Annotated in this window: 52 protein-coding genes, 1 pseudogene and 1 riboswitch (2 of these 54 running past the window's edge); of the genes and pseudogenes, 36 read left to right on the forward strand and 17 right to left on the reverse strand. The window is 72.0% G+C overall.

All coding sequences use genetic code 11. The annotated features are described in order from the left end of the window. Positions 1-77 carry the beginning of an anti-sigma factor gene (locus Q7L65_RS16505; RefSeq protein WP_304722661.1) on the reverse strand. The gene continues 595 nt to the left of window position 1, outside the view, so 77 of the gene's 672 nt are visible here — the first part of the coding sequence; its start codon is at positions 75-77; the stop codon falls past the left edge of the window. Further along, a complete protein-coding gene (locus Q7L65_RS16510; RefSeq protein WP_304722663.1) occupies positions 70-642 on the reverse strand; it encodes an RNA polymerase sigma factor in 573 nt (190 codons plus the stop codon). The genes Q7L65_RS16505 and Q7L65_RS16510 overlap by 8 nt, the downstream gene beginning before the upstream one ends. Positions 643-773: 131 nt before the next feature. Here Q7L65_RS16510 and Q7L65_RS16515 point away from each other — a divergent pair, with 131 nt between their 5' ends. After that, positions 774-2,978, forward strand: coding sequence for a hypothetical protein (locus Q7L65_RS16515; protein ID WP_304722665.1), 2,205 nt, complete (start codon positions 774-776; stop codon positions 2,976-2,978). A gap of 167 nt (positions 2,979-3,145) precedes the next feature. Here Q7L65_RS16515 and Q7L65_RS16520 read toward each other — a convergent pair whose 3' ends face one another. The 3 genes from Q7L65_RS16520 to Q7L65_RS16530 are packed head-to-tail and all read right to left on the reverse strand — an operon-like array spanning position 3,146 to position 7,772. Next, positions 3,146-4,729, reverse strand: coding sequence for an SLC13 family permease (locus Q7L65_RS16520; protein WP_304722667.1), 1,584 nt, complete (start codon positions 4,727-4,729; stop codon positions 3,146-3,148). Positions 4,730-4,737: 8 nt separating this feature from the next. Continuing rightward, a complete protein-coding gene (locus Q7L65_RS16525; protein ID WP_304722669.1) occupies positions 4,738-6,411 on the reverse strand; it encodes an AbgT family transporter in 1,674 nt (557 codons plus the stop codon). Beyond that, positions 6,408-7,772, reverse strand: a complete 1,365-nt coding sequence (locus Q7L65_RS16530; RefSeq protein ID WP_304722671.1) for a M20/M25/M40 family metallo-hydrolase — start codon at positions 7,770-7,772, stop codon at positions 6,408-6,410. The genes Q7L65_RS16525 and Q7L65_RS16530 overlap by 4 nt, the downstream gene beginning before the upstream one ends. A 318-nt stretch (positions 7,773-8,090) precedes the next feature. Between Q7L65_RS16530 and Q7L65_RS16535 the strand changes: the two genes are divergently transcribed. Continuing rightward, positions 8,091-8,246 (forward strand): hypothetical protein, encoded by a 156-nt coding sequence (locus Q7L65_RS16535; protein ID WP_304722673.1) that lies wholly within the window; start codon positions 8,091-8,093, stop codon positions 8,244-8,246. 51 nt (positions 8,247-8,297) lie between these two features. Here Q7L65_RS16535 and Q7L65_RS16540 read toward each other — a convergent pair whose 3' ends face one another. The 4 genes from Q7L65_RS16540 to Q7L65_RS16555 form a co-directional block, all read right to left on the reverse strand. After that, complete coding sequence (locus tag Q7L65_RS16540) at positions 8,298-9,368, reverse strand: DUF190 domain-containing protein (protein WP_304722675.1); 1,071 nt, start codon at positions 9,366-9,368, stop codon at positions 8,298-8,300. Beyond that, positions 9,365-9,730 (reverse strand): fluoride efflux transporter CrcB, encoded by a 366-nt coding sequence (gene crcB / locus Q7L65_RS16545; protein WP_304722677.1) that lies wholly within the window; start codon positions 9,728-9,730, stop codon positions 9,365-9,367. Before crcB (Q7L65_RS16545) ends, Q7L65_RS16540 begins: the two co-directional genes overlap by 4 nt. Beyond that, the gene (gene crcB, locus Q7L65_RS16550; protein ID WP_304722679.1) at positions 9,727-10,125 is read right to left on the reverse strand and encodes a fluoride efflux transporter CrcB; all 399 of its coding nucleotides are present in this window, start codon (positions 10,123-10,125) and stop codon (positions 9,727-9,729) included. Before crcB (Q7L65_RS16550) ends, crcB (Q7L65_RS16545) begins: the two co-directional genes overlap by 4 nt. 152 nt (positions 10,126-10,277) lie before the next feature. Beyond that, positions 10,278-10,344: riboswitch (Fluoride riboswitch) on the reverse strand. A gap of 154 nt (positions 10,345-10,498) precedes the next feature. Beyond that, positions 10,499-11,146: a TetR/AcrR family transcriptional regulator gene (locus tag Q7L65_RS16555; protein ID WP_304722681.1), complete on the reverse strand. Its 648-nt coding sequence runs from the start codon at positions 11,144-11,146 to the stop codon at positions 10,499-10,501. A gap of 131 nt (positions 11,147-11,277) precedes the next feature. Here Q7L65_RS16555 and Q7L65_RS16560 point away from each other — a divergent pair, with 131 nt between their 5' ends. After that, positions 11,278-12,024, forward strand: coding sequence for an SDR family NAD(P)-dependent oxidoreductase (locus tag Q7L65_RS16560; RefSeq protein WP_304722682.1), 747 nt, complete (start codon positions 11,278-11,280; stop codon positions 12,022-12,024). 43 nt (positions 12,025-12,067) lie between these two features. Next, positions 12,068-12,805 (forward strand): SDR family NAD(P)-dependent oxidoreductase, encoded by a 738-nt coding sequence (locus Q7L65_RS16565; RefSeq protein WP_304722684.1) that lies wholly within the window; start codon positions 12,068-12,070, stop codon positions 12,803-12,805. A gap of 65 nt (positions 12,806-12,870) precedes the next feature. On the opposite strand, the gene Q7L65_RS16570 is transcribed toward Q7L65_RS16565, so the two are convergent. After that, positions 12,871-14,364 carry an MFS transporter gene (locus Q7L65_RS16570; protein ID WP_304722686.1) on the reverse strand — a complete coding sequence of 498 codons (1,494 nt, stop codon included), beginning with the start codon at positions 14,362-14,364 and terminating at the stop codon, positions 12,871-12,873. A 263-nt stretch (positions 14,365-14,627) separates the two neighbouring features. On the opposite strand from Q7L65_RS16570, the gene Q7L65_RS16575 reads away from it, so the two are divergent. The 7 genes from Q7L65_RS16575 to Q7L65_RS16605 all read left to right on the forward strand — a co-directional run bounded on the left by Q7L65_RS16575 (position 14,628) and on the right by Q7L65_RS16605 (position 21,715). Then, complete coding sequence (locus tag Q7L65_RS16575) at positions 14,628-14,924, forward strand: helix-turn-helix transcriptional regulator (protein WP_304722687.1); 297 nt, start codon at positions 14,628-14,630, stop codon at positions 14,922-14,924. A 322-nt stretch (positions 14,925-15,246) separates the two neighbouring features. Further along, complete coding sequence (locus tag Q7L65_RS16580) at positions 15,247-16,332, forward strand: LLM class flavin-dependent oxidoreductase (RefSeq protein ID WP_304722688.1); 1,086 nt, start codon at positions 15,247-15,249, stop codon at positions 16,330-16,332. A 67-nt stretch (positions 16,333-16,399) separates the two neighbouring features. Continuing rightward, complete coding sequence (locus Q7L65_RS16585; protein WP_304722690.1) at positions 16,400-17,458, forward strand: ABC transporter substrate-binding protein; 1,059 nt, start codon at positions 16,400-16,402, stop codon at positions 17,456-17,458. 87 nt (positions 17,459-17,545) lie between these two features. Further along, complete coding sequence (locus Q7L65_RS16590; RefSeq protein ID WP_304722692.1) at positions 17,546-18,574, forward strand: sugar ABC transporter substrate-binding protein; 1,029 nt, start codon at positions 17,546-17,548, stop codon at positions 18,572-18,574. Then, positions 18,571-20,103, forward strand: a complete 1,533-nt coding sequence (locus Q7L65_RS16595; RefSeq protein WP_304722694.1) for a sugar ABC transporter ATP-binding protein — start codon at positions 18,571-18,573, stop codon at positions 20,101-20,103. The genes Q7L65_RS16590 and Q7L65_RS16595 overlap by 4 nt, the downstream gene beginning before the upstream one ends. Next, positions 20,100-21,158 carry an ABC transporter permease gene (locus Q7L65_RS16600; protein WP_304722695.1) on the forward strand — a complete coding sequence of 353 codons (1,059 nt, stop codon included), beginning with the start codon at positions 20,100-20,102 and terminating at the stop codon, positions 21,156-21,158. Before Q7L65_RS16595 ends, Q7L65_RS16600 begins: the two co-directional genes overlap by 4 nt. Then, positions 21,155-21,715: a flavodoxin family protein gene (locus tag Q7L65_RS16605; protein WP_304722697.1), complete on the forward strand. Its 561-nt coding sequence runs from the start codon at positions 21,155-21,157 to the stop codon at positions 21,713-21,715. Before Q7L65_RS16600 ends, Q7L65_RS16605 begins: the two co-directional genes overlap by 4 nt. Before the next feature lie 61 nt (positions 21,716-21,776). Here the strand turns inward: Q7L65_RS16605 and betC are convergent, their stop codons facing one another. Both betC and Q7L65_RS16615 read right to left on the reverse strand, forming a co-directional pair. After that, positions 21,777-23,324 carry a choline-sulfatase gene (gene betC / locus Q7L65_RS16610; RefSeq protein WP_304722699.1) on the reverse strand — a complete coding sequence of 516 codons (1,548 nt, stop codon included), beginning with the start codon at positions 23,322-23,324 and terminating at the stop codon, positions 21,777-21,779. Positions 23,325-23,326: 2 nt separating this feature from the next. Continuing rightward, a complete protein-coding gene (locus Q7L65_RS16615; RefSeq protein ID WP_304722700.1) occupies positions 23,327-24,133 on the reverse strand; it encodes an IclR family transcriptional regulator in 807 nt (268 codons plus the stop codon). Positions 24,134-24,227: 94 nt separating this feature from the next. On the opposite strand from Q7L65_RS16615, the gene Q7L65_RS16620 reads away from it, so the two are divergent. The 3 genes and pseudogenes from Q7L65_RS16620 (at position 24,228) to Q7L65_RS16630 (ending at position 26,853) form a co-directional block, all read left to right on the forward strand. Then, positions 24,228-25,223 (forward strand): glycine betaine ABC transporter substrate-binding protein, encoded by a 996-nt coding sequence (locus tag Q7L65_RS16620; RefSeq protein ID WP_304722702.1) that lies wholly within the window; start codon positions 24,228-24,230, stop codon positions 25,221-25,223. After that, positions 25,220-25,936, forward strand: a pseudogene (locus tag Q7L65_RS16625) (betaine/proline/choline family ABC transporter ATP-binding protein); the annotation flags it as partial. The gene Q7L65_RS16620 and the pseudogene Q7L65_RS16625, both read left to right, overlap by 4 nt. A gap of 26 nt (positions 25,937-25,962) precedes the next feature. Further along, positions 25,963-26,853: a proline/glycine betaine ABC transporter permease gene (locus Q7L65_RS16630; RefSeq protein ID WP_304722704.1), complete on the forward strand. Its 891-nt coding sequence runs from the start codon at positions 25,963-25,965 to the stop codon at positions 26,851-26,853. A 37-nt stretch (positions 26,854-26,890) separates the two neighbouring features. On the opposite strand, the gene Q7L65_RS16635 is transcribed toward Q7L65_RS16630, so the two are convergent. The 3 genes from Q7L65_RS16635 to eutB are packed head-to-tail and all read right to left on the reverse strand — an operon-like array spanning position 26,891 to position 30,328. After that, positions 26,891-28,063, reverse strand: coding sequence for a 3,4-dihydroxy-2-butanone-4-phosphate synthase (locus Q7L65_RS16635; protein WP_304722706.1), 1,173 nt, complete (start codon positions 28,061-28,063; stop codon positions 26,891-26,893). Positions 28,064-28,067: 4 nt separating this feature from the next. Further along, positions 28,068-28,898, reverse strand: coding sequence for an ethanolamine ammonia-lyase subunit EutC (eutC, locus tag Q7L65_RS16640; RefSeq protein ID WP_304722707.1), 831 nt, complete (start codon positions 28,896-28,898; stop codon positions 28,068-28,070). Next, positions 28,895-30,328 carry an ethanolamine ammonia-lyase subunit EutB gene (gene eutB, locus Q7L65_RS16645; RefSeq protein ID WP_304722708.1) on the reverse strand — a complete coding sequence of 478 codons (1,434 nt, stop codon included), beginning with the start codon at positions 30,326-30,328 and terminating at the stop codon, positions 28,895-28,897. Before eutB ends, eutC begins: the two co-directional genes overlap by 4 nt. Before the next feature lie 246 nt (positions 30,329-30,574). Here eutB and Q7L65_RS16650 point away from each other — a divergent pair, with 246 nt between their 5' ends. The 13 genes from Q7L65_RS16650 (at position 30,575) to Q7L65_RS16710 (ending at position 42,841) form a co-directional block, all read left to right on the forward strand. Continuing rightward, complete coding sequence (locus Q7L65_RS16650; protein ID WP_304722709.1) at positions 30,575-31,453, forward strand: polysaccharide deacetylase family protein; 879 nt, start codon at positions 30,575-30,577, stop codon at positions 31,451-31,453. Further along, positions 31,450-32,376 carry an alpha/beta fold hydrolase gene (locus Q7L65_RS16655; RefSeq protein WP_304722710.1) on the forward strand — a complete coding sequence of 309 codons (927 nt, stop codon included), beginning with the start codon at positions 31,450-31,452 and terminating at the stop codon, positions 32,374-32,376. Before Q7L65_RS16650 ends, Q7L65_RS16655 begins: the two co-directional genes overlap by 4 nt. Further along, the gene (locus Q7L65_RS16660; RefSeq protein ID WP_304722711.1) at positions 32,369-33,271 is read left to right on the forward strand and encodes an alpha/beta fold hydrolase; all 903 of its coding nucleotides are present in this window, start codon (positions 32,369-32,371) and stop codon (positions 33,269-33,271) included. The genes Q7L65_RS16655 and Q7L65_RS16660 overlap by 8 nt, the downstream gene beginning before the upstream one ends. Continuing rightward, positions 33,271-34,446, forward strand: coding sequence for an LLM class flavin-dependent oxidoreductase (locus Q7L65_RS16665; protein WP_304722713.1), 1,176 nt, complete (start codon positions 33,271-33,273; stop codon positions 34,444-34,446). The genes Q7L65_RS16660 and Q7L65_RS16665 overlap by 1 nt, the downstream gene beginning before the upstream one ends. Next, on the forward strand, positions 34,443-35,243 hold the full coding sequence (locus tag Q7L65_RS16670; protein WP_304722715.1) for an SDR family NAD(P)-dependent oxidoreductase: 801 nt from the start codon (positions 34,443-34,445) through the stop codon (positions 35,241-35,243). The genes Q7L65_RS16665 and Q7L65_RS16670 overlap by 4 nt, the downstream gene beginning before the upstream one ends. Positions 35,244-35,417: 174 nt before the next feature. After that, on the forward strand, positions 35,418-36,293 hold the full coding sequence (locus tag Q7L65_RS16675) for a polysaccharide deacetylase family protein (protein WP_304722717.1): 876 nt from the start codon (positions 35,418-35,420) through the stop codon (positions 36,291-36,293). Continuing rightward, positions 36,290-37,222: an alpha/beta fold hydrolase gene (locus Q7L65_RS16680; protein WP_304722719.1), complete on the forward strand. Its 933-nt coding sequence runs from the start codon at positions 36,290-36,292 to the stop codon at positions 37,220-37,222. Before Q7L65_RS16675 ends, Q7L65_RS16680 begins: the two co-directional genes overlap by 4 nt. Beyond that, positions 37,209-38,120, forward strand: a complete 912-nt coding sequence (locus Q7L65_RS16685; RefSeq protein ID WP_304722721.1) for an alpha/beta fold hydrolase — start codon at positions 37,209-37,211, stop codon at positions 38,118-38,120. Before Q7L65_RS16680 ends, Q7L65_RS16685 begins: the two co-directional genes overlap by 14 nt. Then, complete coding sequence (locus Q7L65_RS16690; protein WP_304722723.1) at positions 38,117-39,112, forward strand: amidohydrolase family protein; 996 nt, start codon at positions 38,117-38,119, stop codon at positions 39,110-39,112. The genes Q7L65_RS16685 and Q7L65_RS16690 overlap by 4 nt, the downstream gene beginning before the upstream one ends. 99 nt (positions 39,113-39,211) lie before the next feature. Further along, complete coding sequence (locus Q7L65_RS16695) at positions 39,212-39,964, forward strand: SDR family NAD(P)-dependent oxidoreductase (RefSeq protein WP_304722725.1); 753 nt, start codon at positions 39,212-39,214, stop codon at positions 39,962-39,964. Further along, entirely contained in the window at positions 39,961-40,896 is a 936-nt protein-coding gene (locus Q7L65_RS16700; protein WP_304722727.1) for a polysaccharide deacetylase family protein, read from the forward strand. Before Q7L65_RS16695 ends, Q7L65_RS16700 begins: the two co-directional genes overlap by 4 nt. Then, entirely contained in the window at positions 40,893-41,648 is a 756-nt protein-coding gene (locus tag Q7L65_RS16705; RefSeq protein ID WP_304722729.1) for an SDR family NAD(P)-dependent oxidoreductase, read from the forward strand. The genes Q7L65_RS16700 and Q7L65_RS16705 overlap by 4 nt, the downstream gene beginning before the upstream one ends. An 83-nt stretch (positions 41,649-41,731) precedes the next feature. Further along, positions 41,732-42,841 carry a sugar ABC transporter substrate-binding protein gene (locus tag Q7L65_RS16710; protein WP_304722731.1) on the forward strand — a complete coding sequence of 370 codons (1,110 nt, stop codon included), beginning with the start codon at positions 41,732-41,734 and terminating at the stop codon, positions 42,839-42,841. Positions 42,842-42,897: 56 nt separating this feature from the next. Here Q7L65_RS16710 and Q7L65_RS16715 read toward each other — a convergent pair whose 3' ends face one another. Then, on the reverse strand, positions 42,898-44,517 hold the full coding sequence (locus tag Q7L65_RS16715; protein WP_304722733.1) for a PucR family transcriptional regulator: 1,620 nt from the start codon (positions 44,515-44,517) through the stop codon (positions 42,898-42,900). A 190-nt stretch (positions 44,518-44,707) separates the two neighbouring features. On the opposite strand from Q7L65_RS16715, the gene Q7L65_RS16720 reads away from it, so the two are divergent. From Q7L65_RS16720 to Q7L65_RS16745, 6 genes are all read left to right on the forward strand, one after another. After that, positions 44,708-46,228: a sugar ABC transporter ATP-binding protein gene (locus Q7L65_RS16720; RefSeq protein ID WP_304722735.1), complete on the forward strand. Its 1,521-nt coding sequence runs from the start codon at positions 44,708-44,710 to the stop codon at positions 46,226-46,228. Continuing rightward, a complete protein-coding gene (locus Q7L65_RS16725) occupies positions 46,221-47,330 on the forward strand; it encodes an ABC transporter permease (protein ID WP_304722738.1) in 1,110 nt (369 codons plus the stop codon). Before Q7L65_RS16720 ends, Q7L65_RS16725 begins: the two co-directional genes overlap by 8 nt. A gap of 94 nt (positions 47,331-47,424) precedes the next feature. Then, positions 47,425-48,297, forward strand: coding sequence for a VOC family protein (locus Q7L65_RS16730; protein ID WP_304722739.1), 873 nt, complete (start codon positions 47,425-47,427; stop codon positions 48,295-48,297). 3 nt (positions 48,298-48,300) lie between these two features. Beyond that, a complete protein-coding gene (locus tag Q7L65_RS16735; protein WP_304722741.1) occupies positions 48,301-49,134 on the forward strand; it encodes a fumarylacetoacetate hydrolase family protein in 834 nt (277 codons plus the stop codon). 10 nt (positions 49,135-49,144) lie between these two features. Next, complete coding sequence (locus Q7L65_RS16740; protein WP_304722743.1) at positions 49,145-50,140, forward strand: hypothetical protein; 996 nt, start codon at positions 49,145-49,147, stop codon at positions 50,138-50,140. 1 nt (position 50,141) lies between these two features. Beyond that, the gene (locus tag Q7L65_RS16745) at positions 50,142-51,842 is read left to right on the forward strand and encodes an FAD-dependent monooxygenase (RefSeq protein WP_304722745.1); all 1,701 of its coding nucleotides are present in this window, start codon (positions 50,142-50,144) and stop codon (positions 51,840-51,842) included. On the opposite strand, the gene Q7L65_RS16750 is transcribed toward Q7L65_RS16745, so the two are convergent. Then, complete coding sequence (locus Q7L65_RS16750) at positions 51,812-52,462, reverse strand: isochorismatase family protein (protein WP_304722747.1); 651 nt, start codon at positions 52,460-52,462, stop codon at positions 51,812-51,814. The two genes, Q7L65_RS16745 and Q7L65_RS16750, sit on opposite strands and share 31 nt — an antisense overlap. A gap of 186 nt (positions 52,463-52,648) precedes the next feature. On the opposite strand from Q7L65_RS16750, the gene Q7L65_RS16755 reads away from it, so the two are divergent. The 3 genes from Q7L65_RS16755 to Q7L65_RS16765 form a co-directional block, all read left to right on the forward strand. Beyond that, on the forward strand, positions 52,649-53,452 hold the full coding sequence (locus tag Q7L65_RS16755) for an IclR family transcriptional regulator (protein ID WP_304722748.1): 804 nt from the start codon (positions 52,649-52,651) through the stop codon (positions 53,450-53,452). Positions 53,453-53,605: 153 nt separating this feature from the next. Next, the gene (locus Q7L65_RS16760; protein WP_304722750.1) at positions 53,606-54,997 is read left to right on the forward strand and encodes an FAD-binding oxidoreductase; all 1,392 of its coding nucleotides are present in this window, start codon (positions 53,606-53,608) and stop codon (positions 54,995-54,997) included. A gap of 48 nt (positions 54,998-55,045) precedes the next feature. Continuing rightward, positions 55,046-55,469, forward strand: the 5' portion of a protein-coding gene (locus Q7L65_RS16765) for an SDR family oxidoreductase (RefSeq protein WP_304722752.1). Its footprint extends 320 nt past the window's final position; 424 of the gene's 744 nt are visible here — the first part of the coding sequence; it begins with the start codon at positions 55,046-55,048; the stop codon falls past the right edge of the window.

Genomic DNA, 55,469 nt, shown 5'->3' on the forward strand with positions numbered 1-55,469 from the left:
TCGGGCTGGGCCTGCGGATCCTCGTCGGCGCGCAGGGCGTCGGCAAGCTCGTCGAGGAGGCGGTCGTCGTCAGGCATGCTCGCTCTCCCGCAGCTTCGCACGCAGCCGGTCGAGCGCACGTGTCTGGGCCATCCGCACCGCTCCCGGTCTGCGGCCGACGACGGTCGCGACCTCCTCGGCGCTGAGCTCGCCGACGACGCGCAGCTCCAGCAGCTCGCGATCGCTGTCGCTGAGCCTTGCGAAGGCGCGCCGCAGCAGGCCGTGGCGCTCGGCGCGCAGCGCCGTCTCTGCCGGCCCGCCTTCGGGTGGCGCGGCGCGCTCGGGCACCTCGGCGACGGGCCGGGCACGTCGGTCGGCGCGGTGGTGCTCGAGCACGACGAGCCGCAGGATCCCGAACAGCCACGCTTCGAAGCCGCCGTCGCGCCAGCGGAAGCGGTCGATCCGTTCGAGCGCACGGGTCATCGTCTCCAGCACCGCGTCCTCGGGGGAGGCGTCGCCGGCGAGCCGGCGACGGGCATAGGCGAGCAGCCGCGGATACGCGCGCCGGTAGAGCAGCTCCCATGCGGCTTCGTCGCCGGCGCGGGCGCGTTCGACGAGGTCGCGGACGTGTGGGTCGTCATGTCGGGCGTCGGTCGATGGCACTCGTAGATGAGGCAACGCCCGCAAGCGTCACGCGGATCAACGCGCCGACGACGGGCTGTGACGTTCTGCCCGCTCGTCGCATGAGAGAGCAGTCAGGGATGTTCCGATCCCCTCCCAGGAGGCTCCGTCACATGCACCGCTCACTGCTGGTCCTGCTGTCCGCGCTGGCGGCCGCGCTCGCCGCGGCGCTGCTGCCCTCGCTCGCCTCCGGTGCGAGCCGCTTCGCAGTCGAGACGACCGCCGACACGCTCGACAGAAGACCCGGTGACGGCCGCTGCGCCGACAGCGGCGGTCGCTGCTCGCTGCGCGCCGCGATCATGGAGGGCAACGCGAGCAGAGACGGCGCCCGCATCGCGCTCAGAGCCCGTCGCTACAAGCTCACGAGCGCCGGCGCCGGCGAGGACGGCGCCCGCAGCGGCGACCTCGACGTCACCGGCACGATCACGATCGTCGGCCGCGGCGCGCTGATCGACGCCGCCAGACTCGACCGCGCCTTCGACGTCGCGCCCGGGGCGCGGTTGACGATCGGCAGAGCGCGGATCGCCAACGGCGCTCCGCCGGCCGGCCAGAGCGGCGGCGCGATCGAGAGCGAGGGCCGCGTCGAGCTCAAGGGCGTGCGCGTGCTGAAGAACGCCGTCCAGGGCGACGGCGCCTCCGGCGGCGGTCTCCTCAACAGCAGAGGCACGCTGATCCTGCGCGACACGCAGGTCAACCGCAACAGCGCCCCGCGCGCCGGCGGCGGCGTCGAGGCCGTCGAGGGCACCACGCTGCTGCGCAGAGCGTCGCTGCTCCTCAATGTCACGGCCGGCGGCCCGGGCAACGGCGGCGGGCTCCACCTCACCGGCAGAGGCGTCGTGGACGTGCGCGACTCGCTGATCGACCGCAACAGCGCCACGGCCGAGGGCGGCGGACTGTGGAACTCCTCCAGCGGCGCGATGAGCGTCGCCGACACGACGATCACCAGCAACGTCGCCAGCGGCGCCGACGCCGACCAAGGCGGCGGCGGGATCTTCAACGACGGCGGCCGACTGCGCATCGACCGCGGCACGCTCGCCCGCAACCAGGCGACCGGCACGGCCGGCTCCGGCGGCGGCCTGCTGAACAACCTCGGCACTGTCCTGATCGACAGCACCGACGTCAACACCAACAGCGCCAGCCGCGCAGGCGGCGGCATCGAGGCCAACGCCGGCTCCACGAGCGTCCTCGGCGCGAAGCTGACCGGCAACGCGACCGGCACGGCCCCGGGCAACGGCGGCGGCCTGCACCTGACCGGCGCCGGCGAGGTCGAGGTCTCCCGAACCACCGTCAGCGGCAACAGCGCCTCCGCCGAGGGCGGCGGCTTGTGGAACTCCGCCGCCGGCGCGATGCGCGTGCTCGACACGACCGTCAGCGGCAACAGAGCAGACGGCGCCGCGGCCGACCAGGGCGGCGGCGGCCTCTTCAACGACGGCGGCCGGCTGATCGTCGAGCGCGGCACCGTCGCCGACAACCGCGCCCTCGGCGCGGCCGGCTCCGGCGGCGGGATCCTCAACGACAGAGGCATGCTCGCGATCAGCGGCACGATGATCCGCGCCAACAGCGCCACCCGCGCCGGCGGCGGCGTCGAAGCCAACCTCGGCAGCACGACGCTCGACTGGACGACGCTCGAGGCGAACGCCACCGGCGCAGCGCCCGGCAACGGCGGCGGCCTGCACCTCACCGGAGCAGGAACCGTCGCCGTCCGCGACGGGCAGGTCGCGCGCAACAGCGCCGCTGCGGAGGGCGGCGGCCTGTGGAACTCCGCCGCCGGCACGATGACGGTCGCGCGCACGACCTTCGTCGCGAACCTCGCCGCCGGCGCCGGTGCCGACCAGGGCGGTGGCGCGCTCTTCAACGACGGCGGCAGACTGACCGTCGAAGGCGGCACGATCGCCGAGAACCGAGCCGACGGCGCGGCCGGTTCCGGCGGCGCGATCCTCAACGACAGAGGCACGTTGACGGTCAGCGGCAGCGAGATCCGCGCCAACGCCGCCAAGCGCGCCGGCGGCGGGATCGAGACCAACCTCGGCACCGTCGCCCTCACGGACGTGACACTCGCCGCCAACGGAGCCGGCGCCGCGCCTGGCAACGGCGGCGGCTTCCACACCACCGGCGCGGGCACCGTCACGATCGCCGGCGGCAGCGTCACCGCCAACACCGCTGCCAACGAAGGCGGCGGACTGTGGAACTCGGCGACCGGCACGATGACGGTCACCGGCACCGCGATCTCCGGCAACACGGCGCCGAGAGGAGCCGACACCTTCAACCAGCCGCCCGGCGGCACCTTCACGATCGACGGCGTGCCCGTCCCCGCGTAGCGCGACGAACGGCCGGGACCGCGCCAGACGCGGTCCCGGCCGGCGCTAAGCGGGTACGTCGGCTGCTCCCGACGGTCGGGACGTCCATCCGTTCGAGCCGCCTGCGAAAGTCAGATCGAACGTACGCGCCCGTGCCGAGGTCGATCGCCTGCTGTGGCGGCGGCTGCTCAGAACGACCAGATCTGCGGCACGAGGAAGACGGCAACGACGAAGAAGAGGCCGAGGAACGGCAGCCCGAAGCGCCAGTAGTCGCCGAAGCGGTAGCCACCGGGTTCCAGCACCATCATGTTGCCGGGGGTGGAGATCGGCGTCAGGAAGGACGCGGCGCAGGCGATCGCGACGCTCATCAGGACTGGTCGGGGAGAGAGGTTCAGGTCGGCTGCCGCCGACAGCGCAACGGGGATCAGGACCAGCGCGGTCGCCGTGTTGCTGACTGCGATCCCGAAGGCGGCGGCGACGACGAACAGCGCGGCCAGCAGCAGGTAGGGGCTGGAGCCGCCGACGGCGTCAGTCAAGACACTCGCGATTCTGTCGGCTGCGCCGGTACTCGAGATCGCCTCGGAGACGGGGATCAGCCCGGCGATCAGGATCACCGTCGGCCACGCGACGGCACGGTATGCCTGCTCGCCGCTGAGCGTGCCGAGCAGCACGAGCGCCATCGCCGCGAGCAGGCCGGCGACGACGGCCGGGACCACCCCGGTCGCGAGCGCCGCGACGAACGCGACGCCGACGACGAGCGTGCGCCGCGCTCCCGGCCCGAGCGCGATCAGCTGCCGGCGGACCGCCGCGGGCGCGTCGACGACGAGCACCTCGTCGCCGTCGAGGCGCTCGTCGAGCGCGCGCCAGGAGCCCTCGAGCAGCAGCACGTCGCCGGCCGCGAGCACCAGCCGCTCAGACTCCGGCGCCTCTCCGTTGCGCTGGACCGACAGGATGACGAGGTCGCCGCTGTCGGTCGTCATGCCGGCGAACACGGACTCCCCGACCAGCGGCGAGCGCGGGGGGATCACCACCTCGGCGACGCCGACCTGACGGGTGAAGAGCGCCTCCGGCACCTCGTGGCCGGACGCGTTCGCCGTGATCCCGTACTGCACGACGAGCGTCTGCGCGTGGCTGCTGAGGTCGGGCGCCATCGCGCGTGCACGGCGGTCGGGCAGCATCCGCCTGCCCAGCAGCAGCGCGAGGCCGACGCTCCCGATCGCGAGCGGCAGGCCGACGACGGCGAACTCGAAGAAGCCGAACCGCCCTGTGCCGGCCCCGTCGGATGCCTCGGAGACGAGGATGTTGACCGGCGAGCCCGTCAGCACGAGCAGCGAGCCAGCGTGCGCGCTGAAGGCGAGCGGCATCAGCAGCTTCGAGGGCGAGCGACCGATCCGGGTTGCGACGACGACCATCATCGGCACGAGTGCGGCGACCGCGCCGTTGGGCGTGATCAGCGCGGCGAGCACCGCGCTCAGCCCCAGCACGAGCGCGACGAGCCGGTTCGCGTCACCGGCTGCCGCGGCGACCAGGCGCTGTCCCGCCCATGCCGTGACGCCGGTCGCGTCGAGCGCTTCGCTGACGACGAACAGCGAGGCGATGAAGAGCACCGTCGGCGAGCCGAAGCCCGCCAGCGACTCGTCGAGCGTGATCACCCCCGCGGCATGGAGCGAGAGGGCGGCGCCGAGCGCGACGACTGCGACGGGCAGGCGGTTCCAGACGAACAGCGCCACGGCCGCCGCCAGGATCAGCAGCGTGACCGTGGCATCGTCCATGTGCGGGATCAGCGGACCGGCCAGCCGGGGCCGAGCGGGATCCCGATCAGGTACCAGGCGACGAAGAACAGCGTCCAGGCGATCGTGAGCACGACGGTGTAGGGGAGCATCAGCGCGATCACGGTGCCGATTCCCGCGTCTCTCTGGTACCGCTTCGCGAAGACGACCATCAGGGCGAAGTACGGCATCAGCGGGGTCAGCACGTTGGTCGGCGAGTCGCCGACGCGGTAGGCCGCCAGCACCGTCTGCGGCTCGATCCCGAGCCGCAGCATCAGCGGCACGAAGATCGGTGCGAGGATCGCCCACTTGGCGATCTTGGCGGGGATCAGGAAGTTGACGACGATCGTCACGACGATCACGCCGAGCAGCAGCCAGATGTCGCCGAGGTCGAGCTCTTCGAGGATGTCGCCGAGCCAGACGGCCGCAACCTGGGCCATGTTGCTGTAGTCGAAGTAGGCGATGAACTGGGCGATCAGCATGAAGAGGAAGAGCAAGCTCGCAAGGCTCGCCCACGATCTCGTGATCATCCCGAGCACGTCGTCGCTTCTTCTGACTGTTCCGACCGCCCGTCCGTAGGCGATTCCCGCGGCGAGAAAGGCGAGCGAGATCATCACGATCAGGCTGCTCATGAACGGCGAGTCGCCGATGATGTCGCCGGTCTCGGGGTTGCGCAGCGGCGCCCCCGGCGGCAGCGTCAGCAGCGCGATGACGGCGAGCACGCCGAGCACCGCCAGGCCCGCCCAGCGCAGCCCCTTCGCCTCCAGCGCCGCGTCGACCGTCACGCCCTCCTCGCGCGCCAGTTCCTCCTCGTCGGCGAGGCTGCGATCCCATCTGCCCAGCCGCGGCTCGACGATCTTGGTCGTCACGAGCGCGATCACGATCGTCAGGAAGATCGTGCAACCGATGCCGAAGAAGAGGTTGGAGACGAGGTCGATTCTCGTCGTCGGATCGACCAGCGCGGCCGCCTCGTTGGTGATGTCGGTGATGACGGCGTCGGCCGGGACGATCAGGATGTTGACCCCGAACGCCGCGCTGACCGCGCCGAAGCCGGCCGCGATCCCCGCGAGCGGATTGCGCCCGACGCTGAGGAACGCGGTCGCGGCGAGCGGGATCAGGACGAGGTAGCCGGCGTCGGCGGCGATGCTGGAGATGATCCCGACGAAGACGATGATGAAGGTCAGAGACGCCGCTGTAGAGATCGCGACGAGCTTGCGGATCAGCCCGCCGACGAGCCCCGACAGCTCGGCGACGCCGACGCCGACCATCGCCACGAGGATCACGCCGATCGCGGTGAAGCCGAGGAAGTTGGGGACGAACGAGGTGAACATGAAGCGGATGCCGTCGCCGGTCAACAAGCCTCTGATCGAGAAGGTCTCGCGTACGACCGCGTAGTGCTCCGGGGCGTTGTCGTAGGGCAGCGCGCTGACGCCGTCGGGGCGGGCCTCGACCGCTCTGCTGCCGACGTCGACAACCTCGCTGGTGATGCTGACGCCGATCCAGTCGAGGATCTGCGAGAGCACGATCACGCCGATGCAGAGCCCGAGGAAGAGGATCGCCGGGTTCGGGACCTTGTTGCCGTTGCGCTCGATCCACGCGAGCGCGCGCTGCGTGAAGCCGCCCCCGCCGTCACCCTCGCCGAAGCCGCCCGTGCCGTCGACGTGACCGCTGGCCGTGGCGCTCATCGGCCCGCGCTCCGGTCGGCCGAGAACGCGCTCGCGTAGCGGCCGAGGAAGTCCGCCTCCGCGATCGTCGCGCGTTCGAACTCCGACAGCAGCAGCCGCTCGTCGGGGCCGTGGATGTTCGCGAAGCCGTCGGTCGTGCCGACCAGCAGCGCCTCAGCCCGCGGGAGCGCTCGCGCGAGCGCGCTCACGATCGGGATCGAGCCGCCGCTGCCGGCGAGCAGGACGTCGGCGCCCCACGCCTGCGACCACGCCTCGCGGGCCGCCGCGTAGGCCGGTCCGTCGGTCGCGGCGGCGAAGCCGTTGCCTGTCGCGCCGGGCTGCACGTCGAGCTCGATGCCGAACGGCCGCTGCGCGCGCAGGTGGTCGATCACGGCCCTCTGCGCCTCGACCGCGTCCTGCTCGGGGTGGACGCGCACGTTGAGCAGTGCGCGAGCGTACGGCGAGACGGCGTTGACGGCGCCGTCGACCGAGGGCGCGTCGATACCGGTGACGGTGATCGCCGGCCCCGACCAGACACGCGACCCGAGCCCGCCGGTGCCGATCAGCGGCATCCCGTCCACGATCGTCCCCAGCTCGCGGAAGTCGGCCTCCGGCTGCGCTGGGCCTTCCCATTCGTTGCGCCGCAGGCCGGCGACGGCGACGTCGCCCGCGGCGTCGTGCAGGGACGCGAGCGCCTGCAGCAGCGCCAGCAGCGCGTCGGGGGCGGCGCCGCCGTAGAGGCCGCTGTGCTTGCCCGACTCGAGCGTGCGCGTCTGCACCGTCACGTTCGCCATCCCGCGCAGCGCCGTCGTCAGCGTCGGCAGGCCGGGCCGGATGCTGCCCATGTCGCCGATCACCATCGCGTCGGCCTGGAAGCGGGCGGGATCGGTCTGCGGGTAGCTCGTCAGCGCGCCGCTGCCGATCTCCTCGTAGCCCTCGATGCAGAGCTTGATCCCCACGGGCGGCCGGCCGCCCCACGCGCGCAGCGCCCCGACGTGGGCGATCACGTTGGACTTCGTGTCGGCGACGCCGCGACCGACGAGCGCGCCGTCGCGCTCGGTCGGTTCGAACGGCGGCGAGGTCCACTGCGCCTCGTCGCCGACCGGCACGACGTCGTAGTGGCTGTAGAGCAGGACCGTCGGCGCGCCTTCAGGCGCCGCGATCTCGCCCGTCAGCACCGGCGCGGTGCCCGGCAGGTCGAGGCGCTCGACCGCGACGCCGGCGTCGGCGAACAGCTGCGAGACCAGCTCGAAGGCATCGAGCAGCGGACGGTCGATCCGCCCCGGGACCGACACCGACGGGATCCGCACCAGCCGTTCGAGGTCACTGCGCAGCCCCGGCATCAAGCTGCGAACCCGGCCTGCGACGTCGCGAGCGTCCATTTCCCATCCCCAGATCCGTATCGGCGCGCCACGTCGAACCGCGGGCTTGAGCGTGTGCCACGGTAGTGGACCGGAGGATGGCCGGTCAAGCGGCCGCCCCGTGCTGCTCGCGGGCTGCCGACCACCGCATCCGTGTCCGGCCCCGGACGTGCCATGGCGCGAGCTGCACCTGGCCGCGCGAACCGAGTTCGACGGCGTCGCGGTCGAGATTCACATGCGATGACCCGACACATCGCGCGCATCGAATCGGGCTTCGGCGAGCACGCTCGAGAGACAGAGCGCGGCCATGCCGGCCGCGATTGCGAGAGAGGAGCGACGATGATCCTGCTGGGACTGATCCTGTTGCTGGTCGGGCTGCTGGTCAGCAGCAGCATCCTGTGGACGATCGGCATCGTGCTCGTGCTGATCGGCATCGTGTTGTGGATCCTTGGCGCGACCGGCCGCGCCGTCGGCGGTCGCGAGCGGTGGTATTGAGCAGCACCGGGGCGCAGGTCGGTCCTCCGGTCGTCGCGGGCGCCTCTGGGGCTATGGCTCGGCCAGGCCCAGTCCGCCGAGCGAGCGGTCGCCGTCGCCCGTGCGGAGGGCCGGGACGAGCTCGCTCGTGACGAGGCCGGTCTGGTCGGTGAGCTCGTCGACGAGCTCGAACGCTCTGCGGATGCGTGCGGGGCGGTCGACGACGATCGTGACGATCGGGACGCGGCGCCTGATCGACAGGACGGTGTCGCCGTGGGGTGCATGGTCGCCGTGGTAGCCCCAGATGCCCCGCGCCGCCGTCGCTCCGGTCAGTCCGGCCTCGCGCAGGCGCCGGACGAGCTGGACGTGCAGCGGTCCGTCGTCGTGGCGGGACTGCTCGCCGGCGTAGACCGTCAGCTTCTGCCAGACGTTGAGACCGCCGGCGTCCCTGCCGGCGACCTCCGGCAGGCCGGCGAGGCGGCGACCGTCGCGCTTGCAGACGCGGACGCGCTCGATCGCGAACAGCGGTCTGTCCAGCGTGGCGGCCAGCTCGGGCAGCGCGGCGGCGATCGTGGTACCGGAGCCGATCGCGACGACCATCAGCGGAACCTCGGCGTTGCGTGCGAAGAAGGCGGCGCGGCGGCGCAGGCCGTGCGTCGTGCCGTCGACGCCGAGCAGGACCGTCGCGCCGGCGACGCCGTGTCGTCGCAGCAGGTCGACGATCGTCACGAACGCCGGCCTCCCGGCGGCGCGCTCGCGGCGTCCGATCCAAATCGTCAGCTTGGTCTCGTCGTGCAGTCGCTCGGGCAGCCTGATCGGCTCGATCGCGCCGGTCAGCAGGCGCGCGCGCTCCAGCGTCACGAGGCCGTGCTCGGTCATGCTCGCCAGCTCTGGCACGGCAGCCTCGATCCGGGGTCGGGTGTCGACGGCGATCGTGACGATCGGAAGGTCCTCGGAGAGCGTCAGCAGCCGCTGCGTGCGGAGGTGGTGCCTGAGGCCGAAGCCCTCGGTGCCGCGCAGCATGATGCTGGTCTGGAACCGGTGGCGGGCGTAGAGGTCGATCAGCGCGTCGGCGAGGAACTCGCCGTCGATTCGCCGGCGCTCGCTGGTGTAGGTCGTGAGCTTGAGGCAGTCGACGTTCACAGCAGACCTCCGATCGCGTTGCCGAGCTCCGCCGCGGCGAGCCCGACGGCGAGGCTGCCGAGCACGTTGGCCGCGGCCCAGCGCAGCTGGCCGTCCTCGGCGAGCAGGAACGTCTCCAACATCCACGTCGAGAAGGTCGTGTAGGAGCCGATCGTCGCGGTGCCGGCCAGGACGTACGCGTCACCGCCGACGGCGGCGCCGACCAACAGGCCGAGCACCAGCGCGCCGCCGACGTTGACGACGAAGGTGCCCCACGGCAGGCGCCCGGCGATCCGCGTGCTGACGAGCGAGTCGACCGCGAAGCGGGCGAGCGCGCCGAACGCGCCCAGCGCGCCGACCGCGCACCACACGGCGACGCTCATGCCAGCGCCCGCACGCGCCGCACCAGCTTCGCGGAGGCCGACATCGCCACCAGCCCGGCGACGACGCTCGCCGATGCGTAGGCGGCGGCCAGCCCGAGCGCGCCGGCGTCGAGCATCCGCATGAGCTCGACCTGCATCGTCGAGAAGGTCGTCAGCCCGCCGCAGAACCCGGTGCCCAGCAGCGGCCGGCGGTAGGTCGACAGCGGCAGCCGCTCCTGCAGCCGGACCACGAGATAGCCCAGCAGGAACGCGCCGACGACGTTGACCGCGAACGTCGCCCAGGGCCACTCCGACGGCGAGTGCGGCACGAGCTCGGCCAGCGCGGTGCGGGCGAGCGTGCCGACGAGCCCGCCGGCCGCGATCGCCGCCAGCTGGCGGCGATCAAGACGCTGCATCGAGCGCGCGGCGACGGACCGATCGCGGTCCGACAGGCGTCGCGACCGTCTCGTCGTGGTCACCGCGCCCCTCCGCTCGACAGGCCGGCGGCCGGCGATTCGGTGCGGCGATGAGCGATCGACTGCATGCAGGCCTCCACGACGTCGGGTGACGGGTCGTAGAAGCCATCAGCGGCCCGGAGCCGCGGTTATCGAGCGGGCCTCATCGCTCTGCGACGCTCACGCGCCACCGCATCGAAGCATCGCACAAGCGCCCGCGCGCCGTCCAGCCTCGTGCGCGTCGGCCGCAGTCGGGCCGACGCGATGCTCGACACGGGACTGCGTTCTGCACCGACCGCCCGTGTCGCCAGGCGGCGACCGCATCGTCGGCGGGCTAGCGGGTGGTCGCCGCGACCGCGGCGACCGCCGGGCCGATGAGGGCCATCAGCTCGTCGCGGGTCGTGCCCGCTCCGGCTTGGACGGCGAGGCCCTGCGCGAGGGTCGCGAAGTACCGCGCCAACGTCGTCGGGTCGGCGCCGGCGGGAAGCAGGCCGGCGGCGCGGAGCTGCGCGAAGCGCGTCTCGAGCGCCGCTTGGGTGGCGCGGCGCTGGGCGGCGAGCAGGTCGGTGACGTCGTGGTCGCCGTGGCGACAGGCGAGCGCCCCCTGGATGGTGAGGCAGCCGGCGGGGTGGTCTGGCTGGGTGGCGCCTTCGATGACGCCGGTCAGGAAGGCGCGGACGACGGTCTCGAGGTCGGGATGCGCGAGTGCGCTCTCGACGATGTGGCGGTAGGTCTCTGCGTAGCGCTGCGCGGCGCGTTCGAAGAGCTGCTGTTTGCTCCCGAATGCGGCGTAGAGGCTGGGCGGGTTGATGCCCATCGCGTCCGTGAGGTCGGCGACGGTGGTGGCGGCGTAGCCCTGTCGCCAGAACAGTTCGACGGCTTGGTCGAGCGCTGCCTCGCTGTCGAAGGAGCGCGGCCGGCCGCGGCCGCGGCGCTCGGCGCCGGGCTGGAGGCCGGGCGCTGTGTCGGCGAACTCGGACATCGGATCCCTGCCCTGAGAGTAGCGCGCGCTACAGAATCGCGGCTCTGCGCCGCGGAAATATGTAGCGCTTGCTAAGTTTCGCTCTCGCACTCTGTAGTGCGCGCTATGAAAATCTCTGAAAGGCGTGAGGCATGAGGCTCGACGGCAAGGTCGCGGTCATCACCGGCGGCAGCAGCGGCATCGGGCTGGCGACGGCCAAGCAGTTCGTGCAGCAAGGCGCGTACGTCTTCATCACCGGCCGCCGCGAGGGCGAGTTGGAGAGGGCGAGGGCCGAGATCGGTGACAACGTCACCGCGGTGCAGGGAGACCTGGCGAGCCTGGACGACCTCGACCGGCTCTACTCCGTCGTGCGGGAGGTCAAGGGCGGGCTGGACATCATCGTCTCGAGCGCGGGCTTCGTGCAGCCGATTCCGTTCGAGCAGGTCGACCCGGAGCACTTCGACCAGACGTTCGCGGTGAACGCCCGCGGCACGTACTTCCTCGTCCAGAAGGCGCTGCCGCTCCTGCGGGACGGCGGCTCGGTCGTGCTCATCTCGTCCACCGCGCACCTGATCGGAGTTCCGGTCTACACGACCTACTCGGCCAGCAAGGCCGCGATGCGCTCCTACGCGCGCACCATCTCCGCGAGCCTCATCGAGCGCAGGATCCGCGTCAACACCGTCAGCCCCGGGCCCGTCGAGACGCCGATCATCGACGTGCAGTTCCCCGACCGGGAGACCGCGGACCACGTGCGCGTCGACATGGCCGCCAGGGTCCCGATGGGCCGCCTCGGACGCCCCGAAGAGCTCGCCAGCGCGGTGGTCTTCCTCGCGTCCGACGAGGCGAGCTACATCACCGGCGCCGACCTGCCGGTCGACGGCGGCCAGAGCCAGCTCTAGGCAGACATATGTCCATGCATCGAACCATGCGAGGGAGCGACACGTGACACGCCCGACCGAAGATCTCTCAGGCAAGGCCGCGCTCGTCACCGGGGCGACGTCCGGTATCGGAGCGGCGGCCGCGATCGCCCTGGCGGCGGCGGGGGCGGACGTGATCGTCGTGGGCCGTGATCGCCGGCGCGGGGACGAGGTGCTCGATCGGATCGCTGCGACTGGTGGCACGGCGCGGTTCATCGCTGCCGACCTGGCCGATCTGGGCAGCCTTCAAGGCCTCGTCGACGCCGCGGGCGACGTGGACGTGCTCGTCAACAACGCGGGGCTGTCGATCTGGGGCGCCACGGGGGAGTTCGCGATCGACGACCTGGACGCGTTGCTGGCGCTCAACGTCCGGGCTCCGTTCTTCCTGGTGCGCGCGTTCGCCGGCGCGATGGCGCAGAAGGGCGAGGGGAGCATCGTCAACGTCAGCAGCATGGCGGCCAGCGTCGGACTGGTGGGCGCCGCTGCCTACGGAGCCACCAAGGCGGCGCTCGACGCGCTCACGCGCTCGTGGGCGACCGAGTACGCGCCGTCGGGCGTCCGCATCAACAGCGTGGCACCCGGCCCGACCTACTCGAACGCGGGTCCGCGCGAGGTGTTCGACGCGATCGGTGCGACGGTGCCGCTCAACCGGGTCGCGGAGCCGGCGGAGATCGCCGAGATCATCGTCTTCCTGGCCTCCGCGCGTGCCAGCTACGCCACGGGCGGGACGTTTGCCGTCGACGGCGGGCGAACCGCGGCGTGAGCCAGCCGTCCGCGTTCGCATCCGGGGTGGTCGTGCGGCCGGCCGCGGCCGGCGTGCGGACGCGGTCACGGTGTCCGCTCCTGGCGCTGGAGGAGCGTGGCGCTGTCGGGTTCGTAGGCGATCGTCTCGGCCAGGGCCGGATCGTCGTGCAGCGCCCGGACCTCCCGCTCCAAGGTGCCGTCGTCGGTGCCGGGCGTGCTGTGGCGCGGGATGACGGTGAGGGCGACGACGACCGTGACCGCGACGAGCGCGGCGAGCACCGCGAAGGCGCGGGCGTAGCCGCTGGTGAGCGCGACGCCGATCGGCGAGTCGTCGAGCGCGCGCGTGCGGGCGCTGGCGATGCTGACCATCGCGGCAAGGCCGACCGCGCCGCCGATCTGCTGGGTGGTGTTGAGGATGCCGGCGGCGAGGCCGGAGTTCTCGGCGCCGACAGAGCTGGTGCCGGCCAGCGTGATCGGTGAGTAGGCCATGCTGATGCCGAGCATCGTCAGCGCCGCGGGGACGCCGACGTGCAGCGCGTAGGAGTCGTCGGCGCTCAGGCGCGAGAGGGCGACCAGGCCGACCACCGAGACGAGCGGGCCGACGATGAGCAGCGTGCGCACGCCGACGCGACCGACCAGCCGCGCGGAGATCTGCGAGCCGGTGATCCAGGCCAGCGGCATCGGCAGGAAGGCCAGGCCGGTCTCCAGCGGGCTGTAGCCGTGCACGTCCTGGAGGTATTGCGAGAGGTAGAACATCGTGGTGTAGACCGCGGGCGAGACGAGGACCATCGCGACGTTCGCGCCGGTCAGGCTGCGCGAGCGCAGGAGGCCCAGCGGCATGAGCGGCGCCCGGTGGCGACTCTCCGTGGCGACGAACAGCGCCAGCAGGACGACGCCGGCGATCAGCGAACCGGTGACGCGGACCGAGCCCCAGTCGTGATCGCTGGTCGAGACGACGCCGAAGGCGATCGCCGTCACGCCGAGGGTGACGGTGACCGCGCCGGCCCAGTCGACCGCGGTGCGCTCGCGCGCCTTGTCGCCGGCGGGCACGAAGACCCGGGCGAGGACGATCAGCGCCACGCCGATCGGGACGTTGACGAAGAAGATCCAACGCCACGACAGCAGGTCGGTGAGCACGCCGCCGAGGAGCACGCCGGTGGCGCCGCCGGCGCCGGAGACCGACGCCCAGATCCCGAGCGCGCGGATCCGCTCCGCCTGCTCGGTGTAGGTCGTCATGAGGATGCTCATGATCGCCGGCACCATCGCGGCGGCCCCGAGCCCCTGAATCGCGCGGGCGCCAATCAGCTCGCCGCTGCCTTGGGACAAGCCGCCGAGCAGCGACATGAGGCTGAAGAGGCCGAGGCCGACGAGGTACATGCGGCGCCGTCCCCAGAGGTCGGCGATGCGGCCGCCGAGCATCAGGAAGCCCGCGAAGGCCAAGACGTAGGCGTTGACGACCCACGTCAGCGAGGCGTTGGACAGGCCGAGGTCGTGCTGGATGTCGGGGAGGGCGACGTTCACGATCGTCGTGTCGACGATGACCATGAACTGCGCCGCGCACATGAGGGCGAGGATCACGCCGTGGTGCGTGCGAGCGGGTGCGGGCGTTCGATTCCGTGGGAGCGGAGGCATCGTGGCCTTTCTGCGGGCGGACCAGCCGTCAGCGGCCGCCCTCGATCAAATAGACACTTAGACAAGTATCTCATTAACGGCGAGCCGTCAAGACCGCGCGCAGTCGCTTCGACTGCTGTATAAGTCTCTAACCATGGGGACGACGGCTTCTCGGTCTGCAGCGCGGCGCGGTCCGGCATCGCAGCGATGTCGGCAGGGCGGTCGGTGAGATGGCGAAGCGCGCCACGGCGGTGGAGCTCTCCGATCGGCAGTTCGCGCAGATCGGCCGCGCTCTGGCCGAGCCGCGGCGGTTCACGATGCTCGAGCAGATCGGCGGGTCGACGGAGCCGTTCCCGTGCAGCGTGCTCAACGGCCTTCACGACGTCAGCGGCGCAACGCTCTCGCACCACCTCAAGGAGCTGGAGGCCGCCGGGCTGATCGACATGATCCGCGACGGCAAGTTCAAGAGCATGATCCTGCGCCGCGACGTCCTGCGGGCGTACCTGGACCGGCTGGGCAGCATCTAGCGCCGTTGACCGCGGGCCGTCGCGGGCGGCGTCGACGCGCTGGGCGCTCGGTCGCCGTTGCGGTGCACCATTGCACCCTTCGCGTGTCAATAGCGCGGACGCGTCTGTACCTGAGAGCCGTCCCCATTTCTCGACCAATACGGTCGACTTTGTTGTAACGTCGTGAATTCGCAGGGCATGTCGTCTGACCGACACGCGACGCCCTCGCCGCGACATCGCGTCGCAGCACGTTCAGGCCACGACAGAGAAGGAAGCTGCCCATGTCCGCTCCGACGGTCCCGCATCTCCGCGCGCCGAGCCGCGCTCGCACCGCTTCGTCCTCGTGACGCTCGTCAGCGACGACACGGCCGGGCGCGACGTCGGCCCGCGCATCGGCGTCTGGGCGCTGGAGGAGGGTGCGTTCGGGTCCCCGCATCACCCGGACGATCCGCACGACGCGAGCTGGGAGCGCATCAAGGGGCAGGTGCTGCTGGCGGAGGAGCTGGGGTTCGACTCGACGCTGATCGCCCAGCTCTTCATCAGCCCGTGGGGCGAGGAGTACGACCAGGGCGAGGCATGGTCGCTGGCAGCTGCGCTGGCAGCGCTGACCGAGCGGATCGAGATCATCGCGGCGATCAAGCCGTACGCATATCCGCCCGCGATCGCGGCGAAGATGGCGCTGCAGATCGAGGAGATCAGCAAGGGCCGCTTCGCGATCAACTTCGTCAACGGCTGGTTCGTGCTGGAGGCCAGACGACTCGGCCTGCAGTTCTACGAGCACGACGAGCGCTACGACTACGGGCGCGAGTGGATCACGATCGTGCGCGAGCTGCTCGCCGGCCGCCCGTCCACGTTCGACGGCCGTTGGTTCAGAACCGACGGATACGTGCCGCGACCGGCGTCGAGATGGCGCGAGCGCCCGCGCATCTATGCCGGTGGCGAGTCGCCGCCGGCGCGCGCGCTGGTCGCCGACACCGTTGACACCTGGTTCATGAACGGCCAGCCGATCGAGCGTGTCGCGCAATTGATCGAGGACGTCCGTGCGCGTCCGCGCGTCGGCCCGCCGGTGACCTTCGGCCTGTCCGCCTTCGTGATCGCGCGCGAGACGGACGAGGAGGCCGACGAGGCGCACCGGGAGGCGTGGGAGATCGGCAAGAGCGACGCGGCCGAGCAGGCGTGGCTGGCCGCCCAGGTCGACCCGAGAGTGCAGATGTTCCAGACCTACGCCAGATATCCGCACATCGGGAGCAACGGCGGCACGGCCGCGGGCCTGGTCGGCAGTTACGACACCGTCGCCGAGCGGATCCGCGCCTTTCACGAGCTTGGGATCGAGCTGTTCATGCTCCAGTTCCAGCCGTTCGAGGACGAGATGCGCCGCTTCGCCGAGCACGTCATGCCGCGCGTGCGCGCGACGTCCGTCTCCGCCTGAGCGCCCGCGGCAACCGACGCCACGGCTTCAAGCGACTCACCGCTTCTGTCACGAGGAAGGACCAGACATGCCTGAAGAGACCACCATCTGGTACACCCGCTGCCCTGTCCCAAGCGCCACCGGCATGGCGATTCAGCGGGGGCTGATCGACGACGAGTTCGCGCCCGACGGCATCGTCGTGCGCTCGCTCGCCTCCTCTCCCGACGCGGCGGTGCGCAGCGCTCACTACATGCAGGCGGCGACCGACCTGTTCCGCCAGGGCGGCAACACGCCGCCGCTGATCGCCGCCTCCAAGGGCGTCGACCACCGCTTCCTCGGTCTCTCTTGGACATACACCAGCCAGCCGGTGCTCGTGCTGCCCGAGTCCGACGTCCGGACCGCCGCAGACCTGCGCGGCAAGCGCCTGTCGGTCCCGCGTCGACCCAACGACAAGGTCGACTTCTGGTACGGCACGACCCTGCGCACCTACAAGGAGGTGCTCGCCAGCGCCGGCCTCACGCTCGACGACGTCGAGCTCGTCGAGGTCGACGTACAGCGCACCGCGCTCGAGGACGCCAAGCCCAACCCGGGACAGCGTGGCGCGCTGTGGGGCGCCTGGGCCAATGCGGGCCACCAACGCGACGAGGCGCTGGCGTTGGCGCGCGGCGAGGTCGACGCGATCGCCAGCGAGGCTGCGATCGGCGCCAGCGTCACCGCGACCCTGCGGCTGCGGGCGATCGCGAACGCCGGCGGCTTCGAGCGGCCGTACAACAACCTCGTGCCGGTCGTGATGTCGGTCAGCGGCCCGCTGCTCGACCGCCGGCCGGACCTCGTCGAGCGGTTCCTCGTGCGTGTTCTGGAGACGGCCGAGTGGGCGGCCGAGCACGAGTCCGAGGCCAAGCGCATGATCGCCGGCGAGTCGGGCATCGCGGAGGAGTTCGTCGACGCTGCATGGGGCGCCGACGTCCACACGCAGCTCGACCTGCGACTCGACGAGTGGGGGCTGGCGGCGCTGCGCTCGCAGGCAGAGCATCTGCTTGCGATCGGCTTCCTCGACAGACCGGTCGACGTCGACGCGTTGATCGATCCCGCGCCGCTGGCCGCCGCGCGCATTCGCCTGGACGAACGCCGCGCAGTCTCGGCCTGACCCCGCACGACGCCCGCTTCCCCGGTCCCCAGTCCCCCAGTCCCCGACCTCTTCTCACCGACCGAAACGACAAAGGACCCGACCACGATGCGCAAACCCTTCGCGACCGTCCTGGCGATGCTGCTCGCAGCTGTGCTGTTCAGCGCCTGCGGCAGCAGCGACGACGACGGCGGCGCCTCGACCGCGGCGGCCGCCGGCGCGACGAGCGCGTCGAGCGACGCCCCCGCCGCCGACAGCGACAAGTCGATCTACATCAACCAGTTCGCCAAGGGGCTGCGCGCCTTCACGCGCCGCTCGGAGGGGATCATCGACTACGCCAGAAGCAGAAACTGGAAGGTGATCGAGGACGCCTACGGCGACAACACGCCGGAGACGCAGATCCAGCAGATCGAGAACGCGCTGACCAAGCGCCCCTCCGCGATCTTCCTGATCCCGATCAACCCGGACGCGCTGACGCCGATCATCGCGCAGGCCAAGCAGCAGGGTGTCGCCGTCGTGACGATGGGCAGCAATGTCGCCGACCCGTCGCAGGTCGTCAGCTTCGTCTCCTACACGCCGGACTCGATCGGCAGACAGAAGGCCGACTACATCGCCAGAGCGCTGAGAGGCAGAGGCCGCGTCGGCGTCGTCGACGGCCCGCGCGGCGCCAACTTCGCCGAGGGACAGAAGAGAGGCCTGGAGGAGGAGTTTGCCAACTACCCGGACATCGAGCTGGTCGACGCCGGCTACAACGACTGGTCTGGGGACGCCGGTCTGAAGGCGACGGAGAACCTGCTGCAGCGCGCCGGCGGCAGACTCGACGCGATCTACTTCAGCAACGACGACCAGGCGGTCGGCGGCATCCAGGCGATCAGAGACCGCGGCCTCGACCCGGCGACGATCGTCACCGTCAGCTCCGACGGCAGCCCCGCGGCGGTCGACCTGATCAGAAGAGGCGAGCTGACCTACACGACCAGCTCGTGCAGCTTCGCCGCCGGGCGGCTCGCCGCCGAGCAGGCCGACAAGCAGTTCCAAGGCCAGACACCGCCCGCCGAGGTGCCGGTCAAGCAGCTCCCGATCACCAGAGACACGGTCGAGAGAGTGCTCGGCCTGCCAAAGGAGGAATGCGGCTCGTGAGCGAACAGTTCGCCGCTGAGCACGTCGTCCATGCCTACGGCGCCAACGTGGTTCTGCACGACGTCGGATTCACGTTGGAGCGGGGGCGAGTGGCGGCGCTGATCGGTGAGAACGGCTCCGGCAAGAGCACGCTGCTGAAGATCATGACCGGCGCGCTGACGCCGACCGGAGGGCAGCTGTCAATCGCCGGCAGGTCAGTCGTCTTCGCCAATCCCGGCGATGCGCAGCGGGCCGGGATCGCCGTGGTGCACCAGGACTACAACCTGATCGACGACCTCAGCATCGCCGAGAACGTCTACGCGCTCGGGCACCCGCTGCCGCGGCGCGGTCCGCTGCGCCGCGTCGACCGGCGGCGCCTGCATGCGCTGGTGGACGGGCTGCTGGGCGAGCTCGGCATCACGCTTGCGCCGGGGCGGCTCGTGCGAACGCTCGACGCGGTCGAGCGCAAGTTCGTCGAGATCGCCCGTGCGATGGTCGTCCGGCCGCGCTTCCTGATCCTCGACGAGCCGACCGCGTCGTTGGAGCCAGCCGCCGCCGCGCGCGTGCTGACGCTGATCGAGCAGCTGCGCGACGGCGGCGCCGGCGTCGCGCTCGTCAGCCACCGGCTCGACGAGGTGACGCGCGTCAGCGACGAGGTGACGGTGCTGCGCGACGGGCGCCGGCTGGCGGCGGTCGCGACCGCCGCGACCGACCGCCGTGAGCTTGCGCGGCTGGTCGGCGGCGCGCACGCCGAGCGGGCCCGTGTCGCGCGGGCGGGGGCGTCGCCGGCGACGGCGGCGCCGCCGCCCGCCGGCGACACGCGGCCCCCGGCGTTGCGCCTGCGCGACGTGCGGATCGCGGCGGCCGGCGCGCCGATCGAGCTCGACGTGCGCGTCGGCGAGGTCGTCGGGCTGACCGGACTGCTCGGCTCCGGCGCCGCGCGCCTGCTGGCGATGCTCGGCGGCGCGACGCCGCTGGACGGCGTCGCCGAGCTGGGCGGCGCCGCCACCCGCATCCGCACGCCGATCGAGGCGCAGCGCGCGGGGATCGGCTTCATCGCCGAGGACCGCAAGGGCGCGGGCCTCGTGCCCGACCAGAGCGTGGCCGAGAACATCGCGCTCGCATCGCTGCAGCGAACCTCGCGCGGACCGTGGCTGAGACGGCGCGCGATCGACGAACAGGCGCGCCGCTTCCGCGACGAGTTCGACATCCGGCTGCCGTCGATCCACGCGCCCGTGCGCTCGCTGTCGGGCGGCAACCAGCAGAAGGTGCTGCTGGCGCGCGCGCTGGCGACGGGGGCGCGCGTGCTCGTGATCGACGAGCCGACGCACGGCGTCGACGTCGGCGGCAAGGCGCAGATCCACACGCTGCTACGAGACTTCGCGGCACGCGGCGGCGCGGTGCTGATCGCCTCGACCGACATCGACGAGATCCTCGACCTGTGCGACCGCGTCGGCGTGCTGCGCCACGGGGAGCTGGTCGCGCTGCGGCCGGTCGGCGAGCTGTCGCGCGTCGACCTGACGGTGCTCGGCGCGGAGGCGGCGGCATGAGCGCGCTGCGCGCCACGCGCGCGCGGATCCTCGAGCGCGCCCGCGTCGACGGCGCCTTCGACCTGCTGTTCGTGCCGGCGGTGCTGCTGCTGATGGTGCTCTACCTGTCGATCTTCAACGAGTACTTCCTCGACCCGATCAACATCAGAAACATCTTCCTCCAGGGCGCGGTACTCGCGTTCGTCGCGTTCGGGATGACGTTCGTGATCCTCGCCGGCGAGCTGGACCTGTCGGTCGGCGCGGTCGTCGCGCTGACGAGCGTCGTGGCAGCCCATGTGATGAGAGACAGCGGCTCGGTCCTGCTCGGCTTCGCCGCCGCCCTCGGCGTCGGCGCGCTCGTCGGGGCGGTCAACGGGCTGATCGTGACCGTGCTCCAGGTGCCGTCCTTCATCGCGACGCTCGGCACGATGGTGACCGCGCAGGGGATCGCGCTCGCCTCGACCGACGGCACCACGATCGCGCCGCTGCCGTCCGGCGTGGGGACGCTGGCGACGAGCAGCTTCCTCGGGATCACGCTGCTGATCTGGCTGACGGTCGGGGTCTTCCTGCTGCTGCTGGCGGTGCAGACGCAGACCCGCTTCGGGTTGCGCGTCTTCGCGATCGGCGGCAACCGCGAGGCCGCGCGCCTGGCGGCGGTGCCGGTCGCACGCGTGCGCTTCCTCGTCTTCGTGCTGAGCGGCACGCTCGCCGCGGTCGGCGGGATCGCGCTGACCGCGCGCGTGCAGTCCGGGCAGCCGACCGCCGGCGGACTGCTCGCGCTGACGGCGATCGCGGCGGTCGTCGTCGGCGGCACCGACGTGTTCGGCGGCAAGGGCTCGATCGTGCGGACGGTCTGGGGCGTGCTGCTGATCTCGGTGCTGACCAACGGTCTGGATCTGATCGGCGTCAACGACGACCTGCAGCAGGTGATCGTCGGCGTCGTGTTCGTGCTGGCCGCCTCGACCGGCTTCGTGCGCCGTCAGTTCGGCCGACGCCGCAGCCGCAGGGTGGCGATCGAGGTCGAGCGAGGGCGCGGCGACCCGTCGCCGGCGCCCGTGCCGGAGGGCGTGGCATGAGCGGCCTTGCGGTCGTCGCCGTGATCGGCTCGGCGGACGGCGGCACGACTCACACGCTCGTGGGCGAGGTGCTGAAGGGCGCCGAGCAGGCGGGCGCGCTGACGAGCGCCTTCTGCCTCGGCCGCGGCGAGTACCTGGCGGACGTCGCCGCGGCGGCGCGCGAGCGGGCCGACGGTGCGGACGCGCTCGTGCTCGCTACGCCGATGTACCGCTCGTCGTTCACGGGCGTGCTGAAGCAGTTCCTGGACGAACTGCCGCGCGTACCGCACGGCGACTTCGAGAGCGCGCTGCTCGGCAAGCCCGTCGCGGTCGTCGGCACCGGCGGCTCTGACCACCACTACCTCGGCATCGACGCGCTGCTGGGGCTGTTGCCGCGCTTCTTCGCCTCCTACGTCGTCCCGCCGGGCCTGTACGGACGAGCGAACCAGATCGCCGACGGCCATGTGCTCGACGACGAGCTGGCCGCTGCCGCACGGCGGCTCGGACACGCCACCGTCGAGCTGGCGGCGGCGGTCGCCGCCAGCGCGCAGCTCCCACGCCAACGGCCGCAGTTCTGAGCAGTCCACGCCGAGAGCTGACGCCGGGCGCAAGCGCCCGACTCCGATCTGGCGGCTGGGCTCAGCGGTGCGGCGCGAGCCGGCCGCGTTCGATCGCCGTCCAGAAGTCGCCGCGCACGTAGGTGTCGGCGGAGCCGTCGGCGGGGGCGTGGTCCCATGCGGTGCGGCGGCCGCTGGTCAGCGCGGCGTGCACGAGGCGGCGCTGTTCCTGCGAGCGGCGTACGCGCGCGTCGAGCGCGTCGAGGTCGCGGCCGGCCAGCAGCTGCTCGCGCAGGCGCGACAGCAGCGCCGTGTGCGCCGGGTCGTCGGCGAGGTTGCGCAGCTCGCGCGGGTCGGCGTCGAGGTCGTACAGCAGGTCGGGGTCGCCGGGGCAGACGACAAGCTTGTGGTGGCCGCTGACGAGCGTGAGCTGCGGCGCGCGCACGCCCTCGGCGAGGTACTCGATCACGGCGCGATCGGGCCATGCTGCTGCCGGGCCGTCGTCGCCGGGGGCGTCGAGCAGGCTGACGAGGCTGGTGCCGGCGGTCGGCGGCGCGTCGTGCGCGAGCGCTCCGGCCAGCTCGGAGAAGGTCGGCAGCAGATCGACGAGCGAGACGGTGCGGCCGATTCGCCGGCCGCCGGCGAAGCGGCCGGGCGCGCGCACGATCAGCGGCACGCGCGCGGAGTCCTCGAACGGGGCCATCTTGTACCAGAGGCCCCGCTCGCCGAGCATGTCGCCGTGGTCGGAGGTGAAGACGACGACGGTCGAGTCGCGCAGGCCAAGCTCGTCGAGCCTCGCGAGCACCGCCCCGACCTGGTCGTCGAGGTAGCTGACGCAGGCGTAGTAGCCGCGCCGTGCGCGCTCGACCTCCCGCGCGCAGGGCGGCGCGACGTCGAGCTGGCACATCGCGCGCAGCCGGCGGCTGTGCGCGTCGTCGGCGGCGCCGGCCGGCGCCGCCGGCACCGCCGGTGCGTCGATCTCGACGCCGTCGTAGCGGTCCCAGTGGGGCTGCGGCGGCTCGTAGGGGTCGTGCGGCGCGATGAACGAGGCGACCAGCAGGAACGGCCGCTCGTCGTGTCCGCCGGCACGGTCGCGCGCGAAGTCGGTGAGGGTGCGGCGGGCGTGGAAGGTGACGGCGTCGTCGTAGTCGCGCTGCAGCGTCGCGGCCGAGACGGCGGCGCCCCCGATCGAGCGGGTGTCGTGGTACCACGGCAGCCGCTCGTCGTCGGCGAGGCGCCAGTCGGGGACCATCTCGAGGTCGGCGGGGTAGACGTCGGTCGTCGGGCGCTCCTCGAAGCCGTGCAGCTGGTCGGGCCCGATGAAGTGCATCTTGCCGACGAGCGAGGTGCGGTAGCCGGCGGCGCGCAGCCGATGGGCGAAGGTCGGGACCGACGCCGGGAACTCGGCCGCGTTGTCGTAGGCGCCGATCGTCGACGGCAGCTCGCCGGCGAGCATCGAGGCGCGCGAGGGGCCGCAGAGCGGCGAGTTGCAGTAGGCGCGGTCGAAGACGACGCCGTCGCGCGCGAGCGCGTCGAGCTGGGGCGCGACGACGGTCGTGTTGCCGTATGCGCTCAGCGCGGCGGCGCTCAGCTGATCGGCCTGGATCAGCAGGATGTTCGGTCGGTCCATGGTCATCCGGTCGGTGGGGCGGGGAGGGAAGGGGCGAGGTCGAGCAGCGACGCTATGCGCGCCGCCGCCGCGGCGCAGCGGGCGCCGAGCGCGGCGAGGTCGTCCGTCTGGACGCGGTAGGCGGGCCCTGACACGCAGAGCGCGCCGCGGCAGCTGCCGTCCGGCGCGAGGATCGGGGCGGCGGCGCCGTTGAGCCCGAGCTCGAAGTCACCGCGCGAGCTGCCCCAGCCGCGCTCGCGCACGCGCGCCAGCTCGGCGGCGAGCGCGGCGCGGTCGGTGATCGTGTCGGGCGTGCGCGCGACCAGCTCGCCGGCGGGGAGGGCGGCAGCTCCGAAGGCGAGCAGGACCTTGCCGTCGGAGGTGGCGTGCAGCGGCGCGTGCTTGCCGAGCCAGCTCTGCAGGCCGACGGCGAACGTTCCCTCGCTCTGGGCGATCGTGAGCGCCTCGCCGGCGTCGGGCACCGACAACGTGACCGCCTCGCCGGTCTGGGCGGCGAGCTCGTCCATCACCGGGCGTGCGATCTCCGGCAGCGAGCGGCCGCTGACGGCGAGCCGGCCGAGTCGCACCAGCTCCGGCCCGAGCGTCAGCCGCTCGTCGTCGCCGCGCTCGAGGAAGCCGGCGCTCACGAGCGTCATGGCAAGGCGCGAAGCAGTCGACTTGTGCACGTCGAGCCGGCCGGCGAGCTCGGCGAGGGAGAGCCGCTGACCCGGCTCGGTGAAGGCGCGCAGCACCGTCAGCGCCCGCTCGACGCTCTGGACCTTGCCGCTGCCGGCGGGTTCGAGGTCAGATGCCGCGACAGTTCTTGACAAGTTTGGTCGGGATAGTGATCATCAAGGGTCGTTGCACTATACCCATCGCGTCGCGTAATGCGCAACGCCCGAGACTCCAGGAGACGCTCTCTCGATGACTCCCTTCCGCTGGGCCCGGCTCGTCGCTGTGATCGCGGCCGCGCTGCTCTGCCTCGGCCTCGCCGCCTGCGGTGACTCCGACGACGACGGCGCGAGCACGGGCGCGGCGACGGCGGCCGCGGGCGCCTCCACGACCGCTGCGGCCACCGAGGGGGTCGACCTCAAGGCCGGACAGTTCTCGTGGACCGCGGCCGCGGTGCAGACGGAGATCCTCGCGGCGATCGCGGCCGAGCACCCGGAACTGGGCGTGAAGTCGATCGAGTCGGTCAGACTCGACCCGGCCGCCGGCTGGGTCGGCCTGCAGCGCGGCGACGTCGATCTGCTGACCGAGGTCAACCTGCCCAACCAGCAGGCGTTCGCCGACAGAGCCAGAGACGAGGCGGTGCTGGCGGCGAGAGTCTACGACGGCGCCGTGCAGGCGTGGTTCGTGCCGAGATACGCCGTCGAGCCCGGCGGTCCGCTCGAAGGGCTGAGAAGCATCGACCAGCTCAACGACTACAAGGGCGAGGTCAACGAGACCCTCTACGACGGCGACGCCGGCTGGATCACCACGCAGCAGAACGCCAAGCGGCTGAAGGCATACGACCTCGACCTCAGACACGCGAAGTCGAGTGAGGCGGCGCTGATCGCGCAGGTCAGACGCTCCTATGACAAGAGAGAGCCGATCCTCTTCTTCTTCTACCGGCCGCACTGGCTGTTTCAGCAGTTCGACGTCGTCCAGCTCGACGAGCCCAACCCGTACAGAGCCGGCTGCTTCGAGGGCGGCGCGGACAAGTGCGCGATCCCCGCGCAGCAGTCGTGGATCGCGGCGCGCTCGGATCTCGCCGAGCGCGCGCCGAGATTCGCCGCCGCGCTCAGAAACGTGCAGATCCCGCTGGAGGAGATCGAGTCGCTGCTGGACCAGGTCGACGCCAGAAGAGCCGACCCGGCCGTCGTCGCCAGACAGTGGGTCGACGAGCACAGAGCGGAGGTCGATGCGTGGGTGAGATGATCGAGGCCGCTTCGCTGGCGAAGACCTATCCGGGCGGCACCGTCGCGGTCCGGGACGTCAGCATCAGCGTCCGCCGCGGTGAGCTGTATGTGCTGATGGGGCTGTCGGGCTCGGGCAAGTCGACGGTGCTGCGGATGCTCAACCGCCTCGTCGAGCCGACCGCCGGCAGCGTCTCGCTCGACGGTCGCGACCTCGCCTCGTTGTCGGCGGCCGAGCTGCGCGAGGTGCGCAACCGGCGCATCTCGATGGTCTTCCAGCACTTCGCGCTGCTGCCGCACAAGAGCGTGCGCGACAACGCCGGCTACGGGCTGGAGATCCGCGGCCTCGCCAAGCGCGAGCGCCGCGAGCGGTCGCAGCGGGCGCTGGAGCAGGTCGGGCTCGGCGAGTGGGGCGACAAGCGCCCCGCCGAGCTGTCGGGCGGCATGAAGCAGCGCGTCGGTCTCGCCCGCGCGCTGGCGACGGAGGCCGACGTGCTGCTGATGGACGAACCGTTCTCGGCGTTGGACCCGCTGATCCGCCGCGAGATGCAGGACCTGCTGCTGCACCTGCGCGACGAGATCGACCGCACGATCGTCTTCGTCACGCACGATCTCAACGAGGCGATCCGGCTCGGCGATCGCATCACGCTGCTCGGCAGCGGCGAGGTCGCCCAGACCGGCACCGCTCAGGAGATCCTCGAGCAGCCGGCCGACGACTACGTCGCGCGCTTCGTCGCGGCCGAGCGCGGGGTCGCGGCCTGATGCCCGACATCGACCTTGCGGGGCCCGCGAACGACGTCGTCGAGTGGCTGCTGGACAACTTCGGCTGGCTGTTCGACGCAATCGCCTCCGTCTCGACCGACGTCGTCGGCTGGATCGAGGACGCGCTGACCGGCCCGCCGCCGCTCGTGCTGATCCTGCTGCTGACGCTGATCCCGCTGGCGCTGCGCCGCTGGGGCATCGCGCTGTTCGCGCTGCTCGCCTTCGCGCTGATCGACGGGATGGACCTGTGGGTCGAGACGATGCAGTCGCTCGCCGTCGTGCTCGTCGCGACCGCGGTCGCGATCGTCGTCGGCGTCCCGCTCGGGATCTGGGCGGCACGCCACCGGCTCGTCTCGATCCTCGTGCGACCGCTGCTGGACCTGATGCAGACGACACCGCCCTTCGTCTACCTGATCCCCGCCGTCTTCTTCTTCGGGGTCGGCGTCGTGCCGGGCGTCGTCGCGACGGCCGTCTTCGCGCTCGCGCCCGCGGTGCGGCTGACCGAGCTGGGGATCCGCCAGGTCGACGGCGAGGTCGTCGAAGCGGCGCAGGCGTTCGGCGCTCCGCCGCGCCGGGTGCTGCGCGACGTGCAGCTGCCGCTGGCGCTGCCGTCGATCATGGCCGGCATCAACCAGGTGATCATGCTCGCGCTCTCGATGGTCGTCGTCGCCGGCCTCGCCGGCGCGGAGGGGCTCGGGGCGGTCGTCACCGGCGCGGTCACGCAGCTCGACATCGGCGCCGGCTTCGAGGGCGGCCTCGCGGTCGTGATCCTCGCGATCTACCTCGACCGCGTGACCGGCGCGCTCGCCGCCCCGCGACCGCGCGCGCTGCCGCGGCTGCGGCGCGTCTTCAGAGGGCGGCCACAGCCGGCTCAGCAGGCGACTGCATGAATCGGCCAGGCGAGAACCCGCCGTCGCGGGGCTGCCTTCACGATCCTCCGCGGTGCTCCAGCTGCCAGCCCAGGGTCCGCTGAAAGTAGACGAGCGGGAACGTGTCCGCGAGCTCGATCAGCTCGACGTCGCCGATGACGATCGTGTGGTCGTAGTGCGCGAAGCAGGCGGCGCGTGAGCAGCGCAGGTACGCGAGCGCGCCGCCCAGTCGTGGGACGTCGCCGTCCCACGACCAGTCGAGCGCGGCGAACTTGTCGTCGGCGCGGCTCGCCAGCGTGTCGGCGACGTCCCGCTGCTCGTGGCTCAGCACGTGGACGCCGAAGCCGGCGGCGGAGATCAGCGACGCGGACGTGCGCGAGCTGTGCGCGGCGGAGATCAGCATCGACGGGGGCCGGTCGCTGTAGGAGGTGACGGAGGTCGCGAGCATGCCGCGCGGCGCCCCGTCCCGGTCACGGACGGTGACCGCCGCGACGCCGGAGACGAGTGCGCTCGACGCGGAGCGGAACGTGCTGAGATCGGCGACCGAGATTTCGGCGAGACCGCGCCGGTGCGCGCGTACGGCGTGCACGGAGATCGCGACGTGGTCGCCGTAGACGCGATGGGTGCCGAGCGCTTCAGGCGCCAGCGCCTCGCCGTCCTCGTCCAGGATCTCGCACGCCGCCAGCACCGGCTCGACGCCGGCGATCCGTGCCAGATCGACGCAGGCCTCCGCGAGCGTGGCGCGCTCGAGCGTTCCGCCGGCCGCCGCGCGGACGGGGAGGATGTGACCGGGAACGCCGAGGCGGCCGTCGGGCGCCGTCGCCAGCAGCGCCTGGATCGTGGTGGCGCGGTCGGCGGCGCTGATTCCGGTCGTCGTGCCGTTCAGCGCGTCGACCGAGACCATGAAGTCCGGCAGGCGCCGGTCCGGCGATCCCTTCTGGGCAGGGAGGCCGAGCGCGTCGAGTCGCTCTGGCGCCATCGGGACCGTCACCAGGCCGCGGGCGTCGCGGGCGAACGCGGCGACGGTCGTCTCGTCGGCGAAACGCGCCGCGACGACCGCGAGGCAGATGCGGTCGTCGTGCACGACGACCGTCTCGCCGTCTGCGAGCGCGGGGGCGACGCGCAGCGCGCGGGTCGGCGGTTCGCCGATGCCGCTCGGCGGCGGCGGGCCGGGCGGCGAAGCGGCCGCTGGCCGCGGGGACGAGCCGAGGGGTGCTGGCGTGTCGTGCATCGGATCAGCTCCTGGTCGGGTGCGCGCCTGAGCCGAGCTCTGCGGCAGCGTCGGGCTCTTTCAACGCGTGACCGCTGAGGCCGGCCGCGACCATCGCCGCGGCGAGGCGCAGGATCCGCGGTGCCGCCGCGGCGGGCGGGGTGCCGCCGGCGTGGATGTTCGAGACGAGGTTGCGGTCGGCGTCGGTGCGGCCGCGGCGGGGGTGCAGCGCGAGATAGGCGGAGAGCCCGTCGGCGGTCGTCAGCCCCGGCCGCTCGCCGATCAGCAGGACCAGCACGCGCGGGCGCAGCAGCTCGCCGATCTCGTTCATCGCGCCGACGCGCGCGTGCCGCAGCGCGAAGGTCTGCCCGACGCTCCAGCCACGGGCGCGCCCTTCCTCGATCAGCAGGGGGAGCAGCAGCGGCACCTGCCGCTGGACCGCGGTCGCCGAGAGGCCGTCCCCGACGACGATCTGCAGGTCGGCCGCAGGCGTGCAGCGGATCGCGAGCGTTGCGCGCGCGGCCTCGCTCAGGCGGCGGCCGAGGTCCGGGCGCAGCAGGTGCTCTGCGGTCGACTTGGCCTGCGAATCGACGGCGAACAGCTCGAATCGGGCGGTCGTCGCGGCGAGCGCGTCGTCTGCCAGGTCCAGTGGCGCGTGAACGGCATCGCGCGCCGCGGCGTGGTCGGCGCGCAGGCGCAGGTAGGCGGCGGTCGTGTCGCCGCCCGCGACGCCGCCCTGGAAGACGCGGGCGGGCGTCGCGGCGCGCAGACGTCGCAGCTGCTCGGTCTGGAGCGCCTGCCGCTGCTGGCGTCGCTCGGGCGGGGTCCCGTCCTCGATCTGCCTGTCGCGGCTCATCCGCCGAGCAGGCTTGTCGGCGCCGATCCGCTCAGCGTCGCCAGCGACCGCGCGAGCAGCGGATGCTCGGGGCTCAGCGGCCGCTCGGCCGCGTCGCCGAGCCCGTCCTCGCCCCACAGGCCGGCCTCGACGAGCCACGCCTCGAACTCCGGTGCCGGGCGACGGTTCAGCAGCCGCCGCACGACGGCGGCGTCGCGATAGCTGACCGACTGGTAGTTGAGCATCACGTCGTCGGAGCCCGGCACCGCGATGACGAAGCTGCAGCCGGCGAGCGCCAGCAGCATCAGCAGCTGGTCGTTGGAGTCCTGGTCGGCGTCGACGTGGTTGGTGTAGCACGCGTCGCAGCCCATCGGCAGGCCCAGCGCCTTGCCCATGAAGTGGTCCTCCAGGCCGGCGCGGACGATCTGGCGCGCGTCGGCGAGGTACTCCGGGCCGATGAAGCCGACGACGGTGTTGACGAGGAACGGGTCGTAGGCCCGCGCCACGCCGTACGCGCGCGCCTCCAGCACGAGTTGGTCGACGCCGTGGTGCGCCTCGGCCGACAACGCGCTGCCCTGCCCGGTCTCGAAGTACATGACCTGCTCGCCGACGAACTCGCCCGCGCGGGAGCGGTGGTGGGCGTGCACCTCCTCGCGACCCTCGGCGAGCGTGTCGAGCGTGACGCCGAAGCTGCGGTTGGCGGCCTCGCTGCCGGCGATCGACTGAAACAGGAGGTCGACGGGTGCGCCGCCGCGCAGCGCTTGCAGCTGCGTCGTGACGTGCGCCAGAACGCATGCCTGGGTGGGCACCCCGAGCCGGGCGATCAACTCGTGCAGCGCGCGCAGCGAGGTGCCGGTCGAGGCGACGCCGTCGTTGACGGGGTTGAGCCCGATGACCGCGTCGCCGCAGCCGTGCAGCAGGCCGTCGAGCGCGGCCACGACGATCCCCTCGACCGCGTCGGACGGGTGGTTGGGCTGAGCCCGGACCGACAGCGTGCCCGGCAGGCCGACGGTGTTGCGGCAGCGCGTCACGACGGTCAGGCCGGCGGCGGCGACGACGAGGTCCTTGGCGCTCATCAGCTTCGCGGTCGCGGCGACGACCTCGGGCGAGAGCCCGTGTCGCAGGCCGCCCTGCCAGCGGGCGGGGAACTCTGCGCAGAGCATCAGCTCGCGCAGCTCGCCGAGCGCGAGCGGGCGCAGCTCGGCGGCGGCGTCGCGGTCGAGGTCGCGCTCGATCAGGTGCGTGACGTCGTCGTCGATCAGGGTCGCGTCGAGCAGCTCGCCGACGCGCACGTCCGCGAGCGCGAGTTTGGCCGCTGCGCGCTCGCTGCCGGAACCGGCGGCGATGCCGGCCAGCTGGTCGCCGGACTTCGCTTCGTTGGCCTTCGCCAACAGCTCGCGCAGATCCGCGAAGCGATAGGTGGTCCCGCGGAGGGTCGCCTGGTGGCTCACGGTCTCCTGCTCGTGGTCGAGGATCGGTGCGACATCCAGCCTACAGAATCACACTACGCTGTCCAGAAAGCCAGCGGCGATGTTCCACGGCGCTCGGAGGCGGGCGCGCAGGCGCTCGCCGGCGTGCGGGCGCATCTGACAGACGGTCGGCAAGAGCGGCGCAACGGTTGACGGCCGACAGCTAGAAGGGCGCTGGAACGGCCGCGATATTGCAGCGACGACGAACTGTCCGTCCAAGGAGATCGTGTGACGTCCACCAGCCCACCGGAATCGCGTCCATCGACGCTCGAGCGCTTCCCCGCGTGGCGCAGCGTGACCTGGCCCGGCGGCGCCCGCGTCGCGGTGCAACTGCTGCTCGCCTTCGAGGCGTTCGAGGAGCACTCGCAGTTCACGACCGAGGCCGGCAACGGCGTCAACCCGTTCTCGATCTCCTACGGGGAGTACGGCGCGCACGTCGGCGCGTGGCGGCTGCTGCAACTGCTGGAGGACGAGGGCGTCGTCGGCAGCGTCGCGATCAACGGCAAGGCGGCCGACGCGCACCCGTACGTCGTCAAGGCGATGGCCGAGCGCGGCCACGAGCTGGTCGGTCACGCGTGGGCCAACGATCGCGGGATGCCCGGCGGCGACGCCGAGCGCGAGCTCGTCGCCAGAACGCTCGAGGCGATCGAGCGCGCCGGCGGCGTGCGGCCGGTCGGCTGGACGAGCCCCGGCAAGATGGGCTCGCCCGACTCCGACGAGATCCTGCTCGACGCCGGGATCAGATACACCGGCGACGACGCCAGCGACGACCTGCCGTTCGTGCGCAGCGTCGGCTCGCGCCGCATCGCGGTCGTCCCGAGCACCGACCTCGCCTCCAACGACCTGCTGCACTGGGTCCTGCGCGGCCAGCCGCCGAGCACGATCGTCGACGGCTTCAAGACGACCTTCGACGCCGTCTACGAGGAGGCGCTGCAGGAACGCCCGGGCATGGTCGGGCTCGTCCTGCACTGTCACGGCGCCGGCCGCCCGACGCTGGTCCCGGCCGTGCGCGAGCTGATCCGCTACTGCAAGCGTCACGCGGGCGTCTGGTTCGCCCGCGGAGACGAGATCGCCAACGTCGCCCTCCGGGAGGACAGCCGCCGATGACCGCCACCTCCACAGTCCCGACCTACCCCGGCTTCCCCGCCGCCTCCTGGCTCGAGGCGGGCGGCCTCAGAACATGGTGGACCGAGGCCGGCGAAGGCCCGCCGCTGGTGCTCGTCTACGGCGGCAACTTCGGCTCGCCAGCATTCGGGGGCGGCAACTGCGCGATGTGCTGGGACGACACGCTCCAGCGGCTGTCGGCCTCCTATCGCGTGATCACGTACGACCGGCCGGGCAACGGCTACACCGACGCGCCCGAACGCGACGAGGACTTCACGATGGAGTTCGTGATCGACCACCTGATCGCGTTCCTCGACGCGATCGACGCCGGTCCGGTCCACCTCCTGGGCCACTCGCGCGGCGGCTTCATCGCGACGCGCACCGCGCTGCTGCGGCAGGATCTCGTCAAGTCGCTGACGATCGTCACCTCCGGCACGCTCGGCCCCGGCGTCGGCATGAACGCGGTGGCGCTGGCGGGCAACCCGTACTCGGTCTTCAGCCTCGAGGGGATGAAGTGGGGTCACGCCCACTACAGCTACGACCCCTCGCACGTGACCGACGCGTGGATGCAGCCGTTCGTCGACCGCATGGAGGCCGAGCCGTACCTGACGATGATGAGACGGATCGAGGCCGAGCGGCTGATCGAGCGCTTCTTCATCCCGCAGCTGGCGCGCGACAAGCGCGAGACGCTGCGGTGGCTGGAGGAGGGGCGGTTGCAGCGCCCGACGCAGATCCTCTGGGGGCTGACCGATCCCACGGTGCCGGTGCAACTCGGCTACGACCTCTACGACATCCTCGCGCGCCACGAGATGCGCGTGACGCTGAGCGTGAAGGACAAGTCCGGTCACTTCCCCTATCGCGAGCACCCGCGCTGGTTCGACGACATGGTCACCACGTTCGTCGAGGAGGTCGAAGCCGATGTCTGATCTCGTCAACGAGTCGACGCTCCTCGTCGACGGCCGCGAGGTGCGCTACCTCCACCGCGGCGAGGGCCCCGAGCTGCTGCTTCTGCTGCACACCGGCGCCCCCGGACAGTCGCCGTTCGCCGGCTCCTGCGACCTCTTCGCAGACCTCGTCCGGCAGCTGCGCCCCGGCGAGCGCCGGATCGTCGCGCCTGACCTGCCGGGTTGCGGCGCGACTGCGCTGCACGGCGTGGCAGACCTGACGACGGACGGGATCGTCCACTTCGTCAAGCAGTTCGTCGCGAGCCTGCGCGGTGTGGAGAAGATCCACGTGGTCGGCCACGGCGACGCGTCGCTCGCCGCGCTGGCGCTGATCCGCGACGGGATCGGCGGCACGGAGGTCTCCTCCGGCTTCCTGATCGCCCCCAACGCCGCCGCCCCGATCGGCGACAGCATCCAGAACGTCTCGCTGCTGAACCCCCCGCAGCCGCGCTGGACGCTGCGCTCGCAGCGGTGGGCGATCCGGCGGCTGACCTACGTCCCCGACCGCTTTCCGCGGCCCCTGCTGGAGCGTCTCGTGGACAACGCGGACGGAGCGCCGCACCGCCGCGCCGTCGAGCTGCTGGCCGATCCGGTCAACGCCTCCGCGATGCTCGCCGCGCAGATCGCCGCGCAGGACGAGTTCTACGCCTACTGCCGCGACGAGCGCTACAGGCAGCCGCTGACGATCTTCTGGGGCGCGGCCGATCCGACCGCGACCGTCGCGCGCGGCGCGGTGCTGGCGCAGATTCTCGCCGGTGGCCCGGCCGGGCTCGACTTCCAGCTCGTCAACCAGTGCGGCCATTTCGCGCAGTTCGACCGCGAGTTCCAGCTCGCGCGTCTGCTCGAGGCGACGCTCGACCGCGCGCTGGTGGCGTGATGGAGGTCTTCTGGACGCTGGGCGGCTCCTCCGACGGCCCCCATCCGTGGAATGCCGACGGCCGCTGGCGCAGCGACATCCGCCGCCTGGCGCAGGTCGCGATGGCGATCGACCGGCTGCCGTTCTCCGGCGCGCTGCTCGCGATCGGCGTGCCCGGCACCTACGACCCCTTCACGGTCGCCGCTTCCGTCGCCCCGCTGACGGAGCGGATGCGCTTCCTGATCGCCGTCTATCCGGGCCTGATCACGCCGACGCAGCTGGCGCTGATGTCGCTCTCGCTGGACCAGCTCAGCGCCGGGCGGCTGATGCTCAACGTCGTCGGCAGCAACCCCGTGACGATGGCCGCGCACGGGGTGCACCTGGAAAAGGCCGACCGCTACGAGATGCTCGACGACTACTGGCGCGTCTTCCGCGCGCTGTATGCCGGCGAAGCGGTCCCGGAGAGTCGCTTCTTCCCGGTCAGAGATCCCGAGACGTTCCTCGGCCTGGAGCCGGTCCAGCGCCCGTGCCCGCCGCTGTGGGGCGCGTCGGGCTCGCCGGAGGGCCTCGGCCGCGTCATCTCGCTCGTCGACACCTACCTCAGCCATGCCGGCACGCCGCAGGAGCTGGCGCAGCGCACCGGCGCCGCGCGCGCGGTCGCGGCCGAGCAGGGCCGGCCGACGCCGTCGTTCGGCGTCTCGCTCGGCGTGCTCGTGCGCGAGACGGAGGAGGAGGCGTGGGCGGAGGCCGAGCGCAAGCTCGGCCACATCAGCCCAGAGACGATCGCGGGCCTGCGCGGCTACCAGGCGGCGCAGGCCGCCGGGCGCGACGCCGCCGACGAGCGCGAGGGACGCGTCATGGACGCGATCGCGTCCGGCCGCCGGCCCGCCGCGCGCGACCTCGAGTTCCACCCGAACATGTGGACCGGCCCGGCCGAGCGCGTCGGGATCGACGTCCGCCGCCAGCTGCCGCTGCCCGGCACGATGCTGATCGGATCGGCCGAGCAGGTGGCGCAGCGGATGAAGGAGATCGAGCGGCTGGCCGGAATCGAGCGGTTCATCCTGTGGGCGCCGCCGACGCTGGAGGAGGCATACCGCGTCGCCGACCTGCTGCTGCCGCTGCTCGACCTGGACGCGCAGCTGGCGCCACCGGTGCCGTCGCTCGGCGCGGCCCGTCCCGTCGAGGTCAGCGCATGAGCGGCGGCCGGCTGGCGGGACGCGTCGCCTTCATCTCCGGGACCGCCGGGGGGCAGGGGCGCGCCGCGGCGCTGCTGTTCGCGCGCGAGGGAGCGGCCGTCTTCGGGTGCGACCTCGACGCGGAGGGCAGCGAGGAGACGTTGCGGCTGGTGCGCGCCGAGGGCGGCACGATCGCGTCGCTGCACCCGCTGGACCTGACCGAGGAGGACGGGCCGAGACGGTGGATCGCGGCCGGCGTCGAGCGCTTCGGGCGCATCGACGTGCTGTACAACAACGCCTCCACGGCGATCATGCGGCGGATCGAGGACGACGACGCCTGGTCGTCGTGGCGCTACACGATCAGAGGCGAGCTCGACCTCGTCTTCGCCACGATCGTCGCGGCCTGGCCGCAGCTGGTCGCGCAGGACGGGACGGTCAGCATCGTCAACACCTCCTCGACGGCCGCGCTGCGCGGGCTGCCGCTGCCGATCGGCGGCGGCGGGTCGTGCGCGGCGCACAGCGCCGCGAAGGCGGGCGTGCTCGCGCTCACGCGGCAGGCGGCGGCGGAGGGGGCTGCGCACGGGATCCGCTGCAACGCGGTCCTGCCCGGGCTGATCGAGGCGCCGGTGACGGCGCCGATCTTCGCGGCGCCGGGCGCGCGCGAGCGGATCGCCGCGAGCGTGCCGCTGCGCCGCGTCGGGCAGCCCGAGGACGTCGCCTTCGCCGCGCTCTACTTCGCGTGCGAGGAGTCCGCGTGGGTGACCGGCCAGACGCTCGTCGTCGACGGCGGCACGGTGAGCATCGTCGAGCGCGACTGAGCGACCGCCGACGACGTGTCAACGCGCAGCGCGGCAGAACGTACGTCTGACAGCTTGAGGGCTCGTGCAGGCGTTCGGATACTTGGTGCTCAACGAGGAGGCTGCGCCGGCCCAACCGCCGCGCAGCGCCCCCGGGTGCCGATCCCCCCGGGAGACGACGGAGGCAGTGAACGTATGTCTGAACGTGCAGATGGCGCCGGCGTCACGCCGGGGTCGGTCCGCCGCGCGGTCCGCTGGCCGCACGACGAGGCGATCGCGATGACGGTCGGCGTGGCGCTGGAGGCCTTCGACCGCCACTCGCAGGTGCGGACCGAGGGCAGAGGCGGCGAGCGCGACCTGTTCTCGCTCTCCTACGCCGAGTACGGCGTTCGCGTCGGGGTGTGGCGGCTGCTGGAGGTCTTCGCCGAGGAGGAGGTCACGGCCTCGTTCTCGATCAGCGGCAAGGTCGCCGCCGACCATCCCGCGACGATCAGGGCCGTCGCCGGCGCCGGCCATGACCTGATCGGCCACGGCTGGGTCAACGACCGCCTGATGGCCGACGCCTCCGAGACCGACGAGCGCGACATGATCCGTCGCACGCTCGACGCGATCGAGACGGCGGGCGGCCGCCGCCCGACCGGCTGGGCCAGCCCCGGCAACATGTCCTCCGAGCGCACGCTCGCGATCCTCCAGGAGGAGGGCGTCACCTTCACCGGCGACGACGCCAGCGACGACGTGCCGTTCGTCGAGCAGGTCGGCGGCACGCGCATGGCGGTGCTGCCGAAGGCCAACATCGACGCGAACGACCTGCTGCAGTGGGTGCTGCCCAAGAACGCGCCCGGCGTCTTCGCCGACAGCTTCGTCGCGACCTTCGACACCCTCCACGCGGAGGGGCTGAGAGGGCGGCCCGGCTGGGCTGACGTGGTGCTCCACTGCCACATGGCGGGGCGGCCGACCTTCGTCCCGACGCTGCGCGCGGTGCTGCGCCACGTCAGAGCGCGCGAGCGCGTCTGGTGGACGCGCAAGAGCGATCTCGCGGCCTGGACGCTCGAGCAGGACTTCACCCGATGAGCGGCGCGACGCAGTCCGCCGCGCTGCCGTCCTATCCCGGGATGCCGGCTGCGCGGTCGATCGACGTCGGCGGGATCGACACGTGGTACACGGAGGCGGGCAGCGGCACGCCGGTCGTGTTCGTCTACGGCGGCAACTTCGGCACGCCCGAGTCGGCGCCCGGCGCGTACGCCTGGGACCTCGCCGTCGACGCGCTCTCCGGCTCCTTTCGCACGATCGCGTACGACAAGCCGGCGCAGGGCTTCTCCGGCAATCCCGCCGACGACGCCGACTTCACGATGGCGAAGGTCGTCGAGCATCTGATCGGCTTCGTCGAGGCGCTGAGACTGCCGCCGGTGCACCTCGTCGGGCACTCGCGCGGCGGCTACGTCGTCACGCGCACGACGCTGTTGCGGCAGGACCTCGTGCGCTCGCTGACGATCGTCAACTCCGGCACGCTGAGCCCGGGCGTCGGCACCAACGAGGTCGTGCTCGCGCGCCCGCCGCACCCGCCCTACACGCGCGAGAGCATCCGCTGGGTCTACGAGTCCTACTGCCATGACAGGCGCGCGGTGACCGACGAGTGGGTCGAGCGCTCCTTCGAGCTCGTCAACCGCGACGCCTACCGCGAGGCGGTCGAGCGGATCAGACGCGGCAAGCTGCTGCCGACGCAGTTCCTGCCGCAGCTCGCGATCGACAAGCGCGAGACGCTGACGTGGCTGGCCGAGGGACGGCTGCAGCGGCCGTGCCAGATCGTCTGGGGCCGCAACGACCGCACCGCCCACCGCGAGCGCGGGCACGAGCTGTTCCGGACGATCGCCGCCAACGAGCGTCGCACCGTCCTCAACATCGTCGACAAGAGCGGTCACTTTCCGTACCGCGAGCATCCCGCCTGGTTCAACGACACCGTCGGGCGCTTCATCGAGGAGGCCGGTTATGACCGCGGGTGAGCTGAGCGAGCGGCTGCTCGACGTCGGCGGACGGCCCGTCCGCGTGCTGGAGCGCGGCAGCGGCGAGACCGCGACGGTCCTGTTGCACGGCGGCCTGCAGGGCCACAGCCCGTGGATCGGCGCGGCTGACCTGTGGGCGCCGTTGATGCGGGCGGCGGACGGCGACGGCCGCATCGTCGCGATCGACCTGCCCGGCTGCGGCGGCTCGCCGCTCGGCGACCGGCAGGAGCTGACGATCGCCGGCATCGCCGCGCGCGTCGCCGACACGCTGCGCGCGCTCGGCGTCGCCGAGGCGGTGCCGGTCGGACACGCCGAGGCGTCGCTCGCGGCGCTGCTGCTGGCGCGCCGGCAGCACGCGGACCTGCGCGTCCCCGGCGCCGTCGTCGTGGCCGCGACCGGCGCGGCGCCGACCAGCGACGGCGTCAGCCCGGTCGTGCTGGAGAACCCGCCCGCGCCGCTGGGCTCGACGGCCTCGGTGCGGTGGGCGCTGGACCGGCTGTCGTACTCGGCGGCGCACGTGACCGACGGGCTGGTGGCCGCGCTCGCCGGCCATGCGGCCGGCGACGCGCAGCGCGCCGCCAGCGAGACCGCGGCACGCGCCGACGTGGCGCTGGAGCTGGAGAGCGACCTGCTCGGGGAGAAGCTGGCGCTGTTCGCCTACTGCCGCGACGTCGGCTACGAGGTGCCGGTGACGGTCGTGTGGGGGTCGCACGATCCGCTCGTGACCGTCGCGCACGGCGACGGCCTGTTCGAGTTGCTCGCCACGACGCGGGCGCAGCTCGACTTCGCGCTGCTCAACCGCGTCGGCCACTTCCCGTTCAGCGAGGACCCTGCCGCGATGCGACGGCTCGTCGAGCCGTTCGTCGCGCGCTGCACCGCCAAGGAGACGACCAGATGACCGCACCCCGCCGCTACATCGCGCTGGAGGAGCACTGCATGACGCCCGGGCTCCAGCGCGTGCACGACGATCTGCTGGCCGAGCACGGCCGCTTCCAGCCGGCCGCCAACGTCGAGCGCCTGCTGGACGTCGACGCGGCGCGGATCGAGGCGATGGACGCCGCGGGCATCGACGTGCAGGTCCTCTCGCACCACTCTCCGGGGGCGCAGATCTCCGATCCGCGCGCGGTCGAATGGGCGCGCACCGCCAACGACGAGCTGGCCGCCGCGATCGCGCGCCACCCGAGCCGCTTCGCGGGCTTCGCGACGCTCGCGACCGGCGACGCCGACGCGGCCGCGAGCGAGCTGATCCGCTGCGTCGAGCAGCTCGGCTTCACGGGGACGATGATCCACGGGCAGGCCGGCGGCGGCTTCCTCGACCATCCCCGCAACGAGCCGGTGCTGCGGGCGGCGTCGCAGCTGGGCGTGCCGATCTACGTGCACCCGGCCGAGCCGCCGGAGGCGGTCAAGGACGCCTACTTCCGCGACGTCCACGAGGCGGGGCCCGACGCCGAGCGGATGGAGCACATGTTCGCGACGGCGGGCTGGGGCTGGCACGTCGAGACCGGCAGCCACGCGCTGCGGATGATCCTCGGCGGGGTCTTCGACCGCCATCCCAACCTGCAGGTGATCCTCGGCCACTGGGGCGAGCTGATCCCGTTCTACCTCGGGCGCGTCGACATCCGCATGAAGCGGCTCGTCAGGCACCTGAGAAAGTCGCCGGCGCAGTACTTCGCGGAGCACTTTCATGTCACGCCGGGCGGCATCGAGACGATCCAGCCGCTGCTGCTGACGCTGGCGACGGTCGGAGCGGATCGCGTCCTGTACTCGGCCGACTATCCGTTCGGGGCTGCCGAGACGGCCGGCCGGGCCTACATCGAGGACGCGCCGATCAGCGAGGCGGACAAGTCGAAGATCGCGCACCTCAACGCCGAGAAGCTGCTGCGGATCTGATCGCTTGCGCGTTTCCGGCATCATCGTTAGAGTCGCAGAACGTAATTCTGCTGTACAGAATCTGGTGGCGAGAGCGTGGACTTGAGACTTGAGCGGAGCGTGGCCCTGGTGACCGCGGCAGGCGCGGGCATCGGGCTCGCCGTGGTGGAGGCGCTGGTGCGGGAGGGCGCGCGCGTCTGCGCGGCCGACCGCGACCTCGCGCGCCTGGCGGGAATCCAGGCGGTCGACGCGCTGGAGGCCGACCTGCTCGCCGCCGGCGCCGGCGCGCGGATCGTCGAGCAGACCGTTGAGCGCCACGGTCGCGTCGACCTGCTCGTCAACTGCCTCGGCGGACCGTCCGGGCGCGAGGACGGCTTCCTCGCGCTCGACGACGACGCCTGGGGCGCGGCCTTCGAGCGCAACTTCATGGGCACCGTCCGCGCGACGCGCGCCGCGATTCCGCACATGCAGCGCCAGGGCGGCGGCTCGATCGTCACGATCGCCTCCGACCTCGCACGTCAGCCCGACCCGCGCTTCGTCGACTACGCGGCCGCGAAGGCCGCGCTGCTGAGCCTCTCCAAGAGCCTGTCGATCGAGTTCGGCCCGCTGATCCGCGCCAACGTCGTCTCGCCCGGGCCGACGCGCACGCCCGGTCTCGTCGCCCACTTCGACGACACCGTCGGCCCGGCGCTGGGGATCTCAGGCGAGGAGGCGATGCGCCGCTATGTGCAGGAGGTGCGCACGATGCCCTCCGACCGGCTCGGCACGCCTGAGGAGGTCGCCAACGTCGTGGTCTTCCTCGCCTCCGGCGCGGCCGCTCAGGCGACCGGCTCGGAGTGGGTCGTCGACGGCGGCGTCAGGAAGCAGGCATGAGCGGATCGTCGCAGTGGCCGAGAACGCCGCCGTACCGCTATTCGCCGATCGTCGCGCGACCGCCGCTCGTCTATCCCGGCGGCAAGCGGATGGCCTTCTACGTCGGCATGAACATCGAGCACTTCCACGCCGGCGTGCGCTCGACCAGCCGCGCCGCCGTGACGGCGGCGCTGCCGGTCGACGTCCTCAACCACGGCTGGCGCGACTACGGCACGCGCGTCGGGATCTGGCGGCTGATCGACCTGTTCGATCGGCTCGAGCTGCGTCAGTCGGCGCTCGTCAACGCGGACGCCGCGACCGCGTACCCGCAGATCGTCGCGGCCGGGCGCGAGCGCGGCTGGGCGTGGGTCGCGCACGGACAGACCAACTCGCAGTTGTGGACCGGCATGGAACCGGCGGTCGAGCGCGTCGCGCTGCGCGAGGTCGTCGAGACGATCGAGGCGGCGACCGGCACCCGTCCGCGCGGCTGGCTGGGCCCGGCGCTCACCGAGACCGCTCATACGCCCGCGCTGCTGGCCGAGCTGGGACTCACGTACACGCTCGGCTGGGGCGTCGCCGACGACCAGCCGTTCGCGCTCGACGTGCCCGGCGCGCGCCTGCTCGCCGTCCCGTACTCGATCGAGGTCAACGACATCCCGGTCTTTCTCGACCAGAGCACGACCGCCGGCGGGTTCGAGCAGATGATCGTCGACCAGTTCGACGTGCTGCATGCCGAGTCCCAGGAGCGCCCCGGCGCGGTCTTCGGGCTCTCGCTGCACCCGTTCCTGGTCGGTCAACCGTTTCGGATGCCGGCGCTGGAGCGAGCGCTGCGGCACGTGCGCGCGCACGACGACGTCTGGTTCTGCACGACCGACGAGCTGGCCGAGTGGTACCTGGCCAACGCCTACGACGACGCGGCGCGCACGTTCGCCGGCGGAGACGACGCGCGATGAGCTGCGAATCGGCGCGGCTGCACGGGCGCGTCGCCCTGGTGACCGGAGCGGCCGGCGGGCTCGGCGCGAGCTTCGCGCTGCGCCTCGCGCAGGAGGGCGCCGACGTCGTGCTCGTCGACGTGCGCCCGTGCGATGAGGTCGCCGAGCGGCTCGCCGCGCTGGAGGTGCGGACGCTGGCGGCCACCGCCGACGTCAGCGACGAGCAGGCGGTCGCCGAGCTGGCCGCGCGCGTCACGTCTCGCTTCGGCCGCTGCGACATCCTCGTCAACAACGCCGGCTTCGGTCGTGTCGAGCGCTTCGAGGAGATCACATTGCAGTCATGGCGTGAATTGATGGCGGTGAACCTCGAGGGACCGTTCCTGATGTCGCGCGCGCTCGTCGGCGAGATGCGCGCACGCGGCTGGGGGCGGATCGTCAACATCGCATCCAACACGTTCGGGATGGGGCTCCCGATCGGATTCACTCACTACATCGCGAGCAAGGGCGGCGTCATCGGCCTCACCCGTGCGCTTGCGAGCGAGTTCGGCGCCCACGGGATCACCGTGAACGCGATCTCGCCGGGCTTGACGAGGACCCCCTCGACGACCCGCAAGATGAGTGAGCAGTTCGAGCGAGACCGGGTGAAGCAGGCGATTCCGCGGACGGGGGAACCGGAGGACCTCGTCGGGATGCTCGCCTACCTCGTCTCAGATGACGCCTCGTTCGTGACGGGGCAGACGTTCAACGTCGACGGTGGACTGGTGCGCGGTTGAGCGCAGCGGTCCACGTCGCACATGCGGCAGGCGGCACGTCGCCGGCCGGCCGAGTACATGACCCAACCGGAGGTACGTACATCATGAGGACAAACAGGCGCACGCCGCGGGCGTTGGCATCGGCCTGCCTGGTCGCGCTCCTCGCAGCTCTGGTGCTGGCCGGCTGCGGCAGCAGCGACGACAGCACGAGCTCCAGCAGCAGCGCCGGATCCACGGCGGCGAGCACGACCGCGTCGCAGCCGGCCGCGGACGTTCCGTTCGAGAGCCCCGAGGCAGGGTTGCCGACGTCGTACCCGGAGCCGACGGTGAGACCGGGCTTCAGATACACGGTCGGCTATCTCTCGCCGAATTCGTCGATCGGCTTTCTCGCCTCCGTCTACAAGGGCGTCAAGGAGCAGACCGAGAGATTCGGTGGCAAGTTCATAGGCTATGACGCCAACTTCAACCAGGACAAGCAGGTCAGCCAATTCGCCGATCTGCTGGCGCAGCATCCCGACGTGATCGTCGCCTATCCGCTGTTGCCGAGCGCGTTGGCGGCGAGAGTCAGAGAGGCGCAGGCGGCAGGCATCCCGATCGTCACCAACGACACGCCGCCCGACGCGAGCCTGCCGCTGGAGCCCGGTTACGACACCAACGTCCACCAGGGCCTCGACATCGCGCGCTACAGAATCGCGCAGGCGGTCGCGAGAGAGTCGCCGGGTGCGACGTATGCGCTGCTGGGCCAGTCGCTGCCGGTCCCGTCGCTGAGATACGCGATGGACCGCTCGCACTACTGGGGCGACAGATTCGGCAACAGATTCGTCGGCGAGGTCGACGCTGCCGACGACACGCCCAACGCGGGTCAGCAGGCGATGACGGCGCTGCTGGCGAAGTACCCCGACGTCGACTACGTGATCGCCTACAACGACACGGCGGCGGAGGCCGCCTCGGCGGTCGCCCGCTCCTCGGGCAAGACCGACGTCAAGATCGTCGGTGACGGCGGCGATGCGACCGCCGTGCGGATGATCAAGTCGGGTCAGCTGTGGGGCACCTACGGTCCTGACGAGAGAGGCATCGGCGTGCAGCAGGCGATCGCGGCCTACGACCTCGCCACCAGACAGCACCTGCCGCTGCCGAGAAACATCGTCATCACCAGCGGCACGATGGTGACGAGAGACAACGTCGACGACTACACGCCGGCCAACGACGCCTGAGGCGACGACGCCGGGCACGGCCGACGGCAGCCGCGCCGCCACGACGGCGGCGCGGCTCAGCCGCGCTCGCCGAGCACGGTCCGGATCCGCAGCGCGAGCTGGATCGCGGCGAGCGTGTCGGGATCCGACAAGTCGGCGTCCATCAGCTCGCCGATGCGCGCCAGGCGCGAGTAGAGCGACTGCCGCTCGATGTGCAGCTCGCGCGCCGCGTCGGCCTTGCGGCCGCCGTGCCGGCAGAGCGTCTCCAGCGTCGGCAGCATTCTGGTCGTGCGCTCGCGGTCACGCTGCAGCAGCGGATGCAGGCGGGCGGTCGCGAACTGCATCAGCTCGGGACGGTCGCGCAACGACCAGATCAAGCGGTCCACGTTCGGGACCGTGACGTCGTGCCACGGCCGCGCCTCGGAGCGCGAGGTCGGTGTCGCCGCGTCGATCGTCGCGTGCAGCGCCGCCCTGAGCGCGTCCCACGAATGCGTCGAGGGGCCGGCACAGACGACCAACGGGGGCGCGCCCGGCACGCGCGCCAGCGTGCTGGTCCTCAGCACCTCGGCAAGCCGCCCCGCCAACGTCGCGCGTTCCTCGGTGTCGCGCAGCCCGAGCACGATCAGCATGTGCTCGCCGTAGCGGTGGTGGCCGAGCAGGACCTGCGCGGCCTCGCGCTCGAGCGCGTCGCGCACGTCGCGCCAGACGAGGTCCCACGGCGCGTCGCGCATCGACGGCGTGGGGGGCGCCGCGTCGGTCCGCTCCTGCGGCACGACGACGACCGGCATCAGCCCTCTGACCGGCTGCTTGAAGCCGAGCGCGGAAGCGCGCACGGCGGCCTCGGCCGAGTCGACGTCGCCGCTGAGCAGGTCGGCGATGAAGTCGCTGCGGCGGCGCGCGGCGAAGCTCGCCGGCTCGCGCCCGCGCATCAGCTCGACCGCGAGCAGCTGGCCGATGCTGTCGACGGCGAGGCGGTCGGCGTCCGCCAGCGGCGCGTCGACGGCGAGCGCGACGAGCCTTCCCCACTCTCCACGCCGCTCGCTGACGATCGCGTGGACGGCGGCGTCGGGCGCGCCCGGGAGCTGGCGCCTGAACGTGTCCCACGCGGCGGAGACCTCGCGGTCGCTCGCACGGTGGGTGATCTGGAAGGCGACGCCTCCGGACGCGAGCTCGAGGATCGCGGGGTTGCCGATCGTCGCGCTCAGCAGCGCCAGCAGCTCGCCGACGCCGGCGCCGTCGATCAGCAGCCGCGTCGCCTGCGCGCGGATGTCGGCGGTGTGCAGCGCCAGCGCGGCCTCGCGGTGGACGATGTCGCGGTTGACCGTCTCCGCGATCGCGATGAAGGGGACCTCGCGGTGGAGCACGATCACGGGCAGGCCGGCGCGCTCGGCGGCGGCGCCGAGCAGCTTCGGCGACGAGCGGAAGCGGCTGCCGAGCTCGATCACGAGCCCGGCGGCGCCGCGCTCGACGAGACTCTCGACGAGGTGCTCCTCGTCGCGGCGGCTGGGGCCGATGCTGCGTCCGCCGGTCAGCAGCAGCTCGCCGCCCTGCAGCAGCGCGCCGATGTAGGGCGCCTCGCCGGCGTGCACCCAGCGGACGGGGTTGCCGAGGTTGACGGCTCCTGCGATCACCTCCGGGACCCCGCGCTTGACCGTCGGCAGCTCGAGGACCTGCTCGACGGAGATGGAGAGGCTCATGACAGCTGACGCTCGCTTCCAGGTGACGCCTGACAGACAGAGGGCGATTCGATCTTACGCATGACAGGGCGCGCCGCCCCGAATGCGGCGATTCCACAAGCCAGGATCGCTCATTTTCTTTACAGCAGAATTGCATTCTGCTAAATCTCCCGTGGCAATGCACGACGCCCTCTCACACACCCCCGACCCGGTGCCTCCGGGCTCTCCGCTCGCCGTCGCCGGCGTCGAGAAGCGCTACGGAGGGGTCCACGCCCTGCGCGGCGCGCACATGACGATCACCGCCGCAGGCGTGATCCACGGGCTGATCGGCGAGAACGGCTCCGGCAAGTCGACGATCCTCGGGATCCTCTGCGGCGAGAAGTCGCCGGACGCCGGGACCATCTACGTCGACGCCAGACCGGTCGAGTTCTCCAGTCCCGTCGCGGCGCTCGCGCACGGCATCGCGATGGTGTCGCAGGAGACGGCGCTCGCGCCGGACCTGTCGATCGCCGAGAACATCTTCCTCGGCCGCCGCATGGCGCGCTCGCCATGGGGGATCGACTGGCGCCGCACGCGGCGTGAGGCGGCCGCCGTGCTGGCGCGGCTGGAGCTGGACTATGCGCCCGGTCGGCTGGTCCGCACGCTGCGACCCGACCAGCAGCAAATGGTCGAGATCGCCCGCGCGCTGTCGCTCGACGCGCGCGTGCTGATCCTCGACGAGCCGACCAGCTCGCTCAGCGACGACGAGGTCGGCGCGCTCTTCACGACGATCCGCGGCCTCAAGGCCGACGGCGTCTCGACGATCTTCGTCTCGCACCGCCTGAAGGAGATGTTCGCCCTCGTCGACGAGTTCACCGTCCTGCGCAACGGCGTCACCGTCGCCGAAGGCCCGGCCGCCGAGTTCGACGAGCAGAAGCTCGTCGCCGCGATGGTCGGCGACCACACGTCGCTGACGCGCCCTGTCGCGCGCACGAAGCCGGCCGCGCCGGCGAGTGCCGGCACGACTCCCGCGGTCGCCGTCAGAGGGTTGACCGTCGACGGCGTCCTGTCCGACGTCGACCTCGACGTGCGACCCGGCGAGGTCGTCGGGCTCGCGGGGCTGGAGGGCGCCGGCCGCAGCGAGCTGCTGGAGGCGATCTTCGGGCTGCGCTCGCCGGCCGCGGGGACGATCGAGATCGAGGGCGAGCCGCTGCGCGCCCGCGGCCCGCGCGACGCGATCGACCGCGGCATCGGCTATCTGCCGCCCGACCGCAAGATCCAGGGCGTCGTGTTGAAGCGGACCGTCGCGGAGAACCTGACGATGGTCGTGACCGCGAACCTGTTCCGCGGTCGCCGGCCGCGCGCGACCGACGCGCGCGCGACCATGGATCACGTCTACGACGTGATGCGGATCCGCGCGGCCTCGCCCGACGCGACCGTCTCGACCTTGTCCGGAGGCAACCAGCAGAAGGTCGCGCTCGGCAAGTGGATCGCCGCCGACAAGCGCCTGCTGCTGCTCGACGAGCCGACGCGCGGCGTCGACGTCGGCGCCAAGGCCGAGATCCACCAGCTGCTGCGGGCCGCCGCCGACCGCGGCCTCGCGCTGCTCGTCAGCTCCTCGGAGAACGACGAGCTGCTGCGCCTCTGCGACCGGATCCTCGTGATGTACCGGGGCGCAGTCGTCGCCTCGCTGCCCGCCGATGAGGCGACCGAACCGATGTTGGCCAGCTATGCCGGAGGACACCATGAGTGACGGATTGACCGCCAGCCCCGAGACCGCGTCCGCGGCTGCGCAAGGGCTGACCGGCCCGAGCCGTCTCGCCACCGCGTTCGCCGCGACCCGTCACTTCCGGCCGGTGCTGCTGCTCGTGGTCGTGCTGTTCGCGTACTTCGCGGCGACGCAGAGCGACGTCTTCCTGACGTCGCAGAACCTGCAGAACCTGCTGACCGGCGTCTCGATCCTGTGGGTCGTCAGCATGGGCATGACGTTCGTGATGATCACGGGCGGCGTCGACCTCTCGGTCGCCGCGCTCTCGGTGCTCGTCGGCCTCTTCATGGCGAAGGTCCTCGAGGCCGGCGTGCCGGGCGGGATCGCCGTGCTGCTGACGGTGCTCGTCGGAGCGGTCGTCGGCGGAGCGGTCAACGGCGTGCTGATCGGCAAGCTGAAGCTCTCCTTCTTCGTCGTCACGCTCGCGTCGATGACCGTCTACACGGGCATCGTCAACCTCTGGTCGGACACGAGATCGTTCTACGTCACCGCTCCGCTGGTCGTGAAGATCGGCGTCGAGAAGGTCGGCGGCGTGCCGACGCCGATCCTGATCATGGTCGCGACCTTCCTGATCGCGCTGTGGGTCCAGACGCGCACGTACTTCGGCCGCGACGTCTACGCCGTCGGCGGCAGCATGCCGGCCGCGCGGCTGTCCGGGATCCGCACCTCGCGCACGGTCGTCTGCGTCTACGCGGTCAGCGGTGCCTGCGCGGCGCTCGGCGGCGTGATCGCGATCGGCCGCATCGGCGCCGCGACGCCGCAGGTCGACAACACGCTCGCGCTGCAGGCCGCCGCCGCCGTGCTGCTCGGCGGTACCAGCCTCTTCGGCGGCGCCGGCGGCGTCGGCGGCACGGCCCTGGGCGTGCTCTTCATCGGCGTGCTGCAGAACGGGCTCAGCATCGCCGGCATCGCCAGCTCCTGGCAGCAGGTCGTCACCGGCGTGATCCTCGTCGCGGCGATCCTCGGCGACCGCATCTCGGTCGGCCGCGTCCGCCGCAAGGCGCCCGGCGCCGACCCCGCCTCCGCGTTGGAGGCAACCGAGGCGGCCGCGGTCCACGGCGGCGACCCGCCGGCGCTGCAGCGCTGACCTCGCCGCACGCCCCCCCGGCAGCACGCGCACGACGCACCGCATCTCCCTGACGCACATGAACCAGACGACGAGCAGTGATGGAGGATTCGATATGGAGCCGCTGTTGTGGCATGGGCAGCTTTCGCACATCGCGCTGCGATGCGCGGACGTTCCGCGTTCGGGGCGGTTCTACGCCGACGCGGTCGGTCTGACCGAGCACCCCGGGGGCGATCCCGACGGGCTGCGGCTCGGCTGGGGCGCGGGGCAGCACGCGCTCGACCTGCTGCCGGGCGCGCCGGGTCTCGACCACTACGGCCTCGAGATCCCGGACGCGGAGGAGCTGGAGCGCCTGCTGGAGCGTGTGCGCGGCGCCGGCGTCGAGGTCGGTCACCGCGAGCGGACCGCGCACGATCCCGAGACCTTCTTGGTGAGCGATCCCGAGGGCCGGCGGATCGAGCTGCACGGCCGGGTCGACCGCAGCGGCGAGTTCCGCGCCGACCCGGCGCGCCGGCCGACGCGGCTGCAGCACATCACGTTCGCGACGAGATCGGTGCCGGACCTCGCCGCCTTCTACGAGGACGTGCTCGGCATGCGCGTCTCCGACCGCATGGGCAGTCGCTTCGCGTGGTTGCGCTGCGGCGCCGAGCACCACACCGTCGCGATGGTGCAGGCGCCGTCGGCGACGCTGCTGGACCACTTCTCGTTCGACCTCAGCCGCTGGGACGACTTCGCCTCCTGGTCGGACCGCCTCTCCGGCCTCGGCGTCCCGCTCAGCTGGGGACCCGGCCGCCACGGCCCCGGCAACAACCTGTTCGTGATGTTCGACGACCCCGACGGCAACCACATCGAGCTCTCCGCCGAGATGGAGCTGTACCACGACGAGCTGGCCGAGTACCAGCGCACGTGGATCGAGGACGTCCGCACCACGAACCTCTGGGGGATCGCGCCGACCTGGCGCCCCCAGAGCGACGTCGCGGCGGCCTGAGCGATGCGCCTGCGCTCCATCCTGCACCGCGGCGAGCCCGCGGTCGCGCTCGAATCCGACGGCGGGCTGCTGCTCGTCCCGGGCCTCTCCGAGATCGGCGTCGAGACGCCGATCGACGTCCTGCGCGCCGCTGCCGCCACCGCCACCGAGCCGATCGACGACGGGGACGTCGTGCTGCGGCCGGTCGTGCCCAACCCGCGTCGCGTCGTCTGCCTCGGCCTCAACTACAACGCGCACGTCGAGGAGACCGGCCGCGACCTGCCGACCTACCCGGTGCTGTTCGTCAAGTGGGCCAGCAGCCTGATCGCGGCCGGCGCCGAGATCGCGCTCCCGCCCGAGTCCGCGCAGGTCGACTTCGAGGCCGAGCTGGCGGTCGTGATCGGAAAGCCGGGACGCCGGATCGCGCGTGAGGCCGCCTACGAGCACGTCGCCGGCCTCACGGTCGCCAACGACGTCACGATGCGCGACTTCCAATACAAGACCCATCAGTGGCTGCAGGGCAAGGCGTGGGACGCCAGCACGCCGCTGGGGCCGGCGCTCGTGACGCTCGACGAGGTCGACGACCCGGGCAGGCTCGACATCTCGCTCACGCTCAACGGCGAGACGATGCAGTCGTCGAACACCGACCGCTTGATCTTCGACATCCCCACGATCGTCGCGACCGTCTCGGAGTTCACCGCGCTGGAGCCGGGCGACGTGCTGCTGACGGGAACTCCCGGCGGCGTCGGCTACCGGCGCGACCCGAAGGTCCTGCTGAAGCCGGGCGACCGCATGACCGTCACGATCGAGGGCGTCGGCACGCAGGAGAGCGTCGTCGTCGCCGAGGCCGTCGCATGAGCTGCCTCGCATGAGCATCGCGCGCGTTCCGATCACGCTCGCGATCAGCGAGTACGACCACGTCGAGGACCTCGTCAGCGGGCGGATCCCCGTCGAGGGCGTCGAGCTGACGCCGCTGCGGATGAGCGTCGAGGAGATCTTCCAGCGTTTCTCGCGCGCGCGAGAGTGGGAGGCGTCGGAGTTCTCCTTCGCGCAGTTCGTGCACCTGCGCTCGCGCGGGGACGACTCGCTCGTCGGGATTCCGGTCTTCCCCTCGCGCGTCTTCCGCCACTCCGCGATCTTCGTCAGAGCCGGCGGGAGGATCGCCGCCCCGGAGGACCTCGCCGGCGCACGCGTCGGCGTGCCGGAGTGGGCGCAGACGGCCGGCGTCTACGCGCGCGGCGTCCTGGCCGACGAGTACGGCGTCGACCTGCGCTCGATCGACTGGGTGCAGGCCGGCACCAACGAGCCCGGCCGCACCGACGCGGTGGCGGTCGAGCTGCCGGACGGCTTCCGCTACGAGCGGCGTCCGGACAGCTCGCTCGACGCGATGCTGCTCAGCGGCGAGGTCGACGCGGTCGTGACCGCCCACCCGCCGCGCAGCTTCGAGCGGCGCGACAGCCCGATCGTGCGGCTGATCAAGGACCACGCCGCGGTCGAGCGCCGCTCGTGGGAGCGCACCGGGATCTTTCCGATCATGCACGTGATCGTGCTGCGCCGGGACGTCCACGACGCGCATCCGTGGGTCGCCGCCAATCTGCTGCGCGCGTTCGAGGCGGCCAAGGCCGCCGGCGTGCGGCGGTTGCGCGAGCTGACCGCCAGCCGTGTCGCGCTGCCATGGGCGAGCGAGCAGCTCGACGCGCTCGCACCGCTCTTCGGCGACGACTGGTGGCCGTATGGCGTGGAGGCCAACCGCACGACGCTCGAGGCGTTCATGGGCTGGTCGGTCGACCAGGGGGTCGCCGCCGCGGCGGTCCCGGTCGAGCAGCTGTTCGCTCCGCAGACGCTGATCCGCTCGCGTGTCTGAGATGACCGGAGCAGAGACCAACGGCGCGCAGGCCGCGAGCGCGGGCAGCCGTGCCCAGGGCGCCGGCGCCGCGGGGCGCGAGCGCCGGCAGACGGTCGACGTCTGCATCGTCGGCGGCGGGCCGTCCGGGCTGTTGCTGGCGAACCTGCTCGGCGCCCGCGGCGTCGAGGTGCTGCTGGTGGAGCGCAACGCGACGACCAGCTCAGCGGCGAAGGCGATCAGCATCGACGACGAATCGCTGCGCACGATGCAGCGCGTCGACCTGCTGAAGCCGTTGCGCAACGTCGTGCTGCCGGGTACCGGAACGCGCTACTACGGCGTCGACGGACGCCCGATCGCATACGCGCGCGGTCCCGAGCACCCGCTCCACGGCCACCCGATCAAGAACCCCTTCGCCCAGCCCGACTTCGAGCGCGTATTGCACGAGGGGCTGCAGCGGTACGGCACCGTCGAGGCCGCCTTCGCGTCGACCTTCGTGACCGCGACGCAGGACGCCGACGGCGTCGACGCGGTGATCGAGGACGCCGACGGCGTCCGCCGCGTGCGCTGCCGCTACCTCGTCGGCTGCGACGGCGGCCGCAGTCCGCTGCGCACGTTGATGGGCGTGCAGATGAGGGGGATGTCGTTCCCCGATCCGTGGATGGTGATCGACACGCTCGGCGACGCCGAGGACCACCGCTACGGCATGCACCACGGCGATCCGAGCCGCCCGTTCGTCGTCATCCCCGGTGGCGCCGGCCGCTGTCGCTACGAGTTCCTGCTGCACCCCGCAGAGGTGCCGAGAGCGTTCGACAGACCGCCGTTCGAGCTGGTCGCCAAGCTGCTGGAGCCGCACCGCGCGATCACGCGGGAGCAGGTCGAGCGGGTCGCGGTCTACAACTTCCACGCGCTCAACGCGGAGCGCTGGCAGCAGGGGCGCTGGTTCCTCGTCGGCGACGCGGCGCACATGATGCCGCCGTTCGCCGGACAGGGCCTGAACTCGGGCGTGCGCGACGCGAGCAACCTCGCGTGGAAGCTCGCGGTCGTGCTGCAGGGGCGCGCCGGGCCGTCGCTGCTTCAGACCTACGAGAGCGAGCGGCGTCCGCACGCGCAGGCGACGATCGATCTCTCGGTGCGGCTCGGCCACGTCGTGATGACGACCAACGCCCGGACCGCGCGCGTGCGCGACGCGCTCGTGCGTCTGGTGCGCCGCTTCGGCCCCGGACGGCGCTTCATCGACGAGATGCGCTTCCGCCCGCGTCAGCGCTACGAGCACGGCTTCGCGGCGGCGCTCGACGGCGCCGACGGGCTCGTCGGCGCCGCGGTGGCGCAGCCGCGCGTGCTGCTGCCGGAGGGCCATGTCGCGCTGCTGGACGACGTGATGGGCAACGGCTTCGCGCTGCTGGCGGTCGACGTCGAGCGGCCGCAGCTGCCCGACAGCCCGCTCTGGAACGCGATCGCGCCGCGGATCGTGCGGGTGCTGCTCGAGGACCGCTTCCCGGCCGAGGGCGCCTGCACGACCGTCGCCGACCTCGACGGGGGTGTGCGCCGGGCGCTTGCGGGCGCCGCCGGCTCCTACGTCCTCGTGCGGCCGGACCGCTTCGTCGCGGCGGTCTTCGCGCCGTCGCAGTTCGGCGTCGTCGCGCGGGAGCTGGAAGCGGTCTGGGGCGTTCCGGCCGCAGCGGTCGCCGGTCACCCGCCGGCGGTCAGCTCGCCGAGGTAGCGGCGCGCGTCCTCGGCGGAGACGACATCGGCGTACTTTTGGTCGAGGTCGAACAGCGCCTGGTCGTGCGCGGCCGCGGAGCGGTCGCCGACCGCTTCGCGCACGACCATCGGGCGGAACCCGAGCTGGACGGCGTCGACGGCGCTGGCGCGCACGCAGCCGCTGGTCGTGCAGCCGGCGATCAGCAGCGTGTCGACGCCGGCGCTCAGCAGCCGCGAGGTGAGGTCGGTGCCGAAGAACGCGCTCGCGTACTTCTTGACGACCACCTGCTCGTTGGGTCTGCGCTCCAGCCGCTCGTCCAGCTCCACGGCGCGCGTCCCGGCGACCAACGACGCGGCCCCCGCCTGCTTGCGCCGCCACACGCCGGCATCCGCGAGATCCTCCTCGTCGTATCGCACCACGGTGTGGAGGATCGGCACCGAGGCGGCACGGCCGGCGTCGAGCAGGGCCCGCGTGTGGACGATTTCCGCGTCGAGTCCGGATCCGAGCGGCATCGTCGCGTCGGTGAAGCCGTTGATCAGGTCGATCACGAGCAGGGCGGGTCGCGCCCCGAAGCCGATCCGCAGGCCGAAACCACGCGCGCGGAAGAACTCGGCGGAGTCGTTGTCGTACGTTGTCATGGCGCGGTCACCTCGGTCGTGGCAGGGTGCGGTGTGGAGCAGACACGGCGTCTGCTGTGCAGAATGGATTCTGTAGAGGAGAATACTGTTAGCCCTTTTGCGATCGAAGGGCGACCGCTGATTGCCGGATGGCAGACAACGCGACTGCTGCGCAGAACACGTTCGACTCCTGATATATCTACCGAGATGGCGTCGTCAGCGCGAGAAGGGGGTCAGGCACCGGGCGGGGGTCCCACGCCCGCGTACCCGATCGGCTCCGTCGACAACGCGCTGCGGCTGCTGCTGATGTTCGGCGAGCGCTCGGACGTGCGCGTCTCCGACGCCAGCAGCGAGCTGGGCGTCGCCGCCTCCACCGCGCACCGTCTCCTGCAGATGCTGCAGCTCTACGGCTTCGTGCGCCAGGATCCGCGCTCGAAGGCGTACAGCGCGGGCCCCGTCTGGGTCAACATGGGCCTGCGCGGGCTGCGCAGCCTGGATGTCCGCACCGTCTCGCGCACGCACATCGAGGCGCTGGTCGAAGAGGTCAGGGAGACCGTCCAGCTGCTCGGCCTGCAGGCCGGCACCGAGATGATCTGCCTCGACGCGGTCGAAGGCCCCTACGTCGTCCGCGCGGTCGGGCGCCTCGGCGCCGTGCTGCCGGCGTACGCCACCGCCGGCGGGCGCGCCGTGCTCTCCACGTTGCCGGTCGAGCGCGTGCGGCAGCTGTACCCGGCCCGCCTCAAGCGCCTCGCGCCGAACACGATCGTCTCGCGGGCGGAGCTGGAGCGGGAGCTCGAGCGCGTGCGCGAGCAGGGTTACGCCGTCCAGCGTGAGGAGATGGAGCCCGGCGTGAGCGCGATCGCCGCGCCGATCCGCGATCACGGCGGCACCGCCAGCTTCGCCGTCGACGTCGTGATGCCGACGGCGCGCCTGGCTGCGGACGACCTGCCTCGCATCGCCGCCGCGGCGGTCGACTGCGCCGCGACGATCGCGCGCGAGCTCGGGCTCTAGCCCGGCCTCGTCGCAGCCTCTCACCCCAGCCTCCGGTGCCGGTCGCGCGCCCGGCGACGACGCCAGCGCGCCGTCTTGACGGCCGTGTTGTCAGCCGCTATTCGCTATGCAAGAATCGCATTCTTCTCTGAAGAATCAAGCGACGGAGGCGGGATGAGCGGGCTGCTGGTGCTCGAACGCGGTGAGAGCGGGTACGAGGATGCGCGGCGTGACGCGGTCTGGAACGCGCGGATGCCCGACCGCCGGCCCGAGGCGATCGCGATCGCGCGGGACGAGCGGGACGTCGTGGCTGCCGTCGCGCTCGCGCGCGAACGCGACTGGCGGATCGGCATCCGCTCCGGCGGGCACAACTTCGTCGGCGCCTCGGTGCGCGACGGCGGCCTGCTGCTCGACGTCTCGCGCCTGAACGCCGTCACCGTCGACGCGGCGACGCGCTCGGCGACGGCGCAGCCGGGCGTGAAGGGAGAACAGCTGCTCGCGCGGCTGCGCGCCGAGGGGCTGGCATTCGGGGTCGGGCACTGCCCGAGCGTCGCGCTCGGGGGCTTCGCGCTCGGTGGCGGGATGGGGTTCAACACGGGCGCCTGGGGCTACGGCTCCCAGCAGGTGACCGCCGTCGACGTGGTGCTCGCCGACGGTCGCCAGGTGCGCGCCGACGCGCACAGCGAGCCCGACCTCTTCTGGGCCGCGCGCGGTGGAGGGCCCGGCTTCTTCGGCGTCGTGACGCGCTTTCATCTCGCGCTGCAGCGCGACCCGGAGGGACTGATGAGCAGCTCGTACGCCTTCCCGTTGGAGCTGCTCGAGGACGTCGCCGCCTGGCTCGACGAGATCACCCCGCAGCTCGATCCCTGCGTCGAGCCGATGGGTTGGATCGGCAGGCTGCGAGGTCACGAGATCGGTAGCGCCGCCACTCCCGCCGGCCATGGTCGCGACGGCGCCGGAGGCGACGATCGTGTGCTGCTGCTCAACGCGCTGGTCTTCGGTGCTACGCCGGAGCTGTCGCGTGCCGCGCTCGAGCCGCTGGAGCAGGGAGCGCTCAACGAACGCGCGCTCGCGCGCACCGTCGTCGACACGACCTTCCCCGAGCTGTTCGAGTTCCAGAACCTCCTCTACAGGCAGGGCCTGCGCTACGCGGTCGACTGCATCTGGACCGACACGCCGCCGCGCGAGCAGCCGCTGGGCTTCGTGCGCGAGCAGATGCGCGCCGCGCCCAGCGGCCGCACGCACGCGCTCTGGCAGCTGCCGTTCGGCAACCACCGCGCGCCGATGCCCGACATGGCGGCGGGGGTCCTCGGCCGCTACTTCGTCTCGTTCTACGCGGTCTGGGAGCACGAGCGCGACGACGAGCGGAACATCGGCTGGCTGCGCGAGACGATGGATGGGCTGGAGTCGATCAGCACGGGCCACTACGCCGGTGACGTCGACCTGCTCGCCGCCCCATCGCGCGCGGCGGCGACGCTTTCGCCCGCGCACTGGACGCGCCTGCAGGGGCTGCGCGCGAGATATGACCCCGACGGCCGCTTCCACCCGCACCTGCAGCCCGCATGAGCGAGGCGGCTGCGCGTGCCATCCCCCGAACCCATGAGGAGCAGTCCGATGACCAGCACCGATGAACCCACCCGCGTCGCCCTCGTCACCGGCGGGACCGGCGGCATCGGCCGCGTGACCGCCGAGCGGCTGGCGCGCGACGGCATCGCCGTGGCAGTGCACTACGCGGGCAACGCCGCCGCCGCCGACGAGGTCGTCAGCGCGATCGAGTCCGCCGGCGGACGCGCGATCGCGGTCGTCGGCGACGTCGCCGACGAGCAGGCGATGGCCGCGGCGTTCGACGCCGTCGAGCAGCGCTTCGGCGGCATCGACGTCGTCGTCAACACGGCTGGCATCATGCTGCTCGCGCCGATCGCCGAGCTCGACCTCGCCGACCTCGACCGGATGCATCGCGTCAACATCCGCGGCACCTTCGTCGTCTCGCAGCTGGCGGCGCGCCGGCTGCGCGCGGGCGGGGCGCTGGTGAACTTCT

Source organism: Conexibacter sp. CPCC 206217 (assembly GCF_030646165.1).
Taxonomy (GTDB): Bacteria; Actinomycetota; Thermoleophilia; order Solirubrobacterales; family Solirubrobacteraceae; genus Conexibacter.

Bases quoted from the DNA above. Each gene is read 5' to 3' on its own strand.
- Q7L65_RS16515 (WP_304722665.1), top strand. From the start codon at position 774: ATGCACCGCTCACTGCTGGTCCTGCTGTCCGCGCTGGCGGCCGCGCTC.
- Q7L65_RS16520 (WP_304722667.1), bottom strand. From the start codon at position 4,729: ATGGACGATGCCACGGTCACGCTGCTGATCCTGGCGGCGGCCGTGGCG.
- Q7L65_RS16525 (WP_304722669.1), bottom strand. From the start codon at position 6,411: ATGAGCGCCACGGCCAGCGGTCACGTCGACGGCACGGGCGGCTTCGGC.
- Q7L65_RS16530 (WP_304722671.1), bottom strand. From the start codon at position 7,772: ATGGACGCTCGCGACGTCGCAGGCCGGGTTCGCAGCTTGATGCCGGGG.
- Q7L65_RS16535 (WP_304722673.1), top strand. From the start codon at position 8,091: ATGATCCTGCTGGGACTGATCCTGTTGCTGGTCGGGCTGCTGGTCAGC.
- crcB (WP_304722677.1), bottom strand. From the start codon at position 9,730: ATGAGCGTCGCCGTGTGGTGCGCGGTCGGCGCGCTGGGCGCGTTCGGC.
- crcB (WP_304722679.1), bottom strand. From the start codon at position 10,125: ATGCAGCGTCTTGATCGCCGCCAGCTGGCGGCGATCGCGGCCGGCGGG.
- Q7L65_RS16555 (WP_304722681.1), bottom strand. From the start codon at position 11,146: ATGTCCGAGTTCGCCGACACAGCGCCCGGCCTCCAGCCCGGCGCCGAG.
- Q7L65_RS16560 (WP_304722682.1), top strand. From the start codon at position 11,278: ATGAGGCTCGACGGCAAGGTCGCGGTCATCACCGGCGGCAGCAGCGGC.
- Q7L65_RS16575 (WP_304722687.1), top strand. From the start codon at position 14,628: ATGGCGAAGCGCGCCACGGCGGTGGAGCTCTCCGATCGGCAGTTCGCG.
- Q7L65_RS16585 (WP_304722690.1), top strand. From the start codon at position 16,400: ATGCCTGAAGAGACCACCATCTGGTACACCCGCTGCCCTGTCCCAAGC.
- Q7L65_RS16590 (WP_304722692.1), top strand. From the start codon at position 17,546: ATGCGCAAACCCTTCGCGACCGTCCTGGCGATGCTGCTCGCAGCTGTG.
- Q7L65_RS16600 (WP_304722695.1), top strand. From the start codon at position 20,100: ATGAGCGCGCTGCGCGCCACGCGCGCGCGGATCCTCGAGCGCGCCCGC.
- Q7L65_RS16605 (WP_304722697.1), top strand. From the start codon at position 21,155: ATGAGCGGCCTTGCGGTCGTCGCCGTGATCGGCTCGGCGGACGGCGGC.
- betC (WP_304722699.1), bottom strand. From the start codon at position 23,324: ATGGACCGACCGAACATCCTGCTGATCCAGGCCGATCAGCTGAGCGCC.
- Q7L65_RS16620 (WP_304722702.1), top strand. From the start codon at position 24,228: ATGACTCCCTTCCGCTGGGCCCGGCTCGTCGCTGTGATCGCGGCCGCG.
- Q7L65_RS16630 (WP_304722704.1), top strand. From the start codon at position 25,963: ATGCCCGACATCGACCTTGCGGGGCCCGCGAACGACGTCGTCGAGTGG.
- Q7L65_RS16635 (WP_304722706.1), bottom strand. From the start codon at position 28,063: ATGCACGACACGCCAGCACCCCTCGGCTCGTCCCCGCGGCCAGCGGCC.
- eutC (WP_304722707.1), bottom strand. From the start codon at position 28,898: ATGAGCCGCGACAGGCAGATCGAGGACGGGACCCCGCCCGAGCGACGC.
- Q7L65_RS16655 (WP_304722710.1), top strand. From the start codon at position 31,450: ATGACCGCCACCTCCACAGTCCCGACCTACCCCGGCTTCCCCGCCGCC.
- Q7L65_RS16660 (WP_304722711.1), top strand. From the start codon at position 32,369: ATGTCTGATCTCGTCAACGAGTCGACGCTCCTCGTCGACGGCCGCGAG.
- Q7L65_RS16665 (WP_304722713.1), top strand. From the start codon at position 33,271: ATGGAGGTCTTCTGGACGCTGGGCGGCTCCTCCGACGGCCCCCATCCG.
- Q7L65_RS16670 (WP_304722715.1), top strand. From the start codon at position 34,443: ATGAGCGGCGGCCGGCTGGCGGGACGCGTCGCCTTCATCTCCGGGACC.
- Q7L65_RS16675 (WP_304722717.1), top strand. From the start codon at position 35,418: ATGTCTGAACGTGCAGATGGCGCCGGCGTCACGCCGGGGTCGGTCCGC.
- Q7L65_RS16680 (WP_304722719.1), top strand. From the start codon at position 36,290: ATGAGCGGCGCGACGCAGTCCGCCGCGCTGCCGTCCTATCCCGGGATG.
- Q7L65_RS16685 (WP_304722721.1), top strand. From the start codon at position 37,209: ATGACCGCGGGTGAGCTGAGCGAGCGGCTGCTCGACGTCGGCGGACGG.
- Q7L65_RS16690 (WP_304722723.1), top strand. From the start codon at position 38,117: ATGACCGCACCCCGCCGCTACATCGCGCTGGAGGAGCACTGCATGACG.
- Q7L65_RS16700 (WP_304722727.1), top strand. From the start codon at position 39,961: ATGAGCGGATCGTCGCAGTGGCCGAGAACGCCGCCGTACCGCTATTCG.
- Q7L65_RS16705 (WP_304722729.1), top strand. From the start codon at position 40,893: ATGAGCTGCGAATCGGCGCGGCTGCACGGGCGCGTCGCCCTGGTGACC.
- Q7L65_RS16710 (WP_304722731.1), top strand. From the start codon at position 41,732: ATGAGGACAAACAGGCGCACGCCGCGGGCGTTGGCATCGGCCTGCCTG.
- Q7L65_RS16715 (WP_304722733.1), bottom strand. From the start codon at position 44,517: ATGAGCCTCTCCATCTCCGTCGAGCAGGTCCTCGAGCTGCCGACGGTC.
- Q7L65_RS16725 (WP_304722738.1), top strand. From the start codon at position 46,221: ATGAGTGACGGATTGACCGCCAGCCCCGAGACCGCGTCCGCGGCTGCG.
- Q7L65_RS16730 (WP_304722739.1), top strand. From the start codon at position 47,425: ATGGAGCCGCTGTTGTGGCATGGGCAGCTTTCGCACATCGCGCTGCGA.
- Q7L65_RS16735 (WP_304722741.1), top strand. From the start codon at position 48,301: ATGCGCCTGCGCTCCATCCTGCACCGCGGCGAGCCCGCGGTCGCGCTC.
- Q7L65_RS16740 (WP_304722743.1), top strand. From the start codon at position 49,145: ATGAGCATCGCGCGCGTTCCGATCACGCTCGCGATCAGCGAGTACGAC.
- Q7L65_RS16745 (WP_304722745.1), top strand. From the start codon at position 50,142: ATGACCGGAGCAGAGACCAACGGCGCGCAGGCCGCGAGCGCGGGCAGC.
- Q7L65_RS16750 (WP_304722747.1), bottom strand. From the start codon at position 52,462: ATGACAACGTACGACAACGACTCCGCCGAGTTCTTCCGCGCGCGTGGT.
- Q7L65_RS16755 (WP_304722748.1), top strand. From the start codon at position 52,649: ATGGCGTCGTCAGCGCGAGAAGGGGGTCAGGCACCGGGCGGGGGTCCC.
- Q7L65_RS16760 (WP_304722750.1), top strand. From the start codon at position 53,606: ATGAGCGGGCTGCTGGTGCTCGAACGCGGTGAGAGCGGGTACGAGGAT.